59 protein-coding genes and 1 tRNA gene (1 of these 60 running past the window's edge) are annotated in these 55,586 nt (G+C 70.3%); 39 read left to right on the top strand and 21 right to left on the bottom strand.

Annotated features, from left to right (window positions below):
• On the bottom strand, positions 1 to 167 hold the start of the coding sequence (locus QQ657_RS22795) for an alpha/beta fold hydrolase (RefSeq protein ID WP_284744243.1). It extends 619 nt beyond the left edge of the window; only the first 167 of its 786 coding nucleotides appear in the window; it begins with the start codon at positions 165 to 167; the stop codon falls past the left edge of the window.
• A 92-nt stretch (positions 168 to 259) separates the two neighbouring features.
• Here QQ657_RS22795 and QQ657_RS22790 point away from each other — a divergent pair, with 92 nt between their 5' ends.
• Entirely contained in the window at positions 260 to 682 is a 423-nt protein-coding gene (locus tag QQ657_RS22790) for a MarR family winged helix-turn-helix transcriptional regulator (RefSeq protein WP_284744242.1), read from the top strand.
• Between the two features lie 628 nt (positions 683 to 1,310).
• Here QQ657_RS22790 and QQ657_RS22780 read toward each other — a convergent pair.
• From QQ657_RS22780 to QQ657_RS22770, 3 genes are all read right to left on the bottom strand, one after another.
• A complete protein-coding gene (locus QQ657_RS22780; RefSeq protein WP_284744241.1) occupies positions 1,311 to 1,817 on the bottom strand; it encodes a hypothetical protein in 507 nt (168 codons plus the stop codon).
• A 386-nt stretch (positions 1,818 to 2,203) separates the two neighbouring features.
• The gene (locus tag QQ657_RS22775; protein WP_284744240.1) at positions 2,204 to 2,818 is read right to left on the bottom strand and encodes a hypothetical protein; all 615 of its coding nucleotides are present in this window, start codon (positions 2,816 to 2,818) and stop codon (positions 2,204 to 2,206) included.
• Positions 2,819 to 3,475: 657 nt separating this feature from the next.
• Positions 3,476 to 3,548 (bottom strand) — tRNA-Arg (locus QQ657_RS22770).
• A 151-nt stretch (positions 3,549 to 3,699) separates the two neighbouring features.
• On the opposite strand from QQ657_RS22770, the gene QQ657_RS22765 reads away from it, so the two are divergent.
• Positions 3,700 to 4,800, top strand: a complete 1,101-nt coding sequence (locus QQ657_RS22765) for an epoxide hydrolase family protein (RefSeq protein ID WP_284744239.1) — start codon at positions 3,700 to 3,702, stop codon at positions 4,798 to 4,800.
• Here QQ657_RS22765 and QQ657_RS22760 read toward each other — a convergent pair.
• Positions 4,797 to 5,621 (bottom strand): SDR family oxidoreductase, encoded by an 825-nt coding sequence (locus QQ657_RS22760; protein ID WP_284744238.1) that lies wholly within the window; start codon positions 5,619 to 5,621, stop codon positions 4,797 to 4,799. The two genes, QQ657_RS22765 and QQ657_RS22760, sit on opposite strands and share 4 nt — an antisense overlap.
• Positions 5,622 to 5,726: 105 nt before the next feature.
• Between QQ657_RS22760 and QQ657_RS22755 the strand changes: the two genes are divergently transcribed.
• Together QQ657_RS22755 and QQ657_RS22750 are read left to right on the top strand one after the other, a co-directional pair.
• Positions 5,727 to 6,146 carry a MarR family winged helix-turn-helix transcriptional regulator gene (locus tag QQ657_RS22755; RefSeq protein ID WP_284744237.1) on the top strand — a complete coding sequence of 140 codons (420 nt, stop codon included), beginning with the start codon at positions 5,727 to 5,729 and terminating at the stop codon, positions 6,144 to 6,146.
• A gap of 153 nt (positions 6,147 to 6,299) precedes the next feature.
• Positions 6,300 to 7,214, top strand: a complete 915-nt coding sequence (locus QQ657_RS22750; protein WP_284744236.1) for a cation diffusion facilitator family transporter — start codon at positions 6,300 to 6,302, stop codon at positions 7,212 to 7,214.
• Here QQ657_RS22750 and QQ657_RS22745 read toward each other — a convergent pair whose 3' ends face one another.
• Positions 7,215 to 7,925 carry a DUF305 domain-containing protein gene (locus QQ657_RS22745; RefSeq protein ID WP_284744235.1) on the bottom strand — a complete coding sequence of 237 codons (711 nt, stop codon included), beginning with the start codon at positions 7,923 to 7,925 and terminating at the stop codon, positions 7,215 to 7,217.
• Positions 7,922 to 8,752, bottom strand: a complete 831-nt coding sequence (locus QQ657_RS22740) for a thioredoxin-like domain-containing protein (RefSeq protein WP_284744234.1) — start codon at positions 8,750 to 8,752, stop codon at positions 7,922 to 7,924. The genes QQ657_RS22745 and QQ657_RS22740 overlap by 4 nt, the downstream gene beginning before the upstream one ends.
• A gap of 263 nt (positions 8,753 to 9,015) precedes the next feature.
• Between QQ657_RS22740 and argS the strand changes: the two genes are divergently transcribed.
• From argS to rho, 6 genes are all read left to right on the top strand, one after another.
• Entirely contained in the window at positions 9,016 to 10,686 is a 1,671-nt protein-coding gene (argS, locus tag QQ657_RS22735) for an arginine--tRNA ligase (RefSeq protein ID WP_284744233.1), read from the top strand.
• A 3-nt stretch (positions 10,687 to 10,689) separates the two neighbouring features.
• Positions 10,690 to 12,120 (top strand): diaminopimelate decarboxylase, encoded by a 1,431-nt coding sequence (lysA, locus tag QQ657_RS22730; protein ID WP_284744232.1) that lies wholly within the window; start codon positions 10,690 to 10,692, stop codon positions 12,118 to 12,120.
• 5 nt (positions 12,121 to 12,125) lie between these two features.
• Positions 12,126 to 13,439 carry a homoserine dehydrogenase gene (locus QQ657_RS22725; protein ID WP_434056768.1) on the top strand — a complete coding sequence of 438 codons (1,314 nt, stop codon included), beginning with the start codon at positions 12,126 to 12,128 and terminating at the stop codon, positions 13,437 to 13,439.
• Entirely contained in the window at positions 13,436 to 14,497 is a 1,062-nt protein-coding gene (gene thrC / locus QQ657_RS22720; RefSeq protein ID WP_284744231.1) for a threonine synthase, read from the top strand. The genes QQ657_RS22725 and thrC overlap by 4 nt, the downstream gene beginning before the upstream one ends.
• Positions 14,494 to 15,381 carry a homoserine kinase gene (gene thrB / locus QQ657_RS22715; RefSeq protein WP_284744230.1) on the top strand — a complete coding sequence of 296 codons (888 nt, stop codon included), beginning with the start codon at positions 14,494 to 14,496 and terminating at the stop codon, positions 15,379 to 15,381. The genes thrC and thrB overlap by 4 nt, the downstream gene beginning before the upstream one ends.
• 399 nt (positions 15,382 to 15,780) lie before the next feature.
• On the top strand, positions 15,781 to 17,766 hold the full coding sequence (rho, locus tag QQ657_RS22710; RefSeq protein ID WP_284744229.1) for a transcription termination factor Rho: 1,986 nt from the start codon (positions 15,781 to 15,783) through the stop codon (positions 17,764 to 17,766).
• Between the two features lie 74 nt (positions 17,767 to 17,840).
• Here rho and QQ657_RS22705 read toward each other — a convergent pair whose 3' ends face one another.
• Positions 17,841 to 18,302, bottom strand: coding sequence for a CHAP domain-containing protein (locus QQ657_RS22705; protein ID WP_284744228.1), 462 nt, complete (start codon positions 18,300 to 18,302; stop codon positions 17,841 to 17,843).
• A gap of 219 nt (positions 18,303 to 18,521) precedes the next feature.
• Here QQ657_RS22705 and rpmE point away from each other — a divergent pair, with 219 nt between their 5' ends.
• The gene (gene rpmE, locus QQ657_RS22700; protein ID WP_284744227.1) at positions 18,522 to 18,752 is read left to right on the top strand and encodes a 50S ribosomal protein L31; all 231 of its coding nucleotides are present in this window, start codon (positions 18,522 to 18,524) and stop codon (positions 18,750 to 18,752) included.
• A gap of 72 nt (positions 18,753 to 18,824) precedes the next feature.
• Positions 18,825 to 19,895: a peptide chain release factor 1 gene (prfA, locus tag QQ657_RS22695; protein ID WP_284744226.1), complete on the top strand. Its 1,071-nt coding sequence runs from the start codon at positions 18,825 to 18,827 to the stop codon at positions 19,893 to 19,895.
• Here the strand turns inward: prfA and QQ657_RS22690 are convergent, their stop codons facing one another.
• The gene (locus tag QQ657_RS22690) at positions 19,896 to 20,552 is read right to left on the bottom strand and encodes a TetR/AcrR family transcriptional regulator (RefSeq protein ID WP_284744225.1); all 657 of its coding nucleotides are present in this window, start codon (positions 20,550 to 20,552) and stop codon (positions 19,896 to 19,898) included.
• A 116-nt stretch (positions 20,553 to 20,668) separates the two neighbouring features.
• Here QQ657_RS22690 and QQ657_RS22685 point away from each other — a divergent pair, with 116 nt between their 5' ends.
• Positions 20,669 to 21,787 carry a serine hydrolase domain-containing protein gene (locus QQ657_RS22685; protein ID WP_284744224.1) on the top strand — a complete coding sequence of 373 codons (1,119 nt, stop codon included), beginning with the start codon at positions 20,669 to 20,671 and terminating at the stop codon, positions 21,785 to 21,787.
• A gap of 172 nt (positions 21,788 to 21,959) precedes the next feature.
• Here QQ657_RS22685 and wsfD read toward each other — a convergent pair whose 3' ends face one another.
• Genes wsfD through QQ657_RS22660 form a run of 5 tightly spaced genes read right to left on the bottom strand, consistent with a single transcriptional unit; the run spans position 21,960 to position 26,450 of the window.
• Positions 21,960 to 23,423 (bottom strand): glycan biosynthesis hexose transferase WsfD, encoded by a 1,464-nt coding sequence (wsfD, locus tag QQ657_RS22680; protein WP_284744223.1) that lies wholly within the window; start codon positions 23,421 to 23,423, stop codon positions 21,960 to 21,962.
• 18 nt (positions 23,424 to 23,441) lie between these two features.
• Positions 23,442 to 23,873: a GtrA family protein gene (locus tag QQ657_RS22675; RefSeq protein WP_284744222.1), complete on the bottom strand. Its 432-nt coding sequence runs from the start codon at positions 23,871 to 23,873 to the stop codon at positions 23,442 to 23,444.
• The gene (locus QQ657_RS22670) at positions 23,870 to 24,862 is read right to left on the bottom strand and encodes a glycosyltransferase family 2 protein (protein ID WP_284744221.1); all 993 of its coding nucleotides are present in this window, start codon (positions 24,860 to 24,862) and stop codon (positions 23,870 to 23,872) included. Before QQ657_RS22670 ends, QQ657_RS22675 begins: the two co-directional genes overlap by 4 nt.
• Before the next feature lie 32 nt (positions 24,863 to 24,894).
• Positions 24,895 to 25,683, bottom strand: coding sequence for a TIGR03619 family F420-dependent LLM class oxidoreductase (locus QQ657_RS22665; protein WP_284744220.1), 789 nt, complete (start codon positions 25,681 to 25,683; stop codon positions 24,895 to 24,897).
• Positions 25,683 to 26,450 carry an alpha/beta fold hydrolase gene (locus QQ657_RS22660; RefSeq protein WP_284744219.1) on the bottom strand — a complete coding sequence of 256 codons (768 nt, stop codon included), beginning with the start codon at positions 26,448 to 26,450 and terminating at the stop codon, positions 25,683 to 25,685. The genes QQ657_RS22665 and QQ657_RS22660 overlap by 1 nt, the downstream gene beginning before the upstream one ends.
• A 55-nt stretch (positions 26,451 to 26,505) precedes the next feature.
• Here QQ657_RS22660 and QQ657_RS22655 point away from each other — a divergent pair, with 55 nt between their 5' ends.
• A complete protein-coding gene (locus QQ657_RS22655; RefSeq protein ID WP_284744218.1) occupies positions 26,506 to 26,853 on the top strand; it encodes a MerR family transcriptional regulator in 348 nt (115 codons plus the stop codon).
• 96 nt (positions 26,854 to 26,949) lie between these two features.
• Positions 26,950 to 27,816, top strand: a complete 867-nt coding sequence (gene prmC / locus QQ657_RS22650) for a peptide chain release factor N(5)-glutamine methyltransferase (protein WP_284744217.1) — start codon at positions 26,950 to 26,952, stop codon at positions 27,814 to 27,816.
• Positions 27,817 to 27,864: 48 nt separating this feature from the next.
• Here the strand turns inward: prmC and QQ657_RS22645 are convergent, their stop codons facing one another.
• Positions 27,865 to 29,838 (bottom strand): M6 family metalloprotease domain-containing protein, encoded by a 1,974-nt coding sequence (locus QQ657_RS22645; RefSeq protein WP_284744216.1) that lies wholly within the window; start codon positions 29,836 to 29,838, stop codon positions 27,865 to 27,867.
• Positions 29,839 to 30,030: 192 nt separating this feature from the next.
• Between QQ657_RS22645 and QQ657_RS22640 the strand changes: the two genes are divergently transcribed.
• The 14 genes from QQ657_RS22640 (at position 30,031) to aroA (ending at position 42,118) form a co-directional block, all read left to right on the top strand.
• Positions 30,031 to 30,681, top strand: a complete 651-nt coding sequence (locus tag QQ657_RS22640) for an L-threonylcarbamoyladenylate synthase (protein ID WP_284744215.1) — start codon at positions 30,031 to 30,033, stop codon at positions 30,679 to 30,681.
• Positions 30,682 to 30,755: 74 nt separating this feature from the next.
• Entirely contained in the window at positions 30,756 to 31,913 is a 1,158-nt protein-coding gene (locus QQ657_RS22635; protein ID WP_284744214.1) for a glycosyltransferase family 4 protein, read from the top strand.
• Between the two features lie 49 nt (positions 31,914 to 31,962).
• Positions 31,963 to 32,406, top strand: coding sequence for a Cg1360 family ATP-synthase-associated protein (locus QQ657_RS22630; protein WP_284744213.1), 444 nt, complete (start codon positions 31,963 to 31,965; stop codon positions 32,404 to 32,406).
• Between the two features lie 532 nt (positions 32,407 to 32,938).
• Entirely contained in the window at positions 32,939 to 33,739 is an 801-nt protein-coding gene (gene atpB, locus QQ657_RS22625; protein ID WP_284744212.1) for a F0F1 ATP synthase subunit A, read from the top strand.
• Between the two features lie 55 nt (positions 33,740 to 33,794).
• On the top strand, positions 33,795 to 34,052 hold the full coding sequence (locus QQ657_RS22620) for an ATP synthase subunit c family protein (RefSeq protein WP_284744211.1): 258 nt from the start codon (positions 33,795 to 33,797) through the stop codon (positions 34,050 to 34,052).
• 30 nt (positions 34,053 to 34,082) lie between these two features.
• Positions 34,083 to 34,640, top strand: coding sequence for a F0F1 ATP synthase subunit B (locus tag QQ657_RS22615; RefSeq protein WP_284744210.1), 558 nt, complete (start codon positions 34,083 to 34,085; stop codon positions 34,638 to 34,640).
• 6 nt (positions 34,641 to 34,646) lie between these two features.
• Complete coding sequence (locus QQ657_RS22610) at positions 34,647 to 35,471, top strand: F0F1 ATP synthase subunit delta (RefSeq protein ID WP_284744209.1); 825 nt, start codon at positions 34,647 to 34,649, stop codon at positions 35,469 to 35,471.
• A gap of 57 nt (positions 35,472 to 35,528) precedes the next feature.
• Positions 35,529 to 37,169 carry a F0F1 ATP synthase subunit alpha gene (gene atpA / locus QQ657_RS22605; RefSeq protein WP_284744208.1) on the top strand — a complete coding sequence of 547 codons (1,641 nt, stop codon included), beginning with the start codon at positions 35,529 to 35,531 and terminating at the stop codon, positions 37,167 to 37,169.
• A gap of 11 nt (positions 37,170 to 37,180) precedes the next feature.
• Entirely contained in the window at positions 37,181 to 38,122 is a 942-nt protein-coding gene (locus QQ657_RS22600) for a F0F1 ATP synthase subunit gamma (RefSeq protein ID WP_284744207.1), read from the top strand.
• The gene (atpD, locus tag QQ657_RS22595) at positions 38,122 to 39,549 is read left to right on the top strand and encodes a F0F1 ATP synthase subunit beta (RefSeq protein ID WP_284744206.1); all 1,428 of its coding nucleotides are present in this window, start codon (positions 38,122 to 38,124) and stop codon (positions 39,547 to 39,549) included. Before QQ657_RS22600 ends, atpD begins: the two co-directional genes overlap by 1 nt.
• A gap of 114 nt (positions 39,550 to 39,663) precedes the next feature.
• A complete protein-coding gene (locus QQ657_RS22590) occupies positions 39,664 to 40,029 on the top strand; it encodes a F0F1 ATP synthase subunit epsilon (protein WP_284744205.1) in 366 nt (121 codons plus the stop codon).
• A 25-nt stretch (positions 40,030 to 40,054) separates the two neighbouring features.
• Entirely contained in the window at positions 40,055 to 40,489 is a 435-nt protein-coding gene (locus QQ657_RS22585) for a DUF2550 domain-containing protein (RefSeq protein ID WP_284744204.1), read from the top strand.
• Between the two features lie 59 nt (positions 40,490 to 40,548).
• A complete protein-coding gene (locus QQ657_RS22580; RefSeq protein WP_284744203.1) occupies positions 40,549 to 40,869 on the top strand; it encodes a putative quinol monooxygenase in 321 nt (106 codons plus the stop codon).
• A 10-nt stretch (positions 40,870 to 40,879) separates the two neighbouring features.
• Positions 40,880 to 42,118: a 3-phosphoshikimate 1-carboxyvinyltransferase gene (gene aroA, locus QQ657_RS22575; RefSeq protein ID WP_284744202.1), complete on the top strand. Its 1,239-nt coding sequence runs from the start codon at positions 40,880 to 40,882 to the stop codon at positions 42,116 to 42,118.
• Here the strand turns inward: aroA and QQ657_RS22570 are convergent.
• Positions 42,115 to 42,690 carry a cob(I)yrinic acid a,c-diamide adenosyltransferase gene (locus QQ657_RS22570; protein ID WP_284744201.1) on the bottom strand — a complete coding sequence of 192 codons (576 nt, stop codon included), beginning with the start codon at positions 42,688 to 42,690 and terminating at the stop codon, positions 42,115 to 42,117. The genes aroA and QQ657_RS22570 overlap by 4 nt on opposite strands.
• A gap of 61 nt (positions 42,691 to 42,751) precedes the next feature.
• On the opposite strand from QQ657_RS22570, the gene murA reads away from it, so the two are divergent.
• Complete coding sequence (gene murA / locus QQ657_RS22565; RefSeq protein WP_284744200.1) at positions 42,752 to 44,026, top strand: UDP-N-acetylglucosamine 1-carboxyvinyltransferase; 1,275 nt, start codon at positions 42,752 to 42,754, stop codon at positions 44,024 to 44,026.
• A 62-nt stretch (positions 44,027 to 44,088) separates the two neighbouring features.
• Here murA and QQ657_RS22560 read toward each other — a convergent pair whose 3' ends face one another.
• Positions 44,089 to 44,682: a TetR/AcrR family transcriptional regulator gene (locus tag QQ657_RS22560; protein ID WP_284744199.1), complete on the bottom strand. Its 594-nt coding sequence runs from the start codon at positions 44,680 to 44,682 to the stop codon at positions 44,089 to 44,091.
• A gap of 93 nt (positions 44,683 to 44,775) precedes the next feature.
• Between QQ657_RS22560 and QQ657_RS22555 the strand changes: the two genes are divergently transcribed.
• The 3 genes from QQ657_RS22555 to QQ657_RS22545 are packed head-to-tail and all read left to right on the top strand — an operon-like array spanning position 44,776 to position 47,193.
• Positions 44,776 to 45,195: a nuclear transport factor 2 family protein gene (locus QQ657_RS22555; protein WP_284744198.1), complete on the top strand. Its 420-nt coding sequence runs from the start codon at positions 44,776 to 44,778 to the stop codon at positions 45,193 to 45,195.
• Positions 45,188 to 46,006 (top strand): NmrA family NAD(P)-binding protein, encoded by an 819-nt coding sequence (locus tag QQ657_RS22550; RefSeq protein ID WP_284744197.1) that lies wholly within the window; start codon positions 45,188 to 45,190, stop codon positions 46,004 to 46,006. The genes QQ657_RS22555 and QQ657_RS22550 overlap by 8 nt, the downstream gene beginning before the upstream one ends.
• Positions 46,003 to 47,193, top strand: a complete 1,191-nt coding sequence (locus tag QQ657_RS22545) for an alpha/beta hydrolase family protein (RefSeq protein ID WP_284744196.1) — start codon at positions 46,003 to 46,005, stop codon at positions 47,191 to 47,193. Before QQ657_RS22550 ends, QQ657_RS22545 begins: the two co-directional genes overlap by 4 nt.
• Here QQ657_RS22545 and QQ657_RS22540 read toward each other — a convergent pair.
• Genes QQ657_RS22540 through QQ657_RS22530 form a run of 3 tightly spaced genes read right to left on the bottom strand, consistent with a single transcriptional unit; the run spans position 47,190 to position 49,108 of the window.
• Entirely contained in the window at positions 47,190 to 47,804 is a 615-nt protein-coding gene (locus QQ657_RS22540) for a LysE family translocator (protein ID WP_284744195.1), read from the bottom strand. The two genes, QQ657_RS22545 and QQ657_RS22540, sit on opposite strands and share 4 nt — an antisense overlap.
• 57 nt (positions 47,805 to 47,861) lie before the next feature.
• On the bottom strand, positions 47,862 to 48,485 hold the full coding sequence (locus tag QQ657_RS22535; protein ID WP_284744194.1) for a LysE family translocator: 624 nt from the start codon (positions 48,483 to 48,485) through the stop codon (positions 47,862 to 47,864).
• On the bottom strand, positions 48,485 to 49,108 hold the full coding sequence (locus QQ657_RS22530) for a LysE family translocator (RefSeq protein ID WP_284744193.1): 624 nt from the start codon (positions 49,106 to 49,108) through the stop codon (positions 48,485 to 48,487). Before QQ657_RS22530 ends, QQ657_RS22535 begins: the two co-directional genes overlap by 1 nt.
• Positions 49,109 to 49,261: 153 nt before the next feature.
• Between QQ657_RS22530 and QQ657_RS22525 the strand changes: the two genes are divergently transcribed.
• The 4 genes from QQ657_RS22525 to QQ657_RS22510 all read left to right on the top strand — a co-directional run bounded on the left by QQ657_RS22525 (position 49,262) and on the right by QQ657_RS22510 (position 53,034).
• On the top strand, positions 49,262 to 49,789 hold the full coding sequence (locus QQ657_RS22525) for a PH domain-containing protein (protein ID WP_284744192.1): 528 nt from the start codon (positions 49,262 to 49,264) through the stop codon (positions 49,787 to 49,789).
• A 36-nt stretch (positions 49,790 to 49,825) separates the two neighbouring features.
• A complete protein-coding gene (locus QQ657_RS22520; protein WP_284744191.1) occupies positions 49,826 to 50,353 on the top strand; it encodes a PH domain-containing protein in 528 nt (175 codons plus the stop codon).
• A gap of 59 nt (positions 50,354 to 50,412) precedes the next feature.
• Positions 50,413 to 50,934 (top strand): hypothetical protein, encoded by a 522-nt coding sequence (locus QQ657_RS22515; RefSeq protein WP_284744190.1) that lies wholly within the window; start codon positions 50,413 to 50,415, stop codon positions 50,932 to 50,934.
• Between the two features lie 84 nt (positions 50,935 to 51,018).
• On the top strand, positions 51,019 to 53,034 hold the full coding sequence (locus QQ657_RS22510; protein WP_284744189.1) for a protein meaA: 2,016 nt from the start codon (positions 51,019 to 51,021) through the stop codon (positions 53,032 to 53,034).
• Here the strand turns inward: QQ657_RS22510 and QQ657_RS22505 are convergent.
• On the bottom strand, positions 53,027 to 53,581 hold the full coding sequence (locus QQ657_RS22505) for a cysteine hydrolase family protein (RefSeq protein ID WP_284744188.1): 555 nt from the start codon (positions 53,579 to 53,581) through the stop codon (positions 53,027 to 53,029). The two genes, QQ657_RS22510 and QQ657_RS22505, sit on opposite strands and share 8 nt — an antisense overlap.
• 71 nt (positions 53,582 to 53,652) lie before the next feature.
• Here QQ657_RS22505 and QQ657_RS22500 point away from each other — a divergent pair, with 71 nt between their 5' ends.
• Entirely contained in the window at positions 53,653 to 54,636 is a 984-nt protein-coding gene (locus QQ657_RS22500) for a GlxA family transcriptional regulator (protein WP_284744187.1), read from the top strand.
• A 29-nt stretch (positions 54,637 to 54,665) separates the two neighbouring features.
• Entirely contained in the window at positions 54,666 to 55,439 is a 774-nt protein-coding gene (locus QQ657_RS22495; RefSeq protein ID WP_284744186.1) for an enoyl-CoA hydratase-related protein, read from the top strand.
• Positions 55,440 to 55,586 lie beyond the last annotated feature (147 nt).

Genomic DNA, 55,586 nt, shown 5'->3' with positions numbered 1-55,586 from the left:
GCGAGCAGATCGGCGAAGCCGGCCATCGTGGCGACACCGCCACCGCCGTGCAGGAGCAGGAACGGCCGGGTGCGGTCGCGGTCCTGGAGGGTCACCTCGACGGGGCCGAGGGTGCGGGTTTCGGTGCGGGTCGGCCGGAGGGAGCCGGCCGTGGGGAGAGTCGTCATGGGTCCTTCTCGGTCGTGAGCTCGATACCTAAGGAACCTTATATAAGCTTCCTTAGATAAGCAAGCTGTCTCCGGTCGGTTAGGCTGTCCGCATGAAGTACCGCCCCGGTGACGTCTCGTTGGCCGTGAAGCGCCTGCAGTACCGCCACCACCGCGCGCTGAGCCGCGCCCTGGCGCCGCTGGGGCTGTCGCTCGTGCAGTGGGACACGCTGCGGCACCTGCACCGCGAGCCGGACGCGTCGCTGCACGACCTGGCGGTGCTGACGTTCCAGACCGACCAGTCCTTCGGTTCGCTGGCGGCGCGGATGGCCGAGCGGGGCCTGATCGAACGGGTACCGGGGCCGGGCCGCGCGGTGCGGCACCGGCTCACCGAGGAAGGTGCGCGCCTGCGCGCCGAGGGGCAGGGCCTCGTGGACGCCGTCGCCGAGTCGTCGTTCGGTGATTTCTCGGCCGCGCAGCTCGACCAGCTGGGCGAGCTGCTGGATCGCGCCCTCGGTCCCGACCCGACCGTTTGAAGAGCGTCACCCGGTCGTCCGGGGCTTCCTCCGCGGGGAAGTGACCGCAGGCGGGGATCACGAGGTCGTCCGCGACGAGGGCCGGCACGGGCGGTGCTCCCGGCGCCGGATGTTCTGGCGATCGTCGTGTCGAGTGCCCGGTAGAACTCGAAACAGGCCCGCAGGGCCTCCCGGTCCGAAGCCAGGACGTCGATGTAGTGGTCGATCGCCTGGTCCGGCAGCGGCCGGGCCGCTGGTCCGCGGCCATCGCGTAGCCGGTCCACATGCCGACGTCGTGCCCGGCCACCGCGAAGCGCCGGTGCCCGAGTGCGTCCATCAGCTTCACGATGTCATCGGCCAGGGTGCCGGGTGTCCGGGGCCAGAGCGGGCATCAGGTATCGCCACGTGTACCAGGTCTGCGGCCGGCCGGCGAGCAGGAGCAGCGGGGGCCCGTCTCCTCCGGTGACCGCAGGCGCAGTTTTCCCGCCTGCACCCACCGGCTGCGGAAGGTGTCCGAGAACCCCTCGGACAGTCCCGGTGCCAGCACCCCGAGACCTCGCCGGAGCAGCGGCCGGCCACCTGCGGCCCCCGCCGCTCTGCCCTGATCGGGTTGGTCAGGCGCTCGACCGAAGTGTGAAAACCGCCGGGGTCAGCAGTTCACCGCCAACGCCGGGCTCACGACCGTGGTCCGGATCCCGCCGTAGGAAACGGCGACGTTGGCGGTGATGGTGGCCGCGTTCGGTCGCGTCGCGCAGACGGTCGAACGCGGCACCCAGGAGCCGTAGCAGGACGCCGTGTAGCCGGCGGATAGCGCGCTGTTGTAGCAGGCATCGCCCTGGATCAGCTGCGATGGGCTGGGCGTGCTCCAGATGTTGACCACCGGCGAGCTCATCTGATACCCGACAGCGGTGTAGTTGGTGACGACCATCACCGCCTTGTAGACCGACTGGGTGCCGTCGCTTGAGTTGATCAGGCACGAGTAGACCGTGCGCGATTTGTCGAGGCAGTACCAGTTGTTGGGGGTCGGAAAGGGATCCGGCGACCAGCTCCGCACTGCCGCGGAGGCCGACGGTGCCGTCAGCACCAGCGTGAGCAGCGCCATCAGTACCGCGGTGACGATCCCGCCGCGGCGCCTCGTGAACTTCGTCAATCGCATGCGTTTCTCCCTCTCGTTGTCGCCTACCGGCGCAGTGCCCTTGCCGGACCGCGACGTGCGCTCTCACCGTGCCGCCACATCCGGCGGGTGGCTCACGCCTGAACCGGAGAGCGGTTGACGTCTCGGCCGAAGCCCACCCGATCGGAGTAACTGCAAGGGCGAGCAGCACACCCCAAGACCTCGCCGGACCGGTGCCGACCTCGTCGCCGAGTTCAAGGCCAAGGCCCACAACGGCGGACCCATCACCGCCGACATCCAAGCCCTGCAACAACAGCTGGCCAACGTCCTCGCGATGCCAAGCCGGAGACACCGCGATGCCTGAACCGATCACACCATCGACAGCGACGCCGCGGTTCGGTTCTTCGTCACGAAACCCGGTTTCGCAGTCACAGGTAGTCGCGCCAGAACGACACGGTCGCCTGCGGCGACCAGTCATCCAGGTGCTCGGGCCGGGGTCTCTCGAACTCTTGGTTGACGTAGTCGACCAGGTCGGCGCCGTAGTAGATGATGTCCGTTCCCCACATGGACAAGACCGGGTGTCCGAACGTGCCGCGTCCTGCCGGCACGAACCGATGCCCATAGATCGGAACCATCCTGGGCACATCCGCCAGCAACCGTCGAGCTATCGCCGCCGCTGCCTCAGGTGTGTCCGGCTGCGCACCCCAAGCCGGATCCCAGTGCCCGCGGCTCTCAACCTCCCGCAATACGCCCTCGACCGGCCAGTTGAGCTGCTCACGGAGTTCGTCGGGGTCGCCGTCACGCCACTCGGGCCACGGCTGCTCCCAGGCATAGGAGACCCCCGGTTCCGGCTCAAAGGGGCTGTTCACCGGCAACCCCGCCGCGAGGAACGCCCGATGATCGTCGGCGAACTCGAACCCGTATTCACCCTCGATGCGGGCGAACTCCGGATCGGTCAACCCAGGCGCGATCACGCAGCAACCCAGCTCAGCCAGGCGACGTGCGGCCACCACGCCCAGACTGACGTCCTCACCTCTCAGCACAGAGGAACCCTAACGCGTCGGGACGTCACCGACACCGACCTGCGCGCTGGTCAGTCACTACGCCCGACACCACTGTCGGGCAGTGAAGACGCGATCATCCGTGGCGGCCGGCACGGCGGGAAGTGGTTCCACGGCAACAAGTTCTCTGTCCCGCGTCACCAGTTCCTCACCGTGGTCAACGCGATCGAGGTACGCAGGGAGGGCCGAACGCGAAGGTGATTCGTTCGGCGCTGCGACAGTGGGCGTACACACCGAATACCGCACCAACCGGGACGTGCCGAACGACGTGCGGAAGGTGCTGAATTGGTTGGAGCACAGCACCTTGCCGGTGAGGGCCGCCACCGATCCGGACATCCTGCGAGCTCTTCGGCGTGCGGGTCACGAGGCGGTTGGACGGGAAGAAGTTCGCCCCGAGCGTGGCACGTAAGACTCGAGGCGTCCTGTTCATCGCGTTGGACTACGCGGTCGAGAAGAAGCTGATCGACGCGAACCCGCTGCCGTCGGTGAAGTGGACCGCGATGCCGTTCCCGGTTCGTTCCCGTGGGAAGGCATTGGGAACAGACAGCCGTATCGGGGCGGAGTTGATCGGGCCAGCCGGAGAGCGGGGAAGATCGCTTCAAGTGCTGGTAAGAAGCGGTTTTCCCGCTCCCGTAGGGGTGCCCTCGGCAGGATTCGAACCTGCGACACCTGCCTCCGGAGGGCAGTGCTCTATCCCCTGAGCTACGAGGGCCCATCGCTGGGCGACTCCGAAAGCTTAGCGCATCCCCCGGCCCCCTCGCGGGCAGGTGGCCCCAGTCAAAGATCCGCTGGTCAGCGCTATAAAAGTTGATCCATTCACCGGGACGTCGCTAGCGTGGGAGCCCCACCTGAAGGAGTCCGAGATGGTCAAGCCGTTCCAGGTGTCTCTCGATGAGGCCGATGTCGCGGACCTGCGGGAGCGGCTTCGGCGGACTCGGTGGCCCGAGGCCGAGACCGTCGGGGACTGGTCGCAGGGCGTTCCGCTCTCCTATGTCCGGGAACTCTGCCGGGACTGGGGTGAGGAGTACGACTTCGGGTTCGCCGCCCGGCTCAACGCCTTCCCGCAGTTCCGGGCCGAGGTCGACGGGGTCGGGCTGCACTTCGTGCACCTGCGGTCACCCGAGGCCGATGCGTTGCCGCTCGTGCTCACCCATGGGTGGCCCGGGTCCGTTCTCGAATTCCTCGATGTCTTCGGGCCGCTTGCCGACCCCGCCAAGTACGGCGGGGATCCCGCCGATGCCTTCCACGTCGTCGCTCCGTCGCTGCCCGGGTACGGGTGGAGTGACAAGCCCGCGTTGAAGATCGCGCGGGTCGCCGAACTCTTCGACCTGCTCATGCAGCAACTCGGCTACGACCGCTACGGCGCGCAGGGTGGCGACTGGGGTGCCGCCGTCACGAACGCCCTCGCGCGGTCCGGGCGGGTCGCCGGGGTGCACGTCAACTTCGCGCCCGTGCGGCTGGACCTGGACGATCCGACGCCCGGGGAGCGGCGGGCCCGCGCCGACCTCGAAGAGTTCCGGCGCTCCGGGGCCGGCTACTCCGCGCAGCAGGGCACCCGGCCGCAGACGCTCGGCTACGGCCTCACCGACTCGCCCGCCGGCCAGGCCGCCTGGATCGTCGAGAAGTTCTGGGCCTGGACCGACAACAAGGGCCACCCGGAGGACGCCGTCGACCGGCAGAAGATCCTCGACGACATCTCCGCCTACTGGTTCACCGCGACGGCGGCGTCGTCGGCTCGGATGTACTGGGAGAACAACGACCGGGATCTGTCCACAGTGGATGTTCCGGCCGGGGTTTCGGTGTTCCCCAAGGAGATCGTGCGGCCGTCGCGGCGGCAGGCCGAGCAGCGCTACACCGACCTGCGGTGGTTTGAGGAGCTGCCCGTCGGCGGGCACTTCGCCGCACTCGAGCAGCCGGAGCTGTTCGTCGAGCAGGTCCGCGGCTTCTTCCGGCTGGTGCGCTAGGCGAGCCAGCCGGTCGTCAGCCGCTGCACGGCCGAGCCGTCGCGGTCGGCGAACTTGAGCCCCGTGAACTCCTCGGCCTGCTTCGACGTCTGGATGCGGAACGCCGGCGCGTCGGCCGTCATCGCGGCCAGGATCACCTCGGCGACCTCGTCGGCCGTCTGGGCGCCCTCGAACGACTTCGTTACGTTCGAGATGTACTTCTGCAGGGACTCCGCGTAGGGGCCGGCTTCGGCGAAGAGCCGCTCGTCGACGCCGATGTTGTTCACGAACTCCGTCGCGACCGCACCCGGCTCGACGACGCACACCGTCACGCCCTGGGCCGCGGCGACCGGCGCGAGGGACTCCATCAGACCTTCGACCGCGAACTTCGCCGCGCAGTAGGCCTCGTTGAACGGCTGGCCGACCGCGCCGCCGATGCTGGTCACCGTGATCACGCGGCCGCCGCTCGCGCGCAACGCCGGCAGCGCGGCCTTCGTCGTCTCGACGACGCCGAAGAAGTTGACCTCCATGGTCTCGCGCACCGCCGAGACCGGCTCCTGCTCCAGCGTGCCGACGTGTCCCGCGCCGGCGTTGTTGACCAGCACGTCGAGCCGGCCGTAGTCGGCGAGAACACCCTCGACCGCCGTGCGCACGGACGCGGCATCGGTGACGTCGAGCGGGCGGATGTCCAGGTCCACGCCGGCTTCCCGAAGGCGGTCGGCGCGGGCGGGATCGCGCAGTGTGGCGACCGTCCGGAAGCCCGCGCGAGCTGCGCGGACCGCGGTGGCGAGGCCGATCCCGGTGGACGTGCCGGTGATCAGGGCGACGCGCTCGTTGCTCATTTCGGACCTCGATGTGATTCAGGTGGATGATGGTTAATGCAGTGAACTAAAATGACTATAGGCATGGATGGTTCATGCAGTCAACTATCGGCTTACACTCACCGGATGAGCGCTGACCCGATCACCGACGACGTCGTCGCCCTGCTCGCGCGGATCGTCGACCGGTTCGTCGACTCCTACGAGTCCGCGGCGGCCGCCCAGGGGTTGACGACGGTGCAGGCCAAGGTGCTCGGCGCGCTCCGGGAGCCGCTGCCGATGCACCGGATCGCCGAGAAGCTGAACTCGGAGCGCTCGAACGTGACGGGGATCATCGACCGGCTCGAGGCCCGCGGCCTGGTGGAGCGCCGGCCGGACGGCCGCGACCGGCGGATCAAGAACATCGTGGCCACGCCCGCGGGTGCCGTGCTGGCGCGGAACTTCCAGCGGGCACTGGGTTTCGCGGCCGAGCCGCTCGCGGCGCTCGGGCCGGACGACCGCGTGCAGCTGCGCGACCTGCTGAAGCGGATGGTCGACGCCGAAGCGTGACGAGTCCGCCTGGCGGGAAACCCCTCCTGGTGGATTGGTCGCGATCGAGGTGCGGAGTAGCTTTCGGGTGGGTGAACTTAGGCTGCCCTCTGTTGCACATATGCGCATCCGACTATATGTTTGGCCCGACGGCGAACCGCGAACGGAGGCGGAATGGGACACGGCCACGGGCAGGCGGTCGCGCCGGCGAGCGCGTCGGGCCGGTACGTGCGGAGCCTGACCATCGCCCTGGGCATCGGCGCCGGCTTCATGGTGCTCGAGTTCATCGTCGGCTTCACGACCGGCTCGCTGGCCCTGATCTCCGACGCGGCACACATGTTCACCGACGTCCTCGGGGTCGGCATGGCGCTCGCCGCGATCATCCTGGCGCGGCGCACGGGCCCCACGGTCAGCCGCACTTTCGGGCTCTACCGCGCGGAAGTGCTGGCCGCGCTGGCCAACGCGGTCCTGCTGTTCGGTGTCGCGGGGTACGTGCTCGTCGAGGCCGTCGGCCGGATCAGCGACCCGCCCGCGGTGCCCGGCCTGCCGGTGCTGCTGGCCGCCGCGGCCGGCCTCGCGGCCAACATCGTGTCGTTCGCCGTGCTGCGATCGGGCGCGAAGGAGAGCCTCAACGTCCGCGGCGCCTACCTCGAGGTGCTGGCCGACCTGATCGGCTCGGTCGGCGTGCTGCTCAGCGGCGCGCTGACACTCCTGACGGGCTGGCGCTACGCCGACCCGATCATCGGTGTCGCGATCGGGCTGTTCGTGCTGCCCCGCACGTGGACGCTGGCCCGCCGCGCGCTGCGCATCCTGTTCCAGCACGCACCCCAGGGCGTCGACGTCGGCGCGATCAACGCCGAACTGGCCGCGCTGCCGGGTGTCGCGGACGTGCACGACCTGCACGTCTGGACGCTGACGTCGGGGATGGAGGTGGCTTCGGCGCACTTGACGCTGGCGCCGCCGGCACAGCAATCGGACGTTTTGACGGAGGCGCAGAACCTGCTGGCTTCGCGGTACGCGATCGAGCACGCGACGCTGCAGGTGGAAGCGCCGCAGTGTGCGCGGCGGTGCCAGGAACTCAGCTGGTGATCAGGGGAGCGGCTGCGCGCCCCGGCTGGAAAGCATCAGCTTAATCTGGTCCATCTCCGCGCCCTGCGAAGTGAGGATGCTCCGGACCAGCGCCTGCAACGCCGTCATCGAGGAATGTCCCGCCGCGTACTGGGCCATCGACGTTCCGCCCTGGTGATGCCGCAGCATCAGCTGGAGGAAGTACACGTCCAGCGCCTTGCCCGACAGCGAGCGCAGCTTGGCCAGCTCCGCCTCGGTCGCCATGCCCGGCATCAGGGGGCCCGCGCCCGGGTTGACCGATGACGTGCCCATCGACATCCCGTCGTGGCCCGTCATCGGTTCCGTCATCCACTTCATCGGCGCGCCGATCGCCTGCTCCGGCTGGTCCCACAGCATGAGCCAGCCCTTCATCCGGCCGACCTGCTCGAGCTGCGTGCGCTCGATGTCGAAGGCCAGCTGGCGGATCTCCGGGTCGGTCGAGTGGTCGCGGGCCCAGCCGGCCATCGTGACGGCCTGCAGGTGGTGCGTCGACATGTCCTGGGCGAAGCCGACCTCGACCGACCCCGCCGCCGGTGTGGCGGCGGCGGGGTCGTCGTCGATGGTGCGGGTGAGGAACATCCCCGCCGTCGCGCCGATGAGCAGCACCGCGAGCAGCGTGCCGCCGATGATCACCCAGCGGGACCAGGTCGGCTGCTCGGGAGCGTCGGTGTCGACGTCGGCTTCGGTGCTCACTTGGTCGGGGTCGCCGAAGGCGCCGGGGCGCCGGTCGAGGGGACGGGCTGCTGCTGGCTCATGCCGCCGGTCTGCTGGTCGGCCTGCGCGTTCGGCGTGCCCTTGTAGTCCATCGGCTTCGCGTCCTTGCCCGGCTTCGACGGGTCGAACGGCGGCGGGTTGTCCGGGTCGAACTGGCCCGGGCCGAGGGCGTCACAGGACGCGCCGACCTCGGGGAAGACGCCGTTCGGGTTGCTGCGCAGCGCGGCGATGAACTCGTCGATCCGCGCGTCGTCGGCCTTGTCCAGCTTCAGCTGGTGGCCCCACGACTGCAGGGAGATCGGCTTGTCGAGACCCGGGTAGGGCGACAGCATCGTGTACGGCTTGCCCTCGGCGCGGACCTTCAGCAGGTTCAGCGCGTCCCCGCTGATCTGCTGCGGGTTGTAGGCGATCCAGACGGCGCCGTGCTCGAGCGCGTGGACCATGTTCTCGGTGCGGACGGCGTTCGGGTACACGGTGCCGGTGCAGGTGGCCCAGTAACCGTCGTGCGGGCCGCCGAACGGCGGGGTCTTGTCGTAGGCGACGCGCTCGGTCGGGAGCACGTGCACGCTGCCGGTGTAGGTGGCCGTCACCACGCCGGGGATGCGCTTGGAGGGGTCCGGGTCGGACGCCGTCGGCGCGAACGACGCGGCCGCGGCTTCGCGGCCGGACTGCTCACGCTTCGGCGCGGACGCCACCATGTAGTAGGTGATCACGGCGCCGGCCAGGGCGACGATGGCCACGACGGCGATGATCGTGCCCCACGGCGTGCCCTTCTTGCTCACCACGGAACCGCGGGCGGCCTTCACCGCAGACCCCTTTTTCCGAGTTGTCCCGTTCGCCATGGCTCCCGCGTTCTCCCTCTGGTGGCTGCGGACGGATTCCCGCCCGGGCCAGTGTAGAGACCGCCCGTCTGATCACCGTTAACGCCTCACAGCATGGCAACCGAGGCTTCGCCTCGGGCCGGGGGCTCCGCCACCCGGACCCCCCGGAAAGCCGTTTGGGCCAGCCCACCGTGACGTGGCCGAGACCGATGCGAGCGCCCGACCTGGGCACACCTAGAATTCGCGGAGTGACTCCCGCCGCTCTCGCCGACCTGGTCCGCAGCTCCGCCGTGCAGGTGCTCGCCGCACGCGGCATCGACGACGCCGTGCTGCCGGAGCAGGTGACCATCGAACGCCCGCGCAACCCCGACCACGGCGACTACGCGACGAACCTGGCCCTCCAGGTGGCCAAGAAGGCCGGGCTGAAGCCGCGCGACTTCGCCGAGGCGCTCGCCGAAGCGGTCTCGGCGGACGACGGCGTCGACTCCGCCGAGGTGGCCGGCCCCGGCTTCCTCAACTTCCGGCTCGCCGCGGCCGCGCAGGGCGACATCGTGCGCCAGGTGCTCGAGGCCGGCGCCGCGTTCGGCCGCGGGGACGCGCTGGCCGGCACGAAGATCAACCTCGAGTTCGTCTCGGCGAACCCGACCGGCCCGATCCACCTGGGCGGCACCCGCTGGGCCGCGGTCGGCGACGCGCTGGGCCGCGTCCTGGGCGCGCAGGGCGGCGAAGTCACCCGCGAGTACTACTTCAACGACGCAGGTGCCCAGATCGACCGGTTCGTCCGGTCTCTGATCGCCGCCGCGAAGGGCGAGCCCGCGCCGGAGGACGGCTACGCGGGCGGCTACATCAACGACATCGCCGCCGAGGTCATCAAGGCCGAGCCGAGCGCGCTGTCGCTGCCGGAAGAGCAGCGGCACGAGACGTTCCGCCGGATCGGCATCGAGCTGATGTTCACCGAGATCAAGGACAGCCTGCACGAGTTCGGCACCGACTTCGACGTCTACTTCCACGAGAACTCGCTGCACGAGTCCGGCGCGGTCGACGCCGCCGTCCAGCAGCTGAAGGACTCCGGGAACCTCTACTTCGCCGACGGCGCCTGGTGGCTGAAGTCGTCGGAGTACGGCGACGACAAGGACCGCGTCGTCATCAAGCAGGACGGCAACCCGGCCTACATCGCCGGTGACCTGGCCTACTTCAAGGACAAGCGCAACCGCGGCTTCGACCTCTGCATCTACATGCTCGGCGCCGACCACCACGGCTACATCGCCCGCCTCAAGGCCGCGGCCGCCGCGTTCGGCGACGACCCGGCGACGGTCGAGGTGCTGATCGGCCAGATGGTCAACCTGGTCAGCGACGGCAAGCCGGTGCGGATGTCCAAGCGCGCGGGCACCGTGATCACCATGGAGGACCTCGTCGAGGCCGTCGGCGTCGACCCGGCCCGCTACGAGCTGATCCGCTACTCCGTGGACTCCACTTTGGACGTCGACCTGGACCTGCTGCGCAAGCACTCCAACGACAACCCCGTCTACTACGTCCAGTACGCGCACGCGCGCCTGTGCACGATGCTGCGCGGCGCGAACGACCTCGGCCTCAAGTCCACTGTGTCCTTCTCGGACGTCGACCTGGGACTGCTGACGCTGCCGGTCGAGGGCGACCTGATCCGCACGATCGGCGAGTTCCCCGAGACGGTGCGCCGCGCCGCCGAAATGCGGGAACCGCACCGGATCGCGCGCTACCTGGAGGAGCTGGCGGGCGCGCTCCACAAGTTCTACGCGGTCCGCGAGGCCCGCGTGCTGCCCAAGGGCGACGAGGAGGCCACGCCGGCCAACCACGCCCGGGTGGCTCTTTGCGAGGCGGCGCGCGTGGTGCTCGCCAACGGCCTCGCGCTGGTCGGTGTTTCTGCTCCGGAACGGATGTAACCCATGGCTCACCCCGCGGGCCCCAGGCACGCCGACGTCTACCCCCACGCCGACACCTCCGGGCTCCAGCCGTCGGGGGTCGAGGAGCTCGACAAGCTGCCGGCGAAGGTGTGGCCCCGCAACACCTTCCGCGCCGCCGACGGCGTCGTGCGGATCGCCGGGGTCGACGTCCGCGAGCTCGCCGAGAAGCACGGCACGCCCCTGTTCGTGGTCGACGAGGCCGACTTCAAGTCCCGCTGCGCGGACTACGCCGAGGCGTTCGACGACCCGTCGCTGGTGCACTACGCGTCGAAGGCGTTCCTCTCCATCGAGATCGCCCGCTGGGTGGGCGAGCAGGGGCTGAGCCTCGACGTCTGCAGCGGCGGCGAGCTCGCCGTGGCGCAGCGCGCGAACTTCCCGGCCGACCGGATCACCTTCCACGGCAACAACAAGTCGCCCGCGGAGCTCGAAGCCGCGATCGTCGCCGGCGTCGGCACGATCGTGCTCGACTCGTACTTCGAGATCGCCCGGCTGGCCGACATCGCCGCGCGCCACGACGTCGTGCAGGCGGTGCTCATCCGGGTGACCGTCGGCGTCGAGGCGCACACCCACGAGTTCATCGCGACCGCCCACGAGGACCAGAAGTTCGGGTTCTCGCTGGCTTCCGGCGACGCGGCCGAGGCGGTGCGCCGGGTGCTCAACGCGCGCTCGCTCAAGCTCGTCGGCCTGCACAGCCACATCGGTTCGCAGATCTTCGACGCCGACGGCTTCGAGGTCGCGGCCCGCCGCGTCGTCGGGCTGCTCGCCGACCTCGCCAAGGAGCACGGCCCCGAGCTGCTCGACCAGCTGAGCCTGGTCGACCTCGGCGGCGGCTTCGGCATCGCCTACACCGAAAAGGACAACCCGCCGCCGCCGGCGCAGATGATCACGCAGATCCGCGAGATCGTCCGCAAGGAGTGCGCGTACGCGGGCCTGCCGGTGCCGCGCATCGCCGGCGAGCCCGGCCGCGCCATCGCCGGTCCCGGCACGGTCACGCTGTACGAGGTCGGCACCATCAAGGACGTCTCGCTCGGCGACGACCTGTCGCGCCGGTACGTCAGCGTCGACGGCGGGATGAGCGACAACATCCGGACCGCGCTCTACGACGCGGTGTACGACGTCCGGGTGGTTTCCCGGTCCGCGGGCGACAACGAGCAGCCGGTGCAGGCCGTGCTGTCCCGGGTCGTGGGAAAACACTGTGAGTCCGGCGACATCGTCGTACGAGACTGCTGGTTGCCCGACACGCTGGCTCCCGGCGACCTGCTGGCGGTCGCGGCGACCGGTGCCTACTGCTATTCGATGGCGAGCACGTACAACCGGCAGCCGCGCCCGGCCGTGGTCGCCGTGCGCAACGGCGGCTCCCGGCTGCTGCTGCGGCGTGAGACGACCGACGACATGCTGCGCCTGGAGGTCTGAACACAGTGGCTGCCCCACAGGAAAGGCGTGCCGTCAAGGTCGCCCTGCTCGGTTGCGGGACCGTCGGCGGCGAGGTCGCCCGGCTGCTCTCCGAGCAGGCCGGTGAGCTGGCCGCACGGGCCGGCGTGGCGGTCGAGCTGGCCGGCATCGCCGTCCGCCGCCCGGACAAGCACCCCGAGCTGCCGCCGGAGCTGCTGACCGCCGACGCGGAGAAGCTCGTGACGAGCGACGACGTCGACGTCGTGGTCGAGCTGGTCGGCGGCATCGAGCCGGTGCGCGGCTGGCTGCTGGCCGCCCTCAAGGCCGGGAAGTCCGTCGTCACGGCGAACAAGGCCCTGCTCGCCGAGCACTCCGCCGACCTGTTCGAGGCGGCCGACGCCGCGGGCGCCGACCTCTACTTCGAGGCCGCGGTCGCCGGCGCCATCCCGCTGCTGCGCCCCCTGCGCGAATCCCTCGCGGGCGACCGGATCACGCGCGTGATGGGCATCGTCAACGGGACCACGAACTACATCCTGTCCGCGATGGACTCGACCGGCGCCGGCTACGCGGAGACCCTCGACGAGGCCAGCCGCCTCGGGTACGCCGAGGCCGACCCGACCGCCGACGTCGATGGCTACGACGCCGCGTCGAAGGCCGCGATCCTCGCGTCGCTGGCCTTCCACACCCGCGTGACGGCTTCGGACGTGCACCGCGAGGGCATCGCCGACGTCACCGCCGCCGACCTCGGCGCGGCCCGGATGCTCGGCCGCACGGTCAAGCTCCTGGCGATCTGCGAGCGCGTGGCCGACGACGACGGCGTCGAGTCGGTCTCAGCCCGCGTGCACCCGGTGATGATCCCGCGCAGCCACCAGCTGGCCGGGGTGGGCGGTGCGTTCAACGCCGTCTACGTCGAGGCCGACGCCGCCGGCGAGCTGATGTTCTACGGCCAGGGCGCGGGTGGCGCGCCGACCGCGAGCGCGGTGCTCGGCGACCTCGTCGCGGTGGCGCGCAACCTGGTGGCCGGCGGCCGCGGCCCGCGCGAGTCCGCGCACGCGGCGCTGCCGGTGCGGCCGATGGGCCAGACGCCGACCCGTTACCACGTAAGCCTTTCCGTGGCCGACCGCGCCGGCGTGCTGGCCCAGGTGGCGCAGGCGTTCGCCGGGCACGGGGTGAGCATCGCGGCCGTGCGGCAGAGCGACGTCGGCGACCGCGCGAGCCTGGTCGTCGTGACCCACCAGGCCCCGGACGCGGCCCTGCAGTCCACTGTGGACGAAATCGCGAAGCTCGACGTCGTCCACGAAGTTGTCAGCGTGATGCGGGTGGAAGGCGAAGACCAGTGATCAGCCAGCCCTGGCCGGGAATCATCGAGGCGTACCGGGATCGTGTCCCGGTCCCGGACGGGGCGCAGGTCGTCACGCTCGGGGAAGGCAACACGCCACTGCTGCCCGCGCGGCACCTGTCCGAGCTGACCGGCTGCGAGGTCCACCTCAAGGTCGAGGGCGCCAACCCGACGGGCTCGTTCAAGGACCGCGGGATGACCGTCGCCATCACGCACGCGCTCGCGAGCGGCCTCAAAGCGGTGATCTGCGCGTCGACCGGCAACACGTCCGCCTCGGCCGCGGCCTACGCCGCCCGCGCCGGCCTCACCTGCGCCGTGCTGGTGCCCCAGGGCAAGATCGCGATGGGCAAGCTCGCCCAGGCCGTGCTGCACGGCGCACGGATCCTGCAGGTCGACGGCAACTTCGACGACTGCCTCGAGCTGGCCCGCAAGACCGCGGCGGACTACCCGGTCACCCTGGTCAACTCGGTCAACCCGGTGCGCATCGCCGGCCAGAAGACCGCGGCCTTCGAAATCTGCGACGCGCTCGGCGCGGCGCCCGACATCCACTGCCTGCCGGTCGGCAACGCGGGCAACATCACCGCCTACTGGGCGGGGTATTCGGAGTACGCGGCCGACGATGTGGTGAAGAACACCCCGCGGATGTTCGGCTTCCAGGCGGCCGGCGCGGCGCCGCTGGTGCACGGCGAACCGGTGCGCGACCCGGACACGATCGCCACCGCGATCCGGATCGGCAGCCCCGCGTCGTGGACCGCCGCGGTGAAGGCGAAGGACGCCTCGGACGGGCTCTTCGAAGCCGTCACCGACGAGAAGATCCTCGAGGCGTACCGGCTGCTGGCCGGGCGCGAGGGCGTGTTCGTCGAGCCTGCGTCGGCCACCAGCGTGGCCGGCCTGCTGGCCACGGCCGCGGACGGACGGCTGCCCCGCGGGTCGCGCGTCGTCTGCACCGTCACGGGCCACGGCCTGAAGGACCCGCAGACGGCCCTGGCGGGCAACGTCGAGGTCGAGCCCCTCGCGGTGGACCCCACGGCGGTCGCGGCGGCGCTGGACCTGCGGTGAGCGCCGGTTTCAAGGTCACCGTCCCGGCGTCGACGGCGAACCTCGGGCCCGGCTTCGACGCCTTCGGCATGGCGCTGGGCCTGTATGACGTCGTCGAGGTGCGGGTGATCGACGCCGGGCTCAAGGTCGAGGTCATCGACGCCGGCGCGGGCGGGGTCGAGGACGTCCCCACCGACGAGACCCACCTCGTCGTGCGCGCCGTCCGGCGGACCTGCGCGCACCTCGGCATCGAGCCGCCGGGCCTGCACCTGCGCTGCTACAACGCGATCCCGCACGCGCGCGGGCTCGGCTCGTCGGCGGCCGCGGTGGTGTCCGGGGTCGCCGCCGGCTACGCGCTGGCGGGCCGGGAGCTCGACGACTTCGATGCGCTGCAGCTGGCCGCCGGCTTCGAAGGCCACGCCGACAACGCCGCGGCGAGCCTGTTCGGCGGGCTCGTCCTGGCCTGGTGCGAAGGGGCGGAGTTCCGCGCCGAGCGGCTGCCGCCACACGCGTCGATCCGGCCGGTCGTGGCGGTGCCGTCGGTGCGCTCGGCCACCGCGACCACGCGCGGCCTGCTGCCGGCGACCGTGCCGCACGCCGACGCCGCGCACAGCGCCGGCCGCGCCGCGCTCGCCGTGCACGCCCTGACGGCGAAGCCGGAGCTGCTGCTCGCGGCCACCGAAGACCGCCTGCACCAGCACTACCGGGCCCCCGCGTACCCGGCGAGCGGCGAGCTGGTGGCCACGCTGCGTGCACGCGGAGTCGCGGCCGCCGTCTCCGGCGCGGGTCCCACGGTGCTCGCGCTGACCACGACGGGAATACTGCCGCCGGGGGTCGACGTTGAAGGTTTCGACGTCTTCGAGCTGCCCGTTGATCTCACGGGTGTGCAGGTTGCGGCTCAGTAAAGGCTGGGTCACGTGGCCGCAGCCCTGCCCGCCACGCGGGGGGTGGTTGTTGCACCCGGCACCGGCGCGGTCTACCCTCGGGGGCGTTCGATCACCGTGCGTTTCCGCACCCGATGCCGGTCCCCGGATCGCATCCTTCGTTGATCCGCCGAATCCGCACCGCCTGGCAAGCGGGGTAACGCGGAGGAACGTAGGCGGGTTTCCGGTTTCGGCGGTGCCGAATTCCGTGTCCTCCGAATGGAGGACGCAAACCCCTGTGGTGGAGGCGCTCCAGCTGTGTTTCGCACGGCCGAAGAGCTCATCTCCCGTATCGGGGGGCAGATACGCCGGTTCGCGATCAGAAGCGAGCGGCAGTCCGCTGATCCGCCTGGAGGCGTGGATCGGTCAGGAAGGACATGTGTGAGCAACACCGATCTTTTGAGCGACGTGGGTAGCAGCGCCGCGGAGTCGAACGGCACCACCCCCGCTCCCAAGAAGACGGTCGGCGGGTTGACCGGGAAGACCGTGGCGGAACTGCGTTCGCTGGCTGGGGAGCTCGGCGTCGGTGAGACGACGGGCATGCGCAAGGGCGACCTGATCGCCGCGATCCGTGAGCGTCAGGGCAAGTCTCGCAAGCGTGCGGCTGCCGAGACCCTGCCGTTGGAGGGCGTCGGCGAGCCGGTGAAGGCCCCGAAGCGGGAGCCGAAGGCCCAGGCGCCGTCGGCGCCGGCCGAGACCAAGCCGGAGCCGAAGGCCGAGGCGCCGGTGGCGAGCGCGCCGGCGGTGGACGCCCCGCCGCAGGCCGAGCGCCCGCAGCAGGACAAGCAGGACGGCCAGCAGGGCCAGGACGGCCAGCCCGAGGAGGGCGGCCGCGGCCGGCGTCGTCGTGGCTCGAACCGGGCCGCCGGTGCGCCCGACGGCCAGGGCGGTGGCGACCGCCAAAGCAGTGGCGACCGCCAAAGCGGTGGCGACCGTCAGCAGGGTGACCGTCAGCAGGGCCAGAGCGGTGGCGGGAACAACCGCGACCAGCAGCGCCAGGGCGGCGGCCGCAACGACAGCCGCCAGGACGGCAGCCGCAACGACAGCCGCCAGCGCAACCAGCAGGACGGCGGCAACCGCGGCGGCCAGGACAACCGCTCCCAGCAGCCGGACGACGACGAAGAGGGCGGCCGTCGCGGCCGTCGCTTCCGTGACCGTCGTCGCCGGGGAAGTGGCGGCGGCCAGCGTGAGGCCGGTTCGCCGGACACCGAGATCCGCGAGGACGACGTCCTGCTGCCCGTCGCGGGCATCCTGGACGTGCTCGACAACTACGCGTTCGTGCGGACTTCCGGCTACCTCGCCGGCCCGAACGACGTGTACGTCTCGCTTTCGCTGGTCCGCAAGTACGGCCTGCGCCGCGGTGACGCCATCACCGGCGTCGTGCGCCAGCCGCGCGACGGCGAGCAGCAGCGGCAGAAGTTCAACCCGCTGGTGCGCGTCGACTCGATCAACGGGCTGGAGCCGGACGAGGCCAAGCGGCGTCCCGACTTCACCAAGCTCACCCCGCTGTACCCGAACGAGCGGCTGCGCCTCGAGACCGAGTCGCACAAGCTCACGACCCGCGTGATCGACCTGATCATGCCGGTCGGCAAGGGGCAGCGCGCCCTGATCGTGTCGCCGCCGAAGGCCGGTAAGACCACGATCATGCAGGACATCGCGAACGCGATCTCCACGAACAACCCCGAGTGCCACCTGATGGTCGTCCTGGTCGACGAGCGTCCGGAAGAGGTCACCGACATGCAGCGTTCGGTGAAGGGCGAGGTCATCGCCTCGACCTTCGACCGGCCGCCGGCCGACCACACGTCGGTCGCGGAGCTGTCGATCGAGCGGGCCAAGCGCCTGGTCGAGATGGGCCACGACGTCGTCGTGCTGCTCGACTCGATCACGCGGCTCGGGCGTGCGTACAACCTGGCGGCCCCGGCGTCCGGCCGGATCCTGTCCGGTGGTGTCGACTCGACCGCGCTGTACCCGCCGAAGCGGTTCCTGGGTGCGGCGCGCAACATCGAGAACGGCGGCTCGCTGACCATCTTCGCCACGGCGATGGTCGAGACCGGCTCGACGATGGACACGGTCATCTTCGAAGAGTTCAAGGGCACCGGCAACGCGGAGCTCAAGCTCGACCGCAAGATCGCCGAGCGCCGGGTGTTCCCGGCCGTCGACGTCAACCCGTCCGGCACTCGTAAGGACGAGCTGCTCCTGAACCCGGACGAGCTGGCCGTGACCGTGAAGCTGAGCCGGGTGCTGCACGCGCTCGACTCGCAGCAGGCCATCGACCTGCTGATCTCGCGGCTGCGCAAGACGAAGACGAACACCGAGTTCCTCATGCAGGTCTCGAAGACCGCCCTCGGCGGCAGCGAAGACGACTGAGTTCGGCTGTAGTGCCGTTAAGGCCACCTTACGGGCGTCAGACGCCCGTAAGGTGGCCTTAACGGCTTTTCGGCTTACTGGTGGGGGACGGCGGCGGGCGTCCAGCCGCGGTAGTTGCTGAAGTAGCTCACGCTGGAGCCGTGGCCGATCGCGCCGCCGACGCTGCTGGCGTAGAAACCGCCGTTGCCGTCGGCGATCCCGACGTGGCCGTAGGCGCTGATGTTCCAGTAGACGAACGAGCCGGCCGGCGGGGTGCCGGTGGTGTGCTTCGGGCTCGCGCCGTTCCAGTGCGCGTTCGCCGAGGCCCAGACGCCGGTGGTGCCGTAGGCGTTCTCGGCCGCCTTCTCGCAGAGGCCCTGGTAGGCGGTGCTGCCCAGGTGGTTCTTGTACCACTGGATCGCGCCGGCCGCGGTGCCGTCGCCCGCGGCCTGGATCGACGCGGCGGGCGCGTCGGCCGCGTTCGCGACGGGTACCGCCACCAGCGCGGCGGTGCCGATGGCGGCGGCCGCGGCCAGTGTTGTGAAGATATTTCGCATTACTCCTCCTGGCGGTGAGAGAATCACGAAGGTCCGCCAGGGTGCGCCGACCGGGTACAAGATCCGTACAAACTTGACCCTTCAACCACTGGGAATAGCTGGTCAGCGGGGTGCGTTCCAGTCACCGTCTGCCCGTCTGGCAGAATTACCCGCTGAAGTCCGGCGCCGGTTCACCCCGCGAGAACGACTGGGGACCCGGAGCCAACGAGAGAGGACACCATGAAGAGCGGTATTCACCCCGAGTACGTGGTCACGAACGTGAACTGCGACTGCGGCAACAGCTTCACCACGCGCAGCACCAAGACCAGTGGCGACATCCACGTCGAGATCTGCTCGAACTGCCACCCGTTCTACACGGGCAAGCAGAAGATCATGGACACCGGTGGCCGGGTCGCGCGCTTCGAGGCTCGCTACGGCAAGCGTCAGAAGAAGGACGCCGACGCCAAGTAGCTTTTTCCACGGCGCCCACCCGCACGCGCGGGTGGGCGCCGTTGTCTGTCTTGAACCGGAGAGGTGGCACAGGTGGATTCGCGCTCGCTCAAGGGGTTGCTCGCCGAACACGCGGAGCTGGAGACCCAGCTGGCGGACCCGGCGGTGCACGCCGACCAGGCGCGCGCCCGCAAGCTCGGCCGCCGCTACGCCGAGCTGACGCCGGTGGTGCGCGCCGTCCACGAGCTCGACACCGTCCGCGACGACCTCTCGGCCGCGAAGGAGATGGCCTCGGAGGACGCGGAGTTCGCCGCGGAGGCCGAGGAGCTGAGCGCGCGGATCCCCGACCTCGAGTCGAAGCTCACCGAGCTGCTGCTGCCGCGCGACCCGTACGACGGCTCCGACGTCGTGATGGAGATCAAGTCCGGCGAGGGTGGCGAGGAGTCGGCCCTGTTCGCCGGCGACCTGCTGCGGATGTACCTGCGGTACGCCGAGCGTCACGGCTGGAAGGCCGAGGTCCTCGACTCGGTGGACTCCGACCTGGGCGGCTTCAAGGACGTCACGCTCTCGATCAAGACGAAGTCGGCGGTCGTCGACGGCGTCTGGTCCCGGCTGAAGTTCGAAGGCGGCGTGCACCGCGTGCAGCGCGTGCCGGCGACCGAGTCACAGGGCCGGATCCACACGTCGGCGTCCGGGGTGCTGATCTACCCGGAGCCGGAGGAGGTCGAGGTCGAGATCGACCCGAACGACCTGCGCATCGACGTGTTCCGGTCCTCGGGCCCGGGCGGCCAGAGCGTCAACACGACCGACTCGGCGGTCCGGATCACCCACCTGCCGACGGGCATCGTGGTGTCGTGCCAGAACGAGAAGTCCCAGATCCAGAACCGCGCGCGGGCCCTCCAAGTGCTGCAGGCCCGGCTCCAGGCGATCGCGGAGGAGGAGGCGGCGGCGAAGGCGTCCGACGCCCGCAAGTCCCAGGTCCGCACGGTCGACCGGTCGGAGCGGATCCGGACGTACAACTTCCCGGAGAACCGCATCTCGGACCACCGGGTGAACTACAAGGCGTACAACCTGGACCAGGTCCTCGACGGGGACCTGGACGGCGTCCTGGACGCGTTGGCGACGGCCGACCGCGAAGAGCGCTTGGCCCTTTCCGCCGGCTGACTAGCGCGGGATCCCAGCCTCGATTTGAGCGAGCTGGGCGGCGAGCAGCTCTTCGAACGCGGCGCGGCGGTCTTCCCCGAGGGGACGCACTTCGCGCGCGAAGTGGGACAAGGCCGGGAAGCGCTCGGGGTCGGCGCCCAGCACCGCGACGCGGAACTGTTCCATGCCCTGTTCGTGCTCGGTGGGGGTGACGGTGCTGACCCCGGCCTCGGAGGCGATCAACGCGGCGATGAGGATCGCGAGCCGGTGGTAGCGGGCCGGGATCTCTTCGTCGGGCAGCCCCGACGTGCGCAGAGCCTGCAGCACCTCTTCCATGACGATCCGGGACCCGGCGCCGCCTGACGCGTAGCGGCCCCAGATCGCGGCGATCTGCGGATGTTGGCCGAAGGCCTCCCGCAAGCGCAACGCCGTCGCGGTGAGGCGCTGCTTCCAGTCGCCCTCGGGGCGGTAGCCGTCCATGGCGGACACGAGGATCCGGTCGGCGACCGCGCGCAGCAACTCGGTCTTGTTGCGGAAGTGCCGGTACAGGCTGGACGAATCGGTCCCGAGTGCCGCGGCGAGCTTGCGCACGCTGAACGACTCCGCGTCGCCGGTGCGCAGGAGCTCCGCCGCCGTGTCCAGGATTTCTTCGGTCGTCCAGCGCCTTCGGCCTGTCATCGAGCCCCTCTCGTCCGGCGTCAGTCTAGCCTATGCACTTGCTGTTGCACGCGGTGCGTGCATAATGAGGACACATGGCTGGGGGGAGCTCGCTCCCATGGAGGAAGCACACTGCCGTGCAGAAACCACTGGACAACGCCGAACTGGACGCCGCCCTCGAGAACGTCTGCCAGGCCGGGATGCCGGGCGTGTTTGCCGAGGTCAGGGCGGGTGACGACGTCTGGCGCGGCGCGGCCGGGGTCGCCGACGTCGAGACCGGTCGTCCGGTCACCGCGGACCTGCGGCACCGCGTCGGCAGCATCACGAAGACCTTCACCGCCGCCGCGGTGCTGCGCCAGGTCGAGAACGGCGAAATCGGGCTCGACACCCCGATCGGCCACTACCTGCCGCGGCTGGTCCCCGGCGAACGCGGGGACGCGATCACCGTCCGGATGCTGCTCGACCACACCAGCGGGCTCGCCGAATACCTGCCGTACGCCTATCCGTCGCTCAGCGCGTTCCCCGACCTGGCGAAGACCGGACCCGAGAGCTTCGACGACCACCGGTTCACGCGCTTCGACCCCGTCGACCTGATCGGGATGGGCGTCGCCGCACCGGCCGTCGGCACTCCGGGTGGCACCCCGGGGCTGTACTCGAACACCGGCTACCTGCTCCTGGGGCAGCTCCTGGAGCACGTCACCGGCACCGCGGCCGAGAAGCACATCACCCGGGACGTCATCGAGCGAGCCGGCCTCCGGGACACCGGATTCCCGGAGGGGGCGCACGTCGACGGGCCGCACTCGCGGCTCTACGAGTCGTGGTTCGGCATGATCGACCCGCCGCGCGACTACAGCGTCTTCGACATGTCGTGGGTGGGGCCGGCGGCCGCGCTGGTCTCGACGGTCGCGGACCTCAACCGGTTCTTCCGCCTGCTGCACGCGGGGGAGATCGTCAGCCGGACGTCACTCGAGCAGATGCGGCGCACGGTCCGGGTGATCTCCCAGGAGGGCAAGCTGATCGACTACGGCCTCGGCCTGCACCCGGTGGAGGCACCCGGCCAGGCGAGGTTCTGGGGCCACGGCGGCACGGTCTGGGGCGGCGGCGCGCTGGCCGCGATCCGCGCCGACGGCGAGCGGCAGCTGGCGGTCGGCATGAACCTGCAGCGATGGAACCGGCTCGACACCGCGGGCGCGCCGCAGCCGCACGCGATCGACCGGGCGCTCGCGGCGTTCCAGCAGGTGGCGATGTACGGATGACCGCGTGACGGCGGTGCGCACGCCGTGTCGACCCTCCAGTCACGCGTGTCGGCTTCCTGATCACGCGTGTCGACCCTTCCCGCACACCACCTGCCGGGCCGCGCCGTGATCCGGGCGCCGGCACGCGTGATTGCGGGGTCGACACGCGTGATCGGAGGGTCGACACGGCGCGTCAGCGGACGGCGGGCTGCTCCGGTTCCTTGAAGGCGTCGAAGACCTCGGTCACCGGCTCCTCGTCGGAAGCGGCGGCTTCCTCCGCCACCGGCCGAGCCGGCCGCGGGAAGAAGCTCAGCACCGCGAACGCGAATGCCAGGAACGTCGGGAACAGCGTCAGCAGCTGGTGCTTCACGCCCTCGACGCCTTCGCCCAGCGCGGACAGCCCGAACTGGCCCACCGCGAACAGCAGCAGGAAGAACACGACGACGCCGTACTCGCGCGCGCGGCGCCGGAACGCGCGCACCCCGGCCCAGCCGATCAGCAGCCAGAACGGCACCAGCACGAACAGCCCCAGCGGCGCGGCCAGCGCGGACAGCCCGGAGAACACCGGCACCCGGTACTCCTGGGCCATCTTCGGGAACCCGGCCGACTCGGCGAAGCTGCCCAGCCGGGACGGGCGCGCCGTCAGGGTGTCGACCGCGCCCTGCTGGAGGATCTGGACCGTGCGCGCCGGGTGGGACGCGTAGTACTGCACCACGTTGCGGCGGCTGATCTTGTCGCGGAAGCCGTTGTAGTCCGCGTCCGTCCACGGGTGCGCCGCCCACCAGCCCGTGCCGATGAACTTCTTCGCGCTCTGGGGCAGGCCCAGCGCCGCGAGGTCGGCGTCCGTGTCGTGCTTGCCGTCCACGATGCTGTCGAACACCACGTGGTACATGTTCGCTTCGCGGTACTCGGCGTTGGCCGGGTCGCCGTGGGACTGCACCGCCGCCGTCCCCGCGCCCACGACCACCAGCACGCCCAGCGGCAGCAGCCACCGCGCCCACCCGCGCTTGCCCACCGGCCGGAGCAGCGCCAGCGCCACCACGAACAGCGGGATCAGCAGCAGCGTCTGCGACTTCGCGTTGATGCCGATCAGCGCGCCCACCACGGTCAGCGCCGCACCCCAGTACCGCGTCGCGCCCGTGCGGTTCATCAGCAGCAGGCCGCCCGCCATCAGCAGCATCCCGACGAACCCGGCGCCCTCGCTGAGCACCGACGCGAAGTAGCCGAAGAACGCCGAATCGGCCATCACGAGCAGCAACAGCACAGCCGCGATGACCTGGTTGCGGCGGCTCAGCTCCAGGCCGAGGACCGTCGCCGCGATGCCGATCGCGACCAGCACGCACGTGATCGCGCCGAGCACCAGCAGGTTGAGCTCCGCCGACGAGCCGAGCACCTTCCCCAGCTTGCTCGCGAACCAGTCGAGCCACGCCTGGCTCGAGATGTAGTCGCTCTTGCAGGCCGACCCCGGCCCGTAGCTGAAGTGCACGTAGAACTCGGAACTGAGCTCCGGGTGCCGGCCGCCGAGGTCGCACAGCAGGCGCCAGCCGTCGCCGTTGTCCGCCATCCCGACCGGCCTCGGCACGAGGAACCGGACCAGCAGGACGCCCAGGGAAAGGACGAAGACGCCCAAGCCGAAGCGGAGTTCACGGAATCGCACTCGGAACAGCGTACGAGATCACGCAGAGTCGGCGGGCGCTGCACCGGGAACGGGCGAAACGGGCCGGTGCCGGAAGACCACGTAGTGGTAGAGCAGGTAGTTCCAGAACAGCCCGACGACGATCGCCGCGCCCTTCGGCACCAGCAGGTTGATCCCCGGGAACAGGCGGCTCACCAGCGTGATGACGCCGAACTGGACCACCCAGAGCCCGAACGCCGTCACCCCGAAGAACAGCAGCGCCTGCTTCCGGATGTCGCCGTCCTTCGCCCGGAACGTGAAGTTCCGGTTCAGCGTGAACGACAGCAGCATGCCCGCCGTCGTGGAGAGGAAGTTGGCGACGAACGTCGGCACGCCCAGCGTCGCGAGCAGCGCGTAGCCCAGTGCGTCGACGAGCGTGTTGCCGATCCCGACGATCCCGAAGCGCACCTGCGTGGCCGTGACGAACCTCATCGGGCGGCGCTCCGGTTGTCCTGGGCGGTCTCGGGGACGCCGGTGCGCACCGAGGCCACTGTGTACAGCGGCCGGTTCTGGACCTGCGAGTACGTGCGGCCGATGTAGCTGCCCAGCACTCCCAGCATGATGATCTGGATACCGCCGAGGAAGAACATCGCGATGGTGATGAACGCCCAGCCGGGCACCGCCGTCTCCGGCGCGAACAGCTTCACGCCGACGACGTAGAGCACACCGAGGAAGCTCAGCAGCGAGATCAGGTACCCCATCCGCGTGATCATCCGCAGCGGTGTCGTCGAGAACCCGAGGATGCCGTCGGCGGCGAAGCGCAGCATCTTCGTCAACGGGTAGCCGGTGACGCCCGCGTGGCGCTGGTCGCGGTCGAACAGCACCGCCGTCTGCCGGAACCCGACGTAGCTGACCAGGCCGCGCAGGAACCGGTCGCGCTCGCGGTACTTGCGCAGCTCGTCGACGACCTTGCGGTCGACCAGCCGGAAGTCGCCGGTGTTCTTCGGGATCTCGACCGCGGCCATCTTCTGCAGGAACCAGTAGAACGCGCTCGCGGTGAACCGCTTGAACGGCGAATCCCGGCGTGACCGGCGCTGCGCGTAGACGACCTCGTAGCCCTCTTCCCACTTCTCGAGCAGCTCGAGAGCCACTCGCGGCGGGTCCTGCAGGTCGCTGTCCATGATGATCGTGGCGTCGGCGTCCACCAGGTCGAGCCCCGCGGTGACGGCCATCTGGTGCCCGAAGTTGCGGGACAGCTCGACGACCGTGACACGGGCGTCGCGCGCCCCCAGCTCGGTGAGCCGCTCCAGGGACGCGTCCCGGCTGCCGTCGTCGACGTAGATGAAGCTGAAGTCGTACCGCCCGGCCAGCGGCGCGGTGACCTCGTCGACCGTGCGGTGCAGCACGTCGATGTTCGCTTCCTCGTTGTAGATGGGGAAGATGAACGCGACCCGGTGGCGCGTGGTCGGCTCGGTCGGCACTGGCGCTCCCGGGGGTCGGCGTCTCGGGCATCCTAGGGTCCGGCGACGGCCTCGGCGAACGTGGTCATCCGCTGTTCGCAGCCTTCGGCCGGGCCGAAGTGGACGGCCACCGCGTCCGCCCCGGCCAGGATATACGCCTCGAATCGCGCTTTCGCCGCCCCGAGATCGCCGCCGTGCCATTCCATTCTGGCGGTGACCCGTGTTTCGCGGCCGTTTGTCATGCCGGTGAGTTTTCCGGCGCGCTCGCCGACTTCTTCGGGGGAGAGGCCGGCGCTCATCCAGCCCGAGCCGATCCGCGCGGCCCGGCGCAGCGCGACGTCCGAGTTGCCGCCGACGGTGATCGGCACCGGCCCGGCCGGGCGCGGCTCGAAGTACCCGCCGCCGGGGCCGCGGCCGGTGCGGAAGAGCTCGGCGAGCAGGTCGAGGGTGGCGTCGGTCCGCTTGCCGCGGCTCCCGAAGTCCGCGCCGACCTCGGCGAACTCGGGCTCGTTCCAGCCGCTGCCGACGCCGAGGTCGAGCCGGTGCCCGGAGAGTGCATCGAGCGTCGCGACCTGCTTGGCCAGTGCGAACGGCTCTCGCAGCGGCACGATCAGCACCGACGTCCCGAGCCGGATCCGGTCCGTGCGGGCGGCGATGTGGGCGAGCGTGACCAGGGGCTCGTAGACCCCGCCGAAGACGTCGCCGAAGGCGCCGGGCGGGATGAGGTGGTCGGGCAGCCAGGCGGCGCGGTAGCCGAGGTCCTCGGCTCGCCGCGCGAGTTCGGCGGGACGCGCGGGGTCCAGGTCCGGGTGTTCGTTCGGGAGCACGACTTCCAGGTTCATCAGAGGCCTCCGAGGAACTTTTCGATGGCGGCGAGCCATTCGTCACGGGCTTCGACACCGATGTTGTGGCCAGCCTCGATTTCGACGAGCCCGGCGCCGGGAATGCCGTCGGCGAGCTCGCGCGACAACGCGGGCGAGGCGAGCCCGTCGAGCGTGGTCGCGACGACGAGTGTGGGCACGGCGATCGCGGCCAGCTCGGCGCGGGTGTCGACCTGCGCGACCAGGCCGACCTGCTCGGGGCTGCCTTCGGGGATGAACGCGGCGAGCCCGTCGACGGCTTGTTCCAGCTGCTCCGGCGTCAGGGACTCCAAATGCGGGCCGCCGGTCGCGACCAGCGTGAGGAACTTCGCGAGCAGCCGCGGGTCGTCGTGCAGGAGCGCGGCCCAGACGTCGGCCGCGAGCCGGATCCGGTTGTCGAGGCGGGCGAACCCGCTGGTCAGGACCAGTCCGGTGACGCGGTCCGGGTGCCGGGTGGTGGCGCGGACCGCGACCGCCGTCCCGAGCGAGTACCCGAGGATCGCGAACCGCTCCAGCCCAGCACCGACGGCGATCGAGACCAGCTCGTCGGCGACTTCGTCCAGGTCGAGCGGGGTTTCGCTGCGCGGTGTCGCGCCGGAGCCGGGGTAGTCGGGGCCGACGACGGTGTGCGTGCGCGCGAGGGCGTCGAGGATCGGGCCGAAGTTGCCTTCGACGCTGCCGCCACCTCCGTGGGCGAGCAGCAGGCCGGGCCCGGTGCCCCGGACGACGTGGCGGAAATGTTCGGTCATGCCGGCGACGTTAGGTCTTCACATCGGTGTGAAGGTCAAGTCGCCAGGGGGTCGGATGCGGATCGGCGAGCTCGCGGGACGCACAGGCGTCAGCACACGGCTGCTGCGCTACTACGAGGAACAGGGCCTGCTGACGGCGGCACGCGACGGCAACGGCTACCGGGCCTACGACGAGGACGCCGTCGTGCGCGTGCGGCAGATCCGGCGGCTGCTCGGGGCCGGGTTGACGACCGAGGTCATCGCGTCCGCGCTGCAGTGCGCCCGCGGGGAGGAAGCCCACCTGGACCTGTGCCCGGAGCTGGCCGGGCTGCTGCACCGCGAGCTGACCGCGATGGACGACCGGATCGGGGCGCTGCAGCGGCGCCGGAGCGCGCTGGCCGGGTACTTGTCCGCCGAGGGCTGAGGGCGTCTCGATACGCTGGACGGCGTAGGACCGGCGCGTGTCCTCACGGGGGAGTTCCGCCTGGTGTGCCAGGCTTGACGAGGTGAAGGACGACGAGTGAATCGGCAGCCGCTGCGCCTGGCCATCATCGAGGCCACCCGGATTCTCGAACGCGCCGGCATCGCCTCGCCGCGGTTCGACGCCGAGGTGATCGCGGCGCACGTGCTGGGGGTCGAACGCGGCCGGCTGCCGATGGTGCCGCTGGTCGACCCGCCGGTCATCGAGGCCATCGGCCAGCTCGTCCAGCAGCGCGCGAAGCGGATCCCGTTGCAGTACCTGACCGGCTGGGCGGCGCTCGGGGAGATCACGGTCGCGGTCGGCGCGGGGGTGTTCGTGCCGCGGCCCGAGACGGAGCTGCTGCTCGAGTGGGGCGTCAAGTTCCTGCAGGGGCGCGAGTTCCCGGTGGTGGTGGACCTGTGCACCGGCTCGGGGGCGCTGGCACTGGCGGTGGCGCACGCCCGGCCGGACGCGGTGGTGTACGCGGTCGACGTCGACCCGCAGGCGCTGGCGTGGGCCCGTCACAACGCGGACGTCCACGCGGACGCGGGCAACACCCCGATCCGCCTGTACTCCGGTGACATCGGCGACCCGACGATGTTCGCCGAGCTCGACGGCCTGGTCGACCTGGTGCTGTGCAACCCGCCGTACGTCCCGGAGGGCACGCCGGTGCCCCCGGAGGTCGCGGAGCACGACCCGCCGCGCGCGGTGTTCGCGGAGGAGAGCGGGCTGGCGGTGATCCGCCACGCGATCGCGGCGGGGTCCCGGCTGCTGCGCCCGGGAGGCGGACTGGCGATCGAGCACGACGACACGCACGGGTCGGCGGTCCCGGCTTTGGTGCGGGCTCGCAGGGTGTTGACGGGGGTCGAGGGCCACAACGATCTGACGGGCCGGGCCCGGTTCGTCACGGCTCGCCGGCTGGGCTGAGCAGCCGCCCGGAGGGGACCACCCGCGAGTGGCCCCCTCCGGATCACGCTAGAAGCCGAACGCCGTGCAGCTCGCGGTCGCCGTCTTCGACGGGTCGCTCACCGACGTCGCCGTCAGCTTCACCCGGGCCGCCAAGTCGCCGCCCGCTCCCCGCTTCGCGTACGCCGGCACCTTCACGTGCCCGCCGAACTTCGCCGTCGCCAGCTCGTTCGGCAACCGGACCTCCCAGCCCCGCGCGTCCGTCGACACGCTCAGCCGGTACGTGTCCGTGTCGTACGGTGCCTGCGCGCCGCGGGCCGACCCCGTGTTGAGGAGGCCGAAGTCGCAGGTCGCGAGGCCGCCGCGGGCGAACGCCGGCAGCGCCGGGGTCACCGCCGCTCCGCGTGCCTGGCTGCCCGCGCCGTCCAGCGAGGCCACCGTCACCGTGTACGACAGCACGCCGTGACGGTCCCGGGCCAGGTCGGTGATCAGGAACTTCAGCCGGTTCGCCTGGTCGGTGTACTCGTACGGGCTCGCCGCTTCGGTCCCCGCCTTGAACAGCGCGTCGTTGAGCTGGCGGTAGTCGCCGATGGTGATCTTCACCGGCGTGCCGTCCGCCTTCGTGTAGTCGGTGATGCCGATGTCCTGCGGGTTGGCGTCGATCACCCAGTCGAAGGGCGCGTCGTCCTTGTTCTTCGTCTTGGTGATCATCACGCCCGAATCCGGTGCGAACGAGTCCGCGCCCATCCGGTCGACGACCTCGACGGTGTAGTTGTCGTAGCCGCCGCCGTCGCAGAACGGGTCCTTCGCGCGGTCGCACTTCGGCGCCCTGTCACCGCCGGTGAGCTTGATGTTCAGCCCGGTGAACGCGCCGGGCTGCGCCTCCGTCTCCCGCGCCGTCAACCGCGCCGACACCGGACCCGAGGACGCCAGCGCGTTCCGGTCCAGCTGCAGGACGTCCGCCGGGTCGACGATGCCGAGCTTCAGCTTGTTGCGCAGCTGGTGCTGGGCGCCCATCGAACTGCCCTGCGTCGCCGGGATCTGCCAGCGCGTGTGCGGGCCGCCGGGCCCGTTGAACGTCCCGCGCGACAGCATGTCCCACGGCCCGCTGTAGCTGCGGGACGGCGGGACGCCGAACGGGTTGTTGTAGTTGTCGCCGATGCCCAGGATGTGGCTGAACTCGTGGGCGTAGGTCGACTGGCCGGAGCTTTCGGCCTGCACCGAGCTGCCGTTCCCGGCGTTCGGCCAGATGCTGGCGGCCGAGGCCCACGACGTCCACGGCACGTAGCGCGTCGCCGCGTAGTTGGGCAGGTCGTGGTTCGGCGGGCCGAACGCGTCCGGCACGTTCTCCTTCGTCCCGAACTTCATCTCGCCGAACTCCTGCCAGGTCGAGCTCTCGTCCTGGCCCGCCGACAGGTAGAAGACGAAGTCGAACTGGTTCGCCGTGTCGCCGACGTCGGCGCGCCAGGCGTTGCCGGCGTCGGCGCGGATGTCCCGGTCGCAGTTCGCGGACGGCGGGCACGCGTTCGGCTGGAACTCCATGCCGTACTCGTAGGACTGCCCGGGCATCCGGTACGGCCCGAACGCGGTCAGCTGCACGCCGAAGCGGCCGCCGGAGTCCTCCATCCAGTACTCGTTGATCGTGTGCCCGTTGTTGAGCGCTTCGGGCTTGTTGAGGAAGTCCTGGTAGTACTGCGCGACGCCGGCCCGCGGGATGTTCGCGGCGGCGGGGCCGGGGTTGCCGAAGATCGTCGAGTTCGCCGGCTTCGTGACGACGAAGTCCTGGTCGGGGTAGTCGGCGAGGACCACCGCGCCCTTGAAGGTGCGCTGGGTGGGCTTGAGGGAAGGGTCGGCCCAGTTCGTGCCGGGCACCTTCTGGTAGTCGGACCAGGTCATGTGGTCCTGGTTCTCCCAGTGCGCGGCGTCGATCGGCGCCGGCCAGCCGCGGGTCAGCGGCTCGGCGGCGGCGGTGCCCGCGCCGAGCCCGGTGAGGACGGTGACCGCGGCGAGCAGGGCGAGCGCCTTCGGGGTTCTGGAACGCATCTGCGGCTCCTTCACTGGGAACCCACGGGGGTGGTGGTTCCCGATGATCGACCGTATTGAGCCCCGCTGTCCCGGTTCCGCCTCGCGGCGAGGTTTACCCGCTTGCCCCACGACGAAAGTCTGGCCGGTTGTCAGCACGCCGGTGTGACGCGGCGGACGCCCGCTCCGGCGGCGGGACTACTCTTGGCGCTCATGAGCGTGGTCTACGACTGCAGCAAGCGGGAGTCCCGGGCCGACGGACTGGCGGCGGCCGCGGGCGCGGTGCGGTCGAGCAGGCTGGTCGTCCTGCCGACCGACACGGTCTACGGCATCGGCGCCGACGCGTTCGACGCGGGCGCCGTCCAGGCGCTGCTGCGCGCGAAGAACCGCGGCCCGGACATGCCGGTCGGCGTGCTCGTCGGCTCCTGGTCCACTGTGGACGGCCTGGTGCTCGGCGTGCCCCCGCAGGCGCGTGCGCTCATCGAAGCGTTCTGGCCGGGCGATCTGTCCATCGTGCTCCCGCACGCGCCGAGTCTGCAGTGGAACCTCGGCGACGCCCGCGGCACCGTGATGCTCCGGATGCCGCTGCACCCGGTGGCCCTGGAACTGCTGCGCGACGTCGGCCCGATGGCCGTGTCGAGCGCGAACGTCTCGGGCCGGCCGCCGGCCAGCACCGCGCAGGAGGCGCAGGAACAGCTCGGCGACTCGGTCGCGGTGTACCTCGACGGCGGGTCGAGCGGCGAGCCCGTCGCGTCGAGCATCGTGGACCTCACCGGCACCGAACCGGTGGTGCTGCGCGAGGGCGCGGTGACCAAGGACGCCATCGCGGAGGTGCTCGGTGTACCCGCGGAATCGTTGGCCTGAAGCCGGATCAAGCGGTTTTCCGCGGCACGATAGCGTGTCGCGGGTGACCCCGACCCCGCGAGCGTGACGCACCCGTGCCGCCCACATCCGGTCTTCTCCCCATCCGGGAATACATCCTCGTCGCGCTGACCGCGACGGCCGTGACCTACCTGCTCACCGGCCTCGTGCGCCGGCTCGCGATCCGCGTCGGCGCGATCGCCAACCCGCGGGCGCGCGACGTCCACGTCGCCCCGATCCCGCGGATGGGCGGGATCGGCATCTTTCTCGGCGTCGCGGGCGCGATGGGCCTGGCCCACCAGCTGCCCGCGCTGTCGCACGGCTTCGACGCCTCGTTCGACTCGGTCGGCGTGCTGCTCGCGGCGGGGGTCATCTCGCTGATCGGCGCGCTCGACGACCGGTTCGAGCTGGACGCCTGGACGAAGCTGGCCGGCCAGGTCATGTGCGCCGGGATCCTGGTCATCTTCGGCGTGCAGTGGGTGTCGTTCTGGGTGCCGTGGGGCGGGCAGGGCGACTCGTTCGGGTCGGTGCTGGTGCTCGACAAGAACCAGGGCGCGCTGCTCACGGTCGTGATGGTCGTGGTGATGGTCAACGCGATGAACTTCGTCGACGGCCTGGACGGGCTGGCCGGCGGCCTCGGGTTCATCGCGGCGGCGGCGACGTGCGCGTTCTCGCTGGGCCTGCTCGACAGCTCCGGCGGCGACGTCGGCACGTACCCGCCCGCGCTGATCGCGGCGACGCTCGCCGGCGCGTGCCTGGGGTTCCTGCCGTACAACTTCCAGCCCGCGAAGATATTCATGGGCGACTCCGGGTCGATGATGATCGGCCTGATGCTCGCGGGCGCGACGACGTCGGCGTCCGGGCGCGTGCCGTACCCGCAGTTCAGCGGCAAGGACGCGATCGCGCTGCTGTCGCCGCTGGTGGTCGTGGCGGCGGTGCTGTTCGTACCGCTGCTGGACCTGATCATGGCGGTCATCCGGCGCACGCGCCGCGGCGAGAGCCCGTTCGCGGCGGACAAGATGCACCTGCACCACCGGCTGCTGGAGATCGGGCACTCCCAGCGCCGCGCGGTGCTGCTGATCTATTTGTGGGCCGGGATCCTGGCGTTCGGAGCGGTGTCGGTGACCCTGTTCGACGACGCGGCGGCGTTGTGGATCATCGGGGTCGGGCTGGTGTTCGCGGTGGTCGTCTCGATCGTCCCGCGGCTGCGTTCGCGCAACCAGCCCGGAACCTGACCAGGCGCGTTCTCTACACTCGGTGGCTGAACCGAGCAGGGAGCCAGCCGTGAGCGAGACCGAAACCGAAGCGCAGGAGAACCCGCACGCCAAGGTGGTGCTGCAGGCCGCCCGCGCCATGACCAAGGCTTCGCTGCTCATCACCCCGCCCGCGGTGATCGTCTGCATCGCGCTCTTCAGCATCCTCAAGGGCATGCCCGGCTTCCTGGGCTCGCTCGTCGGTGGTGTGCTCGCCATGCTGGCGTCGCTGTCCACGCTGGGCTTGATGCGGTTCAGCGCCGGCCAGGACCCGATGTTCGTCATGGTCATCGCGCTCGGCGGGTACGTCGTGAAGGTCGTGCTGCTGTTCGGCGCGCTCACCTTGCTCAAGGGCGTCACCGCGCTGCACCCGATGTCCTTGGGCATCACGATGATCGTCGCCATCCTGCTGGCCGCCGCGGCCGAGTTCGCCGCCTTCCGCAAGACCAAGATCCCGACGATCATCCCCTCCTGACGCCGGCCGGACCGACTGCCGGATCCGTCACGCACCGTGAATCACGCTGCGGCCGCCCGAGTGTGACCGGGACCACAGGCGTGCGCTTTCGCGCGGCCTCCGGAACGCCACCGGGACCCGCCGCCTGCACCGTTGCCGAGCCGGTCCCGGTCCGGTCCGGACCTGGGTCCCGGATCGACCCGGGACTTAGGTCCTGCGCTGATCGGTTGGTATGGAGTACGCCTGTACGGCACTGATTGACCTGCTGGTATGGTCCGCGTCAAGGGTGGCGGCCTCGGCCGCACGCTCCCTAAGACGAACCGCGATCAGCAGTGTGGCGACCGTGTAGTTCCGCCTCTTCGCCGCTGGTCCGAAGTAGACCGCAGGGCAGTGTTCACGCGAGACAACCCCGTGTGCAGAACGTGAAGCCGTGTTCATCGCACAGTGGGGCAGCCGCCTCCGGCGTCCCGATACGTATCGGGTACGTTAAGTCCAGATCGTGACGATTCCCCCGGCGGAGTGAACGCCGGCCGGGAGAACCGGAAGGAGCCCAGTGGGCGCGCTGGTACTGACCGAGGGTGGCACTTTCACGCCCCCCGGTGTGGCGGACTTCAACCTGCCGCCTCTTTTCGGCTCCGGGTACTGGGGCAGCTTCACCAAGCCGATGCTGCTCGTGGTGATCTCGGTGGTCATCATCATCGCCTACTTCGTGCTGGCGTCCCGGAAGCTGAAGGTCGTCCCCGGCAAGGGACAGTTCATCGCCGAGTCGGTCTACAACTTCGGCCGCAACAACATCGCCCGGGAACAGATCGGCTCGAAGGACTTCAAGCCGTTCCTTCCGCTGATCCTCGGCCTGTTCACCTTCGTACTGGTGAACAACCTCTTCGGGATCATCCCGTTCTTCCAGTTCCCGACCATGGCGCGGATCGGTTTCCCGCTCGCGCTTTCGGTGCTGGTCGTCTACCCGGTCTACCACTACGTCGGCTTCAAGCGTTACGGCTTCAAGGGCTACCTGAAGAAGGAGCTCGCGCCGGCTGGAGTCCCGGGCTTCGTGCTGCCGCTGTTCTCGACGATCGAGTTCGCGCAGAAGTTCTTCATCGCGCCGGCCACGCTCGCCATCCGAGTGTTCGCCGCGATGTTCGCCGGTCACCTCATCATCATGGTGTTCACCCTCGGCGGCAGCTTCCTGCTGACCGAGACCGACGGGTTCGGGCTGAAGCTCGTTTCGCCGGTGGCGTTCATCTTCGCGATCCTGATGACTTTCCTCGAGGCCTTCATCCAGGTGCTGCAGGCCTACATCTTCGCCCTGCTGTCGGCCGGGTACATCGGCGCCGCGCTGGCGTCGGAGCACTGAGAACACAAGCCCCCGATTCACGCGAGCGCGTGGACCGAAGTGAAGGGAAATGCACGTGAGCAACATCGTTCTGGCCCAGGCCGCCGCTGACGCCGTCAACATCAACCCCGGCCTCGCCGCCATCGGTTACGGCCTCGGCGCGATCGGCCCGGGCATCGGTGTGGGTCTGATCTTCGCCGCCGTCATCAACGGCACCGCCCGCCAGCCGGAGGCGCAGGGCAAGCTGCAGGGCATCGGCTTCTCGACGTTCGTTCTGACCGAGGTGCTGGCCCTGATCGGTATCGTCATCTACTTCATCGCCTCCGCTGCCTGAGTTCGCCAGCTCATCGCTTAAGGAGACGACGTGCTGAAGACTGAATTGGTGTTGGCCGCCGAAGAGGCGCCCAACCCGATCATCCCGCACATTCCCGAGGTCATTCTCGGAATCGTCGCCTTCGTGATCCTGCTGCTCGTTCTGAAGAAGTACGTCGTCCCTCGCTTCGAGGCCGCGTACGAAGAGCGCGCCCAGATGATCGAGGGCGGTATCGAGAAGGCCGAGAAGGCGCAGGCCGAAGCGGAAGACGCGTTGGCCAAGTACAAGGCGCAGCTGCAGGAAGCCCGCAGCGAGGCCGCGAAGATCCGCGACGACGCCCGGCTCGAAGCCGAGCAGATCAAGGCGGAACTGCGGGCCGAGGCGGAGGCCGAGTCCCAGCGCATCGTCGCCCAGGGGCACGCCCAGCTGCAGGCCCAGAAGGCGCAGATCATCGCCGAACTGCGGGCCGACATGGGCCGCAACGCCGTGGAGCTGGCCAGCCGGATCGTCGGCGAGTCGCTCGAAGACGAGGCGCGCCGTCGTGGCACCGTCGACCGGTTCCTCGCGGAGCTGGAGACCGCCGGTGCCGCTGGTGGAGCGGGGAAGTAGACCGTAATGACGCTGCATGCTGCGAGCCGTGAAGCGCTCGGCCTCGCCGAGGAACGTCTCGGCGAGGTTCTGGCCGACGCGGGCGCCGACGCGGCCACGGTCGGCGACGAGCTGCTCTCGGTCGTCGACCTGCTGGACCGGGAAATCGGCCTGCGCCGGGCGGTGAGCGACGCTTCGGCGACGCCGGAGGCGCGCACCGCGCTGGTGCGCCGGCTGTTCGACGGCAAGCTGTCCGAACCGGCCCTGAAGGTGCTCGACGCCGTGGCGGGCAGCCGCTGGTCCAGCCCCCGTCAGCTGACCGACGGGCTCGAGGAGCTCGGCCGCTCGGCGCTGCTCACCGCGGCCGAGAAGACCGGGAACGTCGACACCGTCGAGTCCCAGCTGTTCCAGGTCGCGCGGATCGTGGCCGGCGCCCCGGAACTGGAGGCCGCGCTCTCCGACCTGGCCGGTCCCGCCGACGCCAAGCGCACCCTGGTGCGCGGGCTGTTCGCCGACAAGGTGGACGTGGTCACCGAGACCCTCGTCGAGCAGGTCGTGCGCCGGGCCAAGGGCCGCGGCGTCGGCGTCGGGCTCGACAAGCTGGTCAAGCTGGCCGCGGAACGCCGTCAGCGCTCGGTCGCCTACGTGACCAGCGCGAACGCCCTGACCGACGAGCAGACCGCCCAGCTGGGCGCGAAGCTCGACGCCATCTACGGGCGGCGGATCGCGCTGCACGTCGAGGTCGACCCCCGGCTCGGCGGCGGGCTCGTCGTCCGCGTCGGCGACGAGGTCATCGACGGGAGCGCGGCGGGCCAGCTGGCAGCGCTGCGCAGGCGGCTGGCCCGGGCATAGCCCCAGGTCACACAAGACTTTGCATACTGGCAAGAACGAAGCGAGAGCGGGAAAGACATGGCCGAGCTGACGATCTCCTCGGATGAGATCCGTAGCGCGATCGAGAACTACGTCTCGAGTTACGCCCCGGACGTGAGCCGGGAAGAAGTTGGCACCGTGATCGACGCCGGTGACGGCATCGCCCACATCGAGGGCCTGCCCTCGGCCATGGCCAACGAGCTGCTCGAGTTCCCCGGCGGCGTCCTGGGCGTCGCACTGAACCTGGACGCGCGCTCCATCGGTGCCGCGATCCTCGGCGACTTCGAAAGCATCGAAGAGGGCCAGCAGGTCAAGCGCACCGGCCAGGTCCTGTCGGTGCCGGTCGGCGACGGCTACCTCGGCCGCGTCGTCAACCCGCTGGGTGCCCCCATCGACGGCCTCGGCGAGATCGAGACCACCGACCGCCGCCCGCTGGAGGTCAAGGCCGCTTCGGTGGTCGAGCGCCAGCCGGTGTCGGAGCCGCTGCAGACCGGCATCACCGCCATCGACGCGATGACCCCGATCGGCCGCGGCCAGCGCCAGCTGATCATCGGCGACCGCAAGACGGGCAAGACCGCCGTCGCGGTGGACACGATCATCAACCAGAAGGCCAACTGGGACACCGGCGACGAGAAGAAGCAGGTTCGCTGCATCTACGTCGCGATCGGCCAGAAGGGCTCCACGATCGCCGCGGTCAAGAAGTCCCTCGAGGACGCCGGCGCGATGGAGTACACCACCATCGTCGCGGCTCCGGCTTCGGACTCCGCCGGCTTCAAGTGGATCGCGCCGTACACCGGCTCGGCCATCGGCCAGCACTGGATGTTCGAGGGCAAGCACGTCCTCATCGTGTTCGACGACCTGACCAAGCAGGCCGACGCGTACCGCGCGATCTCGCTGCTGCTGCGCCGCCCGCCGGGCCGCGAGGCGTTCCCCGGCGACGTCTTCTACTTGCACTCCCGTCTCCTCGAGCGGTGCGCGAAGCTCTCGGACGAGCTGGGCGCCGGCTCGCTGACCGGGCTGCCGATCATCGAGACGAAGGCCAACGACGTGTCGGCCTACATCCCGACGAACGTCATCTCGATCACCGACGGCCAGTGCTTCTTCCAGTCGGACCTGTTCAACGCCGGTCAGCGCCCGGCCATCGACGTGGGCATCTCGGTGTCCCGCGTGGGTGGTGCCGCGCAGGTCAAGGCGATGAAGGACGTCGCGGGCTCGCTCCGGATCGACCTTTCGCAGTACCGCGAGCTGGAGGCGTTCGCCGCCTTCGCCTCGGACCTCGACGACGCGTCGAAGGCGCAGCTCGAGCGCGGTGCCCGGCTGTACGAGGTGCTCAAGCAGCCGCAGTACTCGCCGGTCCCGGTCGAGGAGCAGGTCCTCACGGTGTACCTGGGCACGAACGGCCACTACGACTCGGTCCCGACCGAGGACGTCCGCCGCTTCAACCACGAGTTCCTCGACTCGGCCCGGCGCAAGCACTCGGACCTGCTCGGCGGCATCCGCGAATCGGGCAAGTTCCCCGAGGAGACCCGCGAAAGCGTGGTCAACGCGGTCAACGAGTTCAAGAAGGAGTTCACCACGTCCGAGGGCAAGTCCCTCGTCGAGGCGGACGCCGACGCCATGGACGCCGACAAGGTCGGGCACGAGACCGTCAAGGTCAACAAGCCCGCCCCGAAGAAGTGAGCTGATAGCTCATGGCCGCACAACTCCGGGAACTTCGGTCGCGCATCAAGGCGACCAAGTCCATCGGCAAGATCACCAAGGCGATGGAGCTCATCGCCACCGCGCGCATCACCAAGGCGCGGGCGAAGGTCGCCGCTTCCCGGCCGTACGCGGACGAGATCACCAAGGTGCTCTCGGCGCTGGCCGGTGCGGCGGCCAACCTCGACCACCCCATGCTGGTCGAGCGCCCGAACCCGAAGCGGGCCGCTGTCCTGGTCGTGACCAGTGACAAGGGCCAGTGCGGTGGCTACAACTCCAACGTGCTGCGCGCGACCGAAGAGCTGCTTTCCCTGCTTCGTTCCGAGGGCAAGGAAGCGCAGATCTACGTCACCGGCAACAAGGGCCTGAACTACTACCGGTTCCGGGACCGCCCGGTCGTGGACAGCTGGACGGGCTTCTCCGACCAGCCGACCTACACCGGCGCGGTCGCGGCCGGCGAGGCCCTCGTCCAGTCGTTCATGGCCGGTGTCGACGACGAGCACGGCAACGCCGACGGCGTCGCGGGTGTCGACGAGATCCACATCGTCTACACCGAGTTCGTGTCGATGCTGACCCAGCGGCCGATCGCCAAGCGCGTCGCGCCGCTGGAGGTCGAGTACACCGACGGCGAGGAGCAGAAGCCCGCGGGCGAGCTGCTCCCCAGCTACGAGTTCGAGCCGAGTGCCGACAAGCTGCTGGACGCGCTCCTGCCGAAGTACATCAACACGCGTCTCTACGCCGCCCTGCTCGAGTCCGCGGCGTCCGAGCTGGCCGCCCGCCGGACGGCGATGAAGGCGGCGTCGGACAACGCGAACGAGCTGGTCGGCAACCTGACGCGGGAGATGAACCAGGCCCGCCAGGCGCAGATCACCCAGGAGATCTCCGAAATCGTCGGTGGCGCGAACGCGCTCACCGCAGCAGGAAGTGATGATTGATGACCAGTACTGAAGCCCCGCGCGCCAAGGGGCGCATCGTGTCGGTGACCGGTCCGGTCGTCGACGTCGAGTTCCCGCGCGGTTCCGTGCCTGACCAGTTCAGCGCGCTCAAGGTCGAGATCGAGTTCGAGCAGCTGCGCAAGACGGTGACCCTCGAGGTCGCCAGCCACCTGGGCGACAACCTCGTCCGCACCATTTCGCTCCAGCCGCAGGACGGCCTGGTCCGGGGCGCCGAGGTCACCGACACCGGCAAGCCGATCACCGTGCCGGTGGGCGACAAGGTCAAGGGTCACGTCTACAACGCGCTCGGCGAGTGCCTCGACGAGCCCGGCTACGGCGACGACCTCGAGCGCTGGGGCATCCACCGCAACCCGCCGTCCTTCGACCAGCTCGAGGGCAAGACGGAGATGCTGGAGACCGGCCTCAAGGTCGTCGACCTGCTCACCCCGTACGTCCAGGGTGGCAAGATCGGCCTGTTCGGCGGTGCCGGCGTCGGCAAGACGGTGCTCATCAAGGAGATGATCACCCGTGTCGCCCGGAACTTCGGTGGTACGTCGGTGTTCGCCGGGGTCGGCGAGCGCACCCGTGAGGGCAACGACCTCTTCCTGGAGATGAGCGAAGACGGCGTCATCAACGACACCGCCCTCGTGTTCGGCCAGATGGACGAGCCGCCGGGCACGCGCATGCGCGTCGCCCTGTCCGCGCTGACCATGGCGGAGTACTTCCGCGATGTGCAGAACCAGGACGTGCTGCTGTTCATCGACAACATCTTCCGGTTCACCCAGGCCGGTTCCGAGGTGTCGACCCTGCTGGGCCGCATGCCGTCGGCCGTGGGTTACCAGCCGACGCTGGCCGACGAGATGGGCCAGCTGCAGGAGCGGATCACCTCGACCCGGGGTCGCTCGATCACCTCGATGCAGGCGATCTACGTCCCCGCGGACGACTACACCGACCCGGCCCCGGCCGCGACGTTCGCCCACCTGGACGCCACCACCGAGCTCTCGCGTGGTGTCTTCCAGAAGGGCATCTTCCCGGCGGTGGACCCGCTGGCGTCGACGTCGACGATCCTCGACCCGGCCATCGTCGGTGAGGACCACTACCGGGTGGCTTCCGAGGTCATCCGGATCCTGCAGAAGTACAAGGAGCTGCAGGACATCATCGCGATCCTCGGTATGGACGAGCTCTCGGAAGAGGACAAGCTCACCGTCCAGCGCGCCCGCCGGATCGAGCGCTTCCTCTCGCAGAACATGCTGGTCGCGGAGGCGTTCACGCAGATCCCGGGCTCGACGGTGCCGCTGTCGGAGACCATCGAGTCGTTCGACCGCATCTCCAAGGGTGACTTCGACCACTACCCGGAGCAGGCGTTCCTGGGTATCGGTGGCCTCGAAGACCTCGAGAAGAAGTACAAGGAAATCACCAAGAAGTGACGTCCTGAGCGCGGCGGGGGCTGTGTCCATTGTGGACTCGGGCCCCCGCCGTTCTCATAGAGCGAGTCCGACCTATTACACTCGGTGGCAACACCCCGAGTTAAGGAGTGCTACGTGGCCGAGATGTCCGTGGAGCTGGTGGCTGTCGAGCGCCGTCTCTGGTCGGGTACCGCCACTTTCGTGGTGGCCCAGACCACCGAGGGCGAGATCGGCATCATGGCCGGCCACGAACCCGTGCTCGGGCAGCTCGTCGAGGGTGGCGTGGTCAAGGTGACGACCACCGACGGCGAGACGGTCTGCGCGGCCGTGCACGGCGGATTCCTCTCCGTGACCGGTACCGGGGTGAGCATCCTCGCCGAGAGCGCCGAGCTGTCCGACGAAATCGATGTCGACGCGGCGAAGGCGGCACTGACCGCCGACGACGAGACCGAGCGGACGAGGGCTACGGCCCAGCTCCGCGCGGCAGGTCAGTCGGCCTGAGCGGGAGACGGGCAGGAGCCGGGCCGTGAAGATCACCGTGGTGGTAGCCGGGCTCCTGATCGTGCTCGCCGTGCTGGTCGCCTGGTACGGCCAGCGCTGGATCCGGATGCGCCGTGGCGGGGGCGTGAGCGTCGCGCTGCGATGGCGTCCGGACGCCGCGCGGTCCAGCTGGCACCTGGGGCTGGGCCGCTACGAGGGCGACGAGTTCGTCTGGTACCGCGTGTGGAGCCTGCGGACCGGCCCGGACCGCGTCTTCCAGCGTGCAAGCATGCAGATCGCCGACCGGCGCGACCCGTCCGGGACCGAGGCCTACGCCGTTCCCGAAGGCTCGATCGTGCTGCGCTGCGAGTCCGAGACCCAGGAAGCGATCGAGATCGCGATGGGGCCGGGTGCGCTCACGGGCTTCCTCTCCTGGCTCGAATCCGCTCCGCCCGGGCGACGTCTTCCCCGGGCCTCCTGACGCTGTTTGTCTCAAACCGAGACAGCCGGACCCCTGCTCCAGGGCTTAGGGTTGAGGGCATGATCTTCATCGTGGTCAAGTTCCCGGTCAAGCCGGAGCACGCGGAAGCCTGGCCGGACATCGTCGCGGACTACACCAAGAACACCCGCGGCGAGGCGGGCAACCGGTTCTTCGAGTGGTCCCGCAGCATCGAGGACAAGAACACGTACGTGCTGGTCGAGGGCTTCGAAGGCCAGGACGCCGCCGTCGCGCACGTCGGCTCCGACCACTTCAAGTGGGCGGTCGCGAACCTGGGTGCCTACATCAGCGACAACCCGCAGATCATCAACGTCCAGGACGCCTCCGACTGGGGCCCGATGGTCGAGATCTCACCCCACTAAACTGGGGTTCGTGACTCTCGTCGAGATCCCCGGCTCCAAGTCCGTTACCGCCCGCGGCCTGTTCCTGGCCGCCGCCGCGCACGGCACCACGACCCTCGGCCGTCCGCTGCATTCGGACGACACCGAGGGCTTCGCCGAGGGGCTCGTCAAGCTCGGCTACGGCGTCGACCGGCAGCCGGGCGCGTGGACCATCGAGGGTCGTCCTTCGGGCCCCGGGGTCGCCGAAGCGGACGTCTTCTGCCGCGACGGCGCCACGACGGCCCGGTTCCTGCCCGCGCTGGCCGCGGCCGGCACCGGGACGTTCCACTTCGACGCCTCCGACCAGATGCGCCGCCGCCCGCTCGGCCCGCTCACCGATGCGCTGCAGGAGCTCGGCGTCGACCTGACCTTCGAGGGCGAGCCGGGTCACCACCCGCTGACGATCCGCGCGAACGGCGTCAAGGGCGGTGCGCTGACCCTCGACGCGGGGCTGTCGTCCCAGTTCCTGACGGCGTTGCTGCTGCTCGGGCCGCTGACCGCGGAGGGGCTGCGGATCACGGTGACCGACCTCGTGTCGGTGCCGTACGTCGAGATCACGCTGGAGATGATGCGGCGCTTCGGCGTCGACGTCCGGCGCGAGGGCAAGACGTTCGTGGTGCCACCGCAGCCGTACCAGGCGTGCGAGTACCCCGTGGAACCGGACGCGTCGACGGCCAGCTACTTCCTGGCCGCGGCGGCGGTCACGGGCCGCACGGTGACCGTCCCGGGGCTGGGGTCCTCGGCGCTCCAGGGTGACGTCCAGTTCGTGTCGGTGCTGGAGCGGATGGGTGCGCACGTCGAGCTGACCGAGGACTCGGTGACGGTCGCGGGGCCCTCGGACGGCCTGCGCGGGATCACCGTGAACATGCGCGACATCTCCGACACGGTCCCGACGCTGGCGGCGATCGCGCCGTTCGCTTCGGGCCCGGTGCGGATCGAGGACGTCTACAACACGCGCATCAAGGAGTGCGACCGGCTGGACGCGTGCGAGGAGAACCTGCGCGCGCTCGGCATCCAGGTCGAGACGGGCCGCGACTGGATCGAGATCCAGCCGGGCACGCCCACCGGTGCGCTGGTCAAGTGCCGCCGCGACCACCGGATCGCGATGGCGTTCAGCATCACGGGCCTGCGGACGCCGGGCATCACCCTGGACGACCCGGAGTGCGTGAAGAAGACGTTCCCCGGCTTCCACCAGGCACTCGGGTCGCTGCGGGAGAGCTGGGGGATCTAGGAGGGCTGCCCGCCCGGCTGCCACAGCACGTCACCCTCGGGGTTCGCCAGCCGGGCGAGGATGAACAGCAGGTCCGACAGCCGGTTCAGGTACTTCAGGGCGATCGGGTTCGTCGTCTCCGGCTCCGCCTCGTAGAGGCCCCAGGCAGAGCGCTCCGCGCGCCGGGACACCGTCCGCGCCTGGTGCAGGAAGGCCGCGCCCGGCGTGCCGCCCGGCAGGATGAACGACGTCAGCTTCGGCAGGCGGTCGTTGAACTCGTCGCACCAGCCCTCGAGCCGCTCGACGTACTTCTCGGTGATCCGCAGCGGCGGGTACGGCGGGTCGTCGGAGATCGGCAGGCAGAGGTCCGCGCCGACGTCGAAGAGATCGTTCTGCACCGTACGCAGCACGTCCGTGACTTCGCCCGGCAATCCGCCGACCGCGATCGCCAGCCCCAGCACGGAGTTCGTCTCGTCGGTGTCCGCGTACGCGCCCAGGCGCGGGGACGTCTTGGGCACGCGGGACCCGTCACCGAGCGCGGTCGTGCCGCTGTCGCCGACCTTCGTGTAGACGCGGTTGATGCGAACGACCATGAACCCACCATAGCGGCCCCCGCCCGGGCCGAATCCGGGCGAGAGGGCATGATTGGCGGCCATGAGCGAGCACTTCGACGTGCATGGCGGAGCCCGGCTGGTCGGCGAGGTCGACGTGGTCGGGGCCAAGAACAGCGTGCTGAAGCTGATGGCCGCGGCCCTGCTGGCCGAGGGCACCACGACCATCACGAACTGCCCGCAGATCCTCGACGTCCCGCTGATGGGCGACGTGCTGCGGAGCGTCGGCTGCGAGGTCGTGATCGAGGGCGACACCGCCACCATCACGACGCCGGCCGAGCTGTCGCACCGCGCGGACTCGGCCGCGATGGGCAAGCTGCGCGCGTCCGTCTGCGTGCTGGGGCCGCTGGTCGGGCGGTTGAAGCAGGCCGTCGTCGCGCTGCCGGGCGGCGACGCGATCGGCTCGCGGCCGCTGGACATGCACCAGAACGGCCTCCGCAAGCTGGGCGCGACGAGCACCATCGAGCACGGCTGCGTCGTCGCGAAGGCCGAGACGCTGGTCGGCGCGCAGATCTGGCTCGACTTCCCGAGCGTCGGCGCGACCGAGAACATCCTGATGGCGGCGGTTCTCGCCGAGGGCACCACGGTCATCGACAACTGCGCGCGCGAGCCCGAGATCGTCGACATCTGCACGATGCTCACCGAGATGGGCGCGAAGATCGAGGGCGCCGGGACGTCGACGCTGACCGTGCACGGCGTGGAGCAGCTGCACCCGACCGAGCACAGCGTGATCGGCGACCGGATCGTGGGCGCGACCTGGGCGTTCGCGGCGTCGATGACCCGCGGCGACATCACGGTCCGCGGTGTCAACCCGCACCACCTCGACCTGATCCTGAACAAGCTGCAGCTGGCCGGCGCGGACGTCGAGACGTTCGGCGACAAGGGCTTCCGCGTGGTCCAGCCGGAACGCCCGAAGGCGGTCGACTGGGTGACGCTGCCGTACCCCGGCTTCGCGACCGACCTGCAGCCGTTCGCGGTGGCGCTCTCGGCGGTGTCCGAGGGCACGTCGATGATCACGGAGAACGTCTACGAGGCGCGGTTCCGGTTCATCGAGGAGATGATCCGGCTCTCCGGTGACGCCCGCACCGACGGCCACCACGCGGTGGTCCGCGGTGTCGAGCGGCTCTCCAGCGCGCCGGTCTGGGCGTCCGACATCCGCGCGGGGGCCGGCCTGGTGCTGGCGGGCCTGTGCGCGGACGGCGTCACCGAGGTCTGGGACGTCTTCCACATCGACCGCGGCTACCCGCACTTCGTCGAGAACCTGAACCGCCTGGGCGCGAACATCAAGCGCGTCAGCGGCGAGCCCGAGCGGGCCTAGCCGAATGCCATGAAGGGCACCCTCATGGCTCTTAAGTCCATGAGGGTGCCCTTCATGGCATTTCACGTCTCCTGGGCGCCGAGTGCGCGCAGGGCGAACTCCACCAGCCGGTCCACGTAGTCCGGCTCCGCCGGGGCCAGGCGGACCACCAGGCGCCAGTAGATCGGCGCCGCCAGGGTGTCGAGCGCCAGTTCCATGTCCAGGTCCGCCGGTAGCTCGCCGCGGGTGATCGCGCGGCGCAGCATCGCCTCGCCGACCTCGCGGCGGGGGCCGCCGATGGCCTCGCGCAGGCCGCGGCCGTGGTCCGGGTTGCGGGCGTCCTCCGCGACCAGGTCCGGCAGGATCCGCGAGAACAGCGGGTGCGTGAGCCAGTCGATCAGGGCCTGCATCGTTTCGCGCAGGTCGCCACGCAGGGAGCCCGTGTCGGCCTCCGCCGCGCGGGCCACGCTGAACTCCGTCACGACGGAGGCGATCATGTGCTCCTTCGACGCCCACCGCCGGTACAACGCGCTCTTGCCGACGCCGGCGCGTTTGGCCACCGCTTCCATCGACAGCCGCCCGTAGCCCTGTTCGGCGAGTTCCCACATGACGGCTTCGCTGATCGCCTGCGTGACCTCGGGCTGGAGGACCGCGGCGCCGGTCGGGGTGCGTGCCATGGGCGCAGTGTAGCGGGTGGACGGAACGGTACCGTCCCGTCTACTCTGACGTCGGGACGGTACCGTCTCGTCCGAACGTTCAAGGAGGCTGCGATGCGAGACTTCGTCGAGCGCGCGCTCGAGCTGCTGCTGAAGCACGACATGGCCGGGTTCGCCGATCTCTGGGCACCCGACGGCGTCCTGGAGTTCCCGTTCGCCGGCCCGGGCTACCCGAAGCGCGTCGAAGGCCGTGACGCGATCCGCGACTACCTGCGCGACTACCCGAACCTCCTGGACATCCGCGAGGTCGTCGCCAAGACCGTGCACGAGACGACCGATCCGGCGGTGGTCGTCGCCGAGTTCACGGTCGCCGGGGTCGTCGTGGCCACGGGGAAGCCGTACGAGCTGTCGTACATCGCGGTGATCACCGTCGAGGACGGCGAAATCCGCCACTACCGCGACTACTGGAGCCCATTGGCCGCGGCCGGGATCCTCGGCGGCGTCGACGAGCTGACGGCGGCCTTCGGTGGCTGACGTCCTGGTCCTCGGCGGCACCGGCACCACCGGCCGCCGGGTCGTCGCGGGCCTGCGTGACGCCGGGTTCGCGGCGCGGGCGGCCACGCGCAAGCCGGGTGAGCCCGGGCAGGTCCGGTTCGACTGGACCGACCGCTCGACCCACGCCGACGCGCTGCACGACGTCTCCGCGGTGTACCTGCTGCCGCCGATCGGCGAGGCTTCGCCGGCGAAGCTGGTGACGCCGTTCCTGGACGACGCTCTGGCCGCGGGCGTCCGCCGGGTCGTGCTGCTCAGCTCGTCGGCCGTCACGGCGGACACGCCCGGGCTCGGCGACCTGCAGCGGTTGGTGCGCGCGGCACCGGAGTGGGCCGTGCTGCGGCCGTCCTGGTTCATGCAGAACTTCACCGGCGAGCACCTCGTCGCCCGGGGCGTCCGCGACGGCGAGATCGTCACCGCCACCGGGGACGCGCGGGTCGCGTTCGTCGACGCCGGCGACATCGCGGCGGTCGCCGTCCGCGCGCTGACCGATCCCGAACCGCACAACACCGAACACGTGCTCACCGGTCCGGCCGCGGTGAGCTACGCCGAAGCCGCGTCGATCATCGCCGCGCACACCGGCCGCCCGGTGCGGCACCGCGCCGTGAGCACCGCCGAGTTCGCGGCCCGCGTGACCGCGTTCGGGATTCCGCCCGAGTTCTCCGAGGTCCTCGCGGCGCTCGACGAGGACATCCGGCGCGGCGCCGAAGACCGCGTCACCCCGGCCGTCGAAGAGGTCACCGGCCGGCCTGCCCGCCCGTTCGAAACCTTTGTGGAGGAAGAGATCCGATGAAGCAGCTCATGTTCACCGAAGACCCGCAGTTCTGGTTCGAGACGCTGCGCCTGTTCGGTCACGCGGCCTACGGCGGTTCGGACTTCGGCGAGGTGCTCGCGGCCGCGTCGACCGTGACGGCCGGCGACTACGACAGCTGGCACGACGCCTACCGCGCCCTGGCCGACCGCCTGTACGCCGAGGCCGCCGACGCGGGCCCGATCACCGCGCGGGACCTGCTGCTGCGCGCGTCGACGTACTACTTCTCGTCCGAGTTCTTCCTCCACGGCGACCCGGCCGACCCGCGGATCGCGGCGGCCTACGACCGCAGCGTCGAGTGCTTCCGGCGGGCGGGCGTCGCGGAACCGGTCGAAATCCCTTACGAGGGAACGGTTCTGCAGGGGTACTTCTACCGCGCGCCGGGCGACGGGCCGAAGCCAGTACTGCTGATCCACAGCGGTTTCGACGGCAGCGCCGAGGAGTGCCACTTCATGGGCGCGGCGACGGGCGCGGAGCGCGGCTACCACGTGCTGACGTTCGACGGTCCCGGTCAGCCGAGCGCGATCCGGCGCGAGAAGCTGGTGTTCCGGCCCGACTGGGAGCACGTCGTCACGCCGGTGGTGGACTTCGCGCTGGGACTCGAGGGCGTGGACCCGTCCCGCGTGGCGCTGCTCGGCATCAGCCTCGGCGGCGTGCTCGCCCCGCGCGCTGCGGCGTTCGAGCCCCGGCTGGCGGCGGTCGTCGCGGTGGACGGGGTGTACGACGCGGGATCCGCGGTGACGCAGATGCTGCCGTGGCCGCGCGAGGAGATCGTCCGCCGGGCGCGGGCCGCGGAGGACCCGGAGTTCGACGCGCTGCTGGCGGCCGGCCGCGAGGCGAACTCGACGCTGCGCTGGGCGTGCGACCACGGCCGGTACGTCCTGGGCGCGGCGACCGACCGCGAGTTCGTCGCGAAGTACCTCGAGTACACGCTGGAGGACGGCGTCGCGGAGAAGATCACGTGCCCGACGCTGGTGTGCGAAGCGGCGGACGACCTCTTCTTCGCCGGGGAGACGGAGACCGAGCCGCGCCGGCTGTACGACCACCTGAACGCACCGAAGACGCTGATGACGTTCACGGCGGAGGAGGGCGCGGACGCGCACTGCCACGTCGGCGCCCAGCGCCTCGCGGCCAGCCGGATCTACGACTGGCTGGACCGCACGCTCTAACCCTCGAGGGCCAGGGCCGCCCCGAAGCCGAGCAGCGCCGTCCCGGTTGCGCCGTCCATCGCGCGGCGCACCCGGCGGCGTTGCAGCCACGCCCGGATCCGGTGCACCCCGGCGACGATGACGAGCTGCCAGAGCGTCGCGAGCACCCCGACGGTGGCGGCGAGCAGCAGCGACTCGGCGATGGTGGACTGCGGGGTCAGGAACTGCGGCAGCATCGACAGGTAGAAGACGAGGACCTTCGGGTTGGTGAGGTTGCAGAGGAAGCCTTCACGCCAGCGCCGCCCACCGCCCGGCTTGGTCGTCTCGAGCGCGGAGTAGTCCCCGCGCCAGGCCGCGATGAGGGCTTTGACGCCGAGATAGCCGAGGTACCCGGCGCCGGCCCACCGCAGCGCGAGGAACACCGGCTCGGAGCGCACGATGACGGCGCTGAGCCCGAGCGCGGCGGCGACACCCTGGGCCAGGTTCCCGGACCCGATGCCGAGCGCCGTCAGGGACCCGCCGCGCTTGCCGCCGGCGAGGGAGTTCTTGAGCACCAGGGCGGTATCCGGCCCCGGGACCACCAGCACGAGCAGGACGAAGAGCACGTAGGTGCCGTAGGTTCCCCAGGTCATGACGTCAGGTTAGGACGGTGGCGTGACCCTCCGCCGCGAGTTCCGGATCGTGGTGGGTCAGCCTTCGAAAGCCAGCGCCGCCCCGAAGCCCATCAGCGCCATCCCCGTCGCGCCGTCCATCGCGCGGCGCACCCGGCGGCGCTGCAGCCACGCGCGGACCCGGTGCACGAACAGCAGCAGGAGTACCTGCCAGACCACCCCGAGCGCCGCGACGGTGTACGCCAGCAGCAGCGAGTCACCCAGCGTCGACGCCGGCGTCAGGAACTGCGGCAGCACCGACAGGTACAGCACGATCACCTTGGGGTTGGTGATGTTCGACAGGAAGCCCTCCCGGAACCTGCGGCTCCGGGAAGCGCGAGCGCGGCGGACGTCGTCGAGGGCTTCGTAGTTCCCGCGCCAAGCGCCGCGCAATGCCTGGATTCCCAGGAACACCAGGTAGGCCGCGCCCAGCCACTTCACCGTCTCGAACAGCGGCCGGTAGCGCGTGATCACCGCGCCCAGCCCGAACGCGGCCGCCGTGCCCTGCAGGAAGTTCGCGACGCTGATGCCCGCGCACGCCCAGCCGCCACCGCGGGCGCCGCCGGTCAGGGCGTTCTTCAGCACGACCATCGTGTCCGGGCCCGGCATCATCGCCAGGAACGCCATCATCCCGGCGAACGCCAGGTAGGTGCTCCACGTCATCAGGACTCCAGGGCGAGAGCGGCGCCGAACCCGAGCAGCGCGGTGCCGGTGACGCCGTCCAGCGTACGACGCACCCGGCGGCGGCCCAGCCACGCGCGGACGCGGTGCACGAACAACAGCAGCACCAGCAGCCACAGGCCGCCGAGCACCGCGACGGTGTAGGCCAGCACCAGCGAGTCCCCGATGCTCGACTGCGGCGTCAGGAACTGCGGCAGCACGGACAGGTACAGCACCAGCACCTTCGGGTTCGTGATGTTGGAGAGGAACCCTTCGCGGAACCGCCGGAACCCACCGCCGCGGCGCTGCTGGACCTGCTCGACGACGTCGTAGTTCCCGCGGAACGCCCCGCGCAGCGCCTGGAAGCCGAGGAAGACGAGGTAGGCCGCGCCGACCCACTTGAGCGCGAGGAACACCGGCTGCGAGCGCGCGATGACGACGCCGAGCCCGAGCGCCGCGGCACTGCCCTGGACGGCGTTGCCGCTGAAGATGCCGAGCGACGCGAGCAGCCCGCCGCGGAACCCGCCGGACAGCGCGTTCTTCAGCATCACCATCGTGTCCGGGCCCGGCGCGAGCACGATCAGGGTCACGATGACCAGGTAACTTCCGTAAGCGCTCCACGTCACGGCTGCCCACGCTAAACGACGGGTGCGGGTCCGGTCTCGCGGATTTCCGTCACACGGCTCGGGTACGGGTATTCGGGGGCACGGAGAGTGCACGACCACGTGCAACGCGCTCGGAACTCGGCACGGCGAGCGTCCGCAGAGTAGTGTTCTGCCATGTCAGCAGGGGAAATCGATCTTCTACCCGGTGAGCGCGTGCTCTGGGCCGGGGAGCCGGTCCAGCGCCCGTTCTACGTCGCCGCGGACGGGGTGATCGCCCCTGCCGGACTCATCGTCGCCGTGGCCGCGCTCTGGTTCCTGCTCGCGAAGCAGCCCAGTGGCGGCGCCATGGCCGGCGCCGTCGTCGTGCTGGTGATCGGGCTGTACGGCGCCGTCGGCCGGTCCGCCGTCCGGTACCTCGCGCTCGGGCGCACGACCTACGCCGTGACCGACAGCCGGATCATCGCGCGTTCGGGGCTGTTCCGGCAGAAGGAACGCGCCAGTGAGCTGGCCGGGCTGCCGGCGCCGGTCCTCAAGCCGGGACCGTCGCGCACCGGCACCATCACCGTCGGATCGGGCGAAGTGACGCTGATGGGCGTCGGCGAGCCCAAGCGCGTCCGCGACCTGCTCACCAAGGCCATCGACGAGGCCAAGGCCCGCCAAGCCCCGCCGGAAGCGGACGCCTCCGACACTTCGGCCGCCTGAGGGCAACCGCGGGACCCGCCCGAGCGTGCCCGGTGCATGCGCGAAGAGGTGCTGTGGACGGGCAAGCCGGTGATCCGGCGGCTGTTCAACCGCTACGACCACCTGGCGGCCATGCTGGTCCTGATCGTCTTGCTCGGCCTGCTCGGGGTCGCGGTCGCCGCGGACACCCGGCCGGCCCTCCAGGCGACGGCCGCGGGCGGTGGCCTGCTGCTCGTCCACGCCGGCGTGCGGTTCCTGCAGCTCCGCAGGCTGACCTACGTCGTGACCGACCGGCGGGTGCTCGTCGACGCCGGCGTGGTGTGGCGGCGGACGACGACCGCGCGGCTCACCGGCCTGGCCTCGCCGGTCGTGCTGCCGGAGCGCGGCGGCACCGGGACCATCACCTTCGGCCCGGTCGAGCCGTACCTCGTGGCGGCCGCGAGGTACGGCGCCCACCGGACCAAGTCCGGGCAGCTCCCCGTCGTGCTGGCGGGCATCGCCGAGCCGGCGCGGGTGCGGGCGCTGCTCGCCAAGGCCATCGGCGAGGCCAAGGCCCCGCCGGACCCGGACACTTCGGCCGTCTGAGGGCAACCTCGGCGCCCGTCCGGAGCGTCAGCCCGGCAAAGAGCGCCGGGGAGGTTGCCGTGGATGTGCCTTTGATCGTCCTGGAGCCGGGTGAGCGGCTGCTGTGGTCGGGGCGACCGCAGCGGGTCGTGCCGACGGGCCTCGAGTGGTACCGCCTCGTCTTCGGCTCGATCCTGGTGTCCGTGGTGTTCGCCGCCCTCGGGTTGCCGTTCCCGGACGGCCGCGTCCCGGTCATGTTCGTGGTCTCGGTGACCGTCGGGCTCGCGTTCGTCTGGGTGCCGGTGATCGTGCGGCTGCGGGCGACGCGCCGCTCGGTGTACGCGGTGACCGATCAGCGGGTCGTCGTGGCCGACCGCGTCTCGGGCCGCATCCGCACCTGGACCGACCTGGTCCTGCCGACGGTCACCCCGATCGGCCACGACGGTCTCGGCAACCTCACCTTCCCGGTGCCGGGCGGGTCCGCGGACGTCTTCGGCTCCGCGGTGCCGGTGAAGGGCGCGCCGGCCCCGATCGAGATGTTCGCCGTGCCGGACGCCCGAGGGCTGCGCGACCTGATCGTGCAGGAACAGGCCGAGGACTGAGTCACTCGGACGTGTCCGATTCCACTCCGCCGCATAAGTTACCGGCCGGTACACTCGATGGGTCGTCCACGCCGGAGGTGCACAGTGCCGTACCCATCCGACCACGAGCGGGATCGCCCCTGGGTGATGCGCACGTACGCGGGGCACTCCTCCGCGGCCGCGTCGAACGAGCTCTACCGGCGCAACCTCGCCAAGGGCCAGACCGGCCTCTCGGTCGCCTTCGATCTGCCGACGCAGACCGGCTACGACCCGGACCACCAGCTCAGCCGCGGTGAGGTCGGCAAGGTCGGCGTGCCGATCTCGCACATCGGCGACATGCGGCGGCTCTTCGACGGCATCCCGCTCGCCGAGGCCAACACGTCGATGACGATCAACGCGCCCGCCATGTGGCTGCTCGCGCTGTACGTCTCCGTGGCGCGTGAGCAGGCCGAAACCGAAGGCCGCGACGTCGACGAAGTCCTCGCGAAGCTCACCGGCACGACGCAGAACGACATCATCAAGGAGTACCTGTCCCGCGGGACCTACATCTTCCCGCCGGGCCCGAGCCTGCGGCTGATCACCGACATGATCGCGTGGACCGTGCACCACGTGCCGAAGTGGAACCCGATCAACATCTGCAGCTACCACCTGCAGGAAGCCGGCGCGACGCCGACGCAGGAGGTCGCCTACGCGCTGTGCACCGCGATCGCCGTGCTCGACGCCGTCCGCGACTCCGGCCAGGTCGACGCGGCCGACATGGCCAAGGTCGTCGCGCGGATCTCGTTCTTCGTCAACGCCGGCGTCCGGTTCGTCGAGGAGATGTCCAAGATGCGCGCGTTCACCGCGCTCTGGGACGAAATCACGAGAGACCGTTACGGCGTAACGGATCCGAAGGCGCGCCGCCTGCGCTACGGCGTCCAGGTCAACTCGCTGGGGCTCACCGAAGCCCAGCCGGAGAACAACGTCCAGCGGATCGTGCTGGAGATGCTCGCGGTGTCGCTCTCGCGCGGCGCCCGCGCCCGCGCGATCCAGCTGCCCGCCTGGAACGAGGCGCTCGGGCTGCCCCGGCCGTGGGACCAGCAGTGGGCGCTGCGGATGCAGCAGGTGCTCGCGTTCGAGACCGATTTGCTGGAGTACGAGGACATCTTCGACGGCTCGCACGTCATCCAGGCCAAGGTCGACGAGATCATGGCCGGCGCGCGCGAGGAGATCGCCCGCGTGCAGGACCTCGGCGGCGCGGTCGCCGCCGTCGAGAGCGGCTACATGAAGTCGCAGCTGGTCGGTTCGCTCGCCGAATACCGCCGCGGGATGGAAAACGGCGAGCGCGTCCTGGTCGGCGTCAACAAGTTCGAGACGACCGAGCCGTCGCCTCTGCAGGCCGAGGGTGCGAAGGCGATCGAGACGATCGACCCGGCCGTCGAGAAGGCCGCCGTCACCGCGATCGAGGAATGGCGCACCCAGCGCGACGACGCCGCCGTCGAGCGGTCGCTGGCCGCGCTGAAGGACCGCGCGCAGACCACGGAAAACCTCTTCGAGGCCACTGTGGACTGCGCGCGGGCCGGCGTGACGACCGGCGAGTGGTCCGGCGCGCTGCGCGAGGTGTTCGGCGAATACCGGGCGCCCACCGGGGTTTCCGCGACCGCGGGCGGCGGGGGCGACCCGCAGATCGAACGCGTCCGCTCCCGGGTCCGGGAAACCGAAGCGGAGCTCGGCGAGCGGCTGCGGATCCTGGTCGGCAAGCCCGGCCTCGACGGGCACTCCAACGGCGCCGAGCAGGTCGCCGTCCGGGCGCGCGACGTCGGCTTCGAGGTCGTCTACCAGGGCATCCGGCTGACGCCCGAGCAGATCGTCGCGGCCGCGGTGCAGGAAGGCGTGCACGTCGTCGGGCTCTCGGTGCTTTCCGGCTCGCACCTCGAGGTCGTCCCGCACGTCGTCGACGGCCTGCGTGCCGCGGGCGCGGGCGACGTCCCGGTGATCGTCGGCGGCATCATCCCGCCGGACGACGCCGCGCTGCTGACCGAGCGCGGCATCGCCCGCGTGTTCACGCCGAAGGACTACGAGCTGACCGACATCATGGACGGCATCGTCTCGCTCGTCCGGGAGCGCAACGGCCTCAGCTGAGGCCCGCGAGGATCTCCTTGGTGGACTTCACGGTGGCGAACTGGTTCGCCAGGTTCGCCGCCGTGACGCGGTACAGCTCGTCGGCCGTGACGACGTCGCCGTCCACCCCCGGCAGGTCGAACGTGAACGTCGCGTCGAGCGCGAAAGTCACGTCGTAGCCGAGGTTCCCGCCCATCCGCGCGGTGGTCTCGCAGCAGAAGTTCGTCTGGATCCCGGCCAGGACGAAGCTCGTGATGCCGCGCTTGCGCAGCCACGCGTCGAGGTCGACGTCGCCGATGAAGGCCGAGTTGACCTTCTTGCCGAACACGAGGTCGGGGCGCGCGCCGTCGAGCTCGGGCTTGAAGTCGTTGCCGGGCTGGCCGGGCCGCAGCGACGACGCCGGCCCGGTCGAGTCGTGGTGCACCAGCACGACCGGCAGCCGCCGCTCCTGCCACGCGTCGAGCAGTGCCTTCATGTTCGCTTCCGCGCCGGGGTTGTTGCGCGGTCCCCAGCCGGGCTCGTCGAACCCGCGCTGGACGTCGATCAGGATGAGTGCCGTTTCGGTCATGACGTCGAGTTTCGCGGGCTTCTGCCGCGCAGGGTAGTGGCAGGAGACGCGCGATGCGGTACTTTCCTGCCATGCGCACGATCGGCGTTCTGCTGCTGCCGGGTACCCGGATGTTCGACCTCGCGGTGATCGGCGAGGTCTGGGGCCAGGACCGGACCGACAGCGGGATCGGCCCGTTCACGCTGCGGTTGTGCAGCCAGGGCCGGATCCGCACCGCCGTCTCGCCGTTCGGGGACGTCGCGGCGACGCACGGGCTCGCCGGCCTCGACGGCTGCGACCTCGTCCTGGCGCCGGGGCGCGACGATCCGCTCGCGCCGGTCTCGCCGGCCGCCGTCGCGGCACTGCGGCGGGCGCACCGGGCGGGGACGACCGTCGCCGCGTTGTGCTCGGGCGCGTTCACGCTGGCGGCCGCCGGCCTGCTCGACGGCCGTCCGGCGACCACGCACTGGCGCGACTTCGACGCCCTGACCGTCGCAGCGCCGCGCGCCGACCTCCAGCGCGACGTGCTCTACACCGACGACGGCGGCATCCTGACGTCGGCGGGCGTCGTCGGCGGGCTCGACCTGTGTCTCCACCTGGTCCGCCGCGACCACGGCGCGGAGGTCGCCGCGTCGCTCGCCCGCCGTCTGGTGATGCCCCCGGCGCGCGAGGGCGGGCAGCGGCAGTACGTCGACAACCCGTTGCCCCCGGCGGCTGCCCAGCCCGGCATGGCGTCCACAATGGACTGGGCGCTGGCGCGGCTCGGCTCCGGGATCGGCGTCGAGGACCTCGTCGGGCACGCGCGGATGAGCGAGCGGACGTTCCACCGCGAGTTCGCCGCGGCCGCCGGCGTGACCCCGGGACGCTGGTTGCGCGTGCAGCGCGTCCGGTACGCGCAGCGGTTGCTGGAGACGACGGAGCTGCCGGTCGAGCGGGTCGCGCAACGCTCCGGCCTGGGAACCGCGGCCAATCTGCGACGCCGGATGCGCGCCGAAGTGGGCGTCGGGCCGGACAGCTATCGGCGCACATTCCGAAGGGTTACCTCCGCCTTCCTCCCCACCGCCACCCTCAACTGAGGCGCTTCGCGCCGCTGTACCTTCAAAGCATGACCGAGTACGAACACATCCTGGTCAAGCGCGACGGCGACACCGTCACGATCACCATGAACCGCGCGGCGCGGCGCAACTCGCTTTCCGCGGATCACCTGGCCGAGCTGCTCGCCGCGTTCCACGAGGCGGGGACGTCCGACGCGACCGGCATCGTGCTGGCCGGCGCGGGGCCGGTGTTCTCCGCCGGGCACGACTTCGGCGACGTCGCCGCGCGTGACCTGATGGGTGTGCGCGAGCTGCTGACGCTGTGCACGGACCTGATGAAGACCATGCAGTCGGTGCCGCAGGTCGTCATCGCGCGCGTGCACGGCCTGGCCACGGCGGCGGGGTGCCAGCTCGTGGCGTCGTGCGACCTCGCCATCGCCGCCGAGTCGGCGGGCTTCGCGCTCCCGGGCGGCAAGGGCGGCTGGTTCTGCCACACGCCGGCGGTGCCGGTGGCGCGCTCCATCGGCCGCAAGCGGCTGATGGAGCTGGCGCTGACCGGTGACGTCATCGACGCGCCGACCGCGTTGGACTGGGGCCTGGTCAACCGCGTCGTCCCCGACGACCAGCTCGACGACGCCATCGCGGAGCTGCTGGGGCGGGCGACCCGTGGCAGCCGGGCCAGCAAGACGATGGGCAAGGTCACGCTGTACGCCCAGCTCGACCGGCCCGAGGCCGACGCCTACGCGATCGCGCTGGAGGTCATGGCTTCGGCGTCGCAGCTGCCCGGCGCGCGCGAAGGCATGGCGGCGTTCCTGGAGAAGCGCAAGCCCTCCTGGCCCGACTGAGCCCAATGCCATGAAGGGCACCCTCATGGACTTAAGGGGCTCTTCGTATTGATGTGTGGGTGGTCATCGGCCTGGTAGTTCGGGTCGGTGGCCGCCCAGGGAGAGCATGGCCAGTGCCATGAGGGATTCGGGTGTGCGGAACCCGAA

This window comes from Amycolatopsis ponsaeliensis (assembly GCF_030182635.1).
In the GTDB taxonomy this organism is placed as follows: Bacteria; Actinomycetota; Actinomycetes; order Mycobacteriales; family Pseudonocardiaceae; genus Amycolatopsis; species Amycolatopsis ponsaeliensis.
The sequence above is the reverse complement of the archived record's forward strand: the minus strand, read 5'-3'. Positions and strand labels throughout refer to the sequence as shown.

Coding starts and splice junctions, on each gene's coding strand:
- QQ657_RS22640 (WP_284744215.1), top strand. CDS start 30,031: ATGAGCGTGGTCTACGACTGCAGCAAGCGGGAGTCCCGGGCCGACGGA.
- QQ657_RS22760 (WP_284744238.1), bottom strand. CDS start 5,621: ATGAGCAACGAGCGCGTCGCCCTGATCACCGGCACGTCCACCGGGATC.
- QQ657_RS22505 (WP_284744188.1), bottom strand. CDS start 53,581: ATGACCGAAACGGCACTCATCCTGATCGACGTCCAGCGCGGGTTCGAC.
- QQ657_RS22750 (WP_284744236.1), top strand. CDS start 6,300: ATGGGACACGGCCACGGGCAGGCGGTCGCGCCGGCGAGCGCGTCGGGC.
- QQ657_RS22580 (WP_284744203.1), top strand. CDS start 40,549: ATGATCTTCATCGTGGTCAAGTTCCCGGTCAAGCCGGAGCACGCGGAA.
- QQ657_RS22540 (WP_284744195.1), bottom strand. CDS start 47,804: ATGACCTGGGGAACCTACGGCACCTACGTGCTCTTCGTCCTGCTCGTG.
- QQ657_RS22545 (WP_284744196.1), top strand. CDS start 46,003: ATGAAGCAGCTCATGTTCACCGAAGACCCGCAGTTCTGGTTCGAGACG.
- QQ657_RS22790 (WP_284744242.1), top strand. CDS start 260: ATGAAGTACCGCCCCGGTGACGTCTCGTTGGCCGTGAAGCGCCTGCAG.
- QQ657_RS22660 (WP_284744219.1), bottom strand. CDS start 26,450: ATGACCGAACATTTCCGCCACGTCGTCCGGGGCACCGGGCCCGGCCTG.
- murA (WP_284744200.1), top strand. CDS start 42,752: ATGAGCGAGCACTTCGACGTGCATGGCGGAGCCCGGCTGGTCGGCGAG.
- QQ657_RS22500 (WP_284744187.1), top strand. CDS start 53,653: ATGCGCACGATCGGCGTTCTGCTGCTGCCGGGTACCCGGATGTTCGAC.
- QQ657_RS22765 (WP_284744239.1), top strand. CDS start 3,700: ATGGTCAAGCCGTTCCAGGTGTCTCTCGATGAGGCCGATGTCGCGGAC.
- QQ657_RS22780 (WP_284744241.1), bottom strand. CDS start 1,817: ATGCGATTGACGAAGTTCACGAGGCGCCGCGGCGGGATCGTCACCGCG.
- QQ657_RS22600 (WP_284744207.1), top strand. CDS start 37,181: ATGGCCGCACAACTCCGGGAACTTCGGTCGCGCATCAAGGCGACCAAG.
- QQ657_RS22665 (WP_284744220.1), bottom strand. CDS start 25,683: ATGAACCTGGAAGTCGTGCTCCCGAACGAACACCCGGACCTGGACCCC.
- QQ657_RS22655 (WP_284744218.1), top strand. CDS start 26,506: ATGCGGATCGGCGAGCTCGCGGGACGCACAGGCGTCAGCACACGGCTG.
- QQ657_RS22610 (WP_284744209.1), top strand. CDS start 34,647: ATGACGCTGCATGCTGCGAGCCGTGAAGCGCTCGGCCTCGCCGAGGAA.
- rpmE (WP_284744227.1), top strand. CDS start 18,522: ATGAAGAGCGGTATTCACCCCGAGTACGTGGTCACGAACGTGAACTGC.
- QQ657_RS22645 (WP_284744216.1), bottom strand. CDS start 29,838: ATGCGTTCCAGAACCCCGAAGGCGCTCGCCCTGCTCGCCGCGGTCACC.
- QQ657_RS22560 (WP_284744199.1), bottom strand. CDS start 44,682: ATGGCACGCACCCCGACCGGCGCCGCGGTCCTCCAGCCCGAGGTCACG.
- QQ657_RS22675 (WP_284744222.1), bottom strand. CDS start 23,873: ATGAGGTTCGTCACGGCCACGCAGGTGCGCTTCGGGATCGTCGGGATC.
- QQ657_RS22690 (WP_284744225.1), bottom strand. CDS start 20,552: ATGACAGGCCGAAGGCGCTGGACGACCGAAGAAATCCTGGACACGGCG.
- QQ657_RS22525 (WP_284744192.1), top strand. CDS start 49,262: ATGTCAGCAGGGGAAATCGATCTTCTACCCGGTGAGCGCGTGCTCTGG.
- atpD (WP_284744206.1), top strand. CDS start 38,122: ATGACCAGTACTGAAGCCCCGCGCGCCAAGGGGCGCATCGTGTCGGTG.
- lysA (WP_284744232.1), top strand. CDS start 10,690: ATGGCTCACCCCGCGGGCCCCAGGCACGCCGACGTCTACCCCCACGCC.
- atpA (WP_284744208.1), top strand. CDS start 35,529: ATGGCCGAGCTGACGATCTCCTCGGATGAGATCCGTAGCGCGATCGAG.
- QQ657_RS22755 (WP_284744237.1), top strand. CDS start 5,727: ATGAGCGCTGACCCGATCACCGACGACGTCGTCGCCCTGCTCGCGCGG.
- QQ657_RS22495 (WP_284744186.1), top strand. CDS start 54,666: ATGACCGAGTACGAACACATCCTGGTCAAGCGCGACGGCGACACCGTC.
- QQ657_RS22570 (WP_284744201.1), bottom strand. CDS start 42,690: ATGGTCGTTCGCATCAACCGCGTCTACACGAAGGTCGGCGACAGCGGC.
- QQ657_RS22705 (WP_284744228.1), bottom strand. CDS start 18,302: ATGCGAAATATCTTCACAACACTGGCCGCGGCCGCCGCCATCGGCACC.
- QQ657_RS22555 (WP_284744198.1), top strand. CDS start 44,776: ATGCGAGACTTCGTCGAGCGCGCGCTCGAGCTGCTGCTGAAGCACGAC.
- QQ657_RS22520 (WP_284744191.1), top strand. CDS start 49,826: ATGCGCGAAGAGGTGCTGTGGACGGGCAAGCCGGTGATCCGGCGGCTG.
- QQ657_RS22535 (WP_284744194.1), bottom strand. CDS start 48,485: ATGACGTGGAGCACCTACCTGGCGTTCGCCGGGATGATGGCGTTCCTG.